This is a genomic window from Mesorhizobium sp. M0701 (assembly GCF_040320365.1).
GTDB lineage: Bacteria > Pseudomonadota > Alphaproteobacteria > Rhizobiales > Rhizobiaceae > Mesorhizobium.
The window spans coordinates 1-50,403 of record NZ_JAMYPO010000008.1 but is presented as its reverse complement, the minus strand read 5'-3'; the positions used below and the strand labels follow the sequence as shown (position 1 = coordinate 50,403).

At 60.3% G+C, this 50,403-nt stretch carries 74 protein-coding genes (1 of these 74 only partly in view); 51 read left to right on the top strand and 23 right to left on the bottom strand.

Annotated features, from left to right (window positions below; genetic code table 11):
• From NKI24_RS10310 to NKI24_RS10270, 9 genes are all read right to left on the bottom strand, one after another.
• On the bottom strand, positions 1-93 hold the 5' portion of the coding sequence (locus NKI24_RS10310) for a hypothetical protein (protein WP_352745033.1). The gene continues 84 nt to the left of window position 1, outside the view; only the first 93 of its 177 coding nucleotides appear in the window; its start codon is at positions 91-93; the stop codon falls past the left edge of the window.
• Between the two features lie 3 nt (positions 94-96).
• Complete coding sequence (locus NKI24_RS10305; protein WP_352745031.1) at positions 97-351, bottom strand: hypothetical protein; 255 nt, start codon at positions 349-351, stop codon at positions 97-99.
• Entirely contained in the window at positions 351-569 is a 219-nt protein-coding gene (locus NKI24_RS10300) for a hypothetical protein (protein ID WP_352745028.1), read from the bottom strand. Before NKI24_RS10300 ends, NKI24_RS10305 begins: the two co-directional genes overlap by 1 nt.
• Entirely contained in the window at positions 569-757 is a 189-nt protein-coding gene (locus NKI24_RS10295) for a hypothetical protein (protein WP_352745025.1), read from the bottom strand. The genes NKI24_RS10300 and NKI24_RS10295 overlap by 1 nt, the downstream gene beginning before the upstream one ends.
• Complete coding sequence (locus tag NKI24_RS10290) at positions 757-1,392, bottom strand: hypothetical protein (RefSeq protein WP_352745023.1); 636 nt, start codon at positions 1,390-1,392, stop codon at positions 757-759. Before NKI24_RS10290 ends, NKI24_RS10295 begins: the two co-directional genes overlap by 1 nt.
• Positions 1,392-1,811 (bottom strand): hypothetical protein, encoded by a 420-nt coding sequence (locus NKI24_RS10285; RefSeq protein WP_352745020.1) that lies wholly within the window; start codon positions 1,809-1,811, stop codon positions 1,392-1,394. The genes NKI24_RS10290 and NKI24_RS10285 overlap by 1 nt, the downstream gene beginning before the upstream one ends.
• Positions 1,812-2,569: 758 nt before the next feature.
• Positions 2,570-3,139, bottom strand: a complete 570-nt coding sequence (locus tag NKI24_RS10280; RefSeq protein WP_352745017.1) for a hypothetical protein — start codon at positions 3,137-3,139, stop codon at positions 2,570-2,572.
• 45 nt (positions 3,140-3,184) lie between these two features.
• Positions 3,185-3,535 (bottom strand): hypothetical protein, encoded by a 351-nt coding sequence (locus NKI24_RS10275; RefSeq protein ID WP_352745014.1) that lies wholly within the window; start codon positions 3,533-3,535, stop codon positions 3,185-3,187.
• 17 nt (positions 3,536-3,552) lie between these two features.
• Positions 3,553-4,227 carry an XRE family transcriptional regulator gene (locus NKI24_RS10270; protein ID WP_352745011.1) on the bottom strand — a complete coding sequence of 225 codons (675 nt, stop codon included), beginning with the start codon at positions 4,225-4,227 and terminating at the stop codon, positions 3,553-3,555.
• Between the two features lie 74 nt (positions 4,228-4,301).
• Here NKI24_RS10270 and NKI24_RS10265 point away from each other — a divergent pair, with 74 nt between their 5' ends.
• Positions 4,302-4,505, top strand: coding sequence for a helix-turn-helix domain-containing protein (locus tag NKI24_RS10265; protein ID WP_352745008.1), 204 nt, complete (start codon positions 4,302-4,304; stop codon positions 4,503-4,505).
• Positions 4,506-4,507: 2 nt separating this feature from the next.
• On the opposite strand, the gene NKI24_RS10260 is transcribed toward NKI24_RS10265, so the two are convergent.
• On the bottom strand, positions 4,508-4,744 hold the full coding sequence (locus tag NKI24_RS10260; RefSeq protein WP_352745006.1) for a hypothetical protein: 237 nt from the start codon (positions 4,742-4,744) through the stop codon (positions 4,508-4,510).
• A 23-nt stretch (positions 4,745-4,767) separates the two neighbouring features.
• Here NKI24_RS10260 and NKI24_RS10255 point away from each other — a divergent pair, with 23 nt between their 5' ends.
• From NKI24_RS10255 to NKI24_RS10215, 9 genes are all read left to right on the top strand, one after another.
• Complete coding sequence (locus tag NKI24_RS10255) at positions 4,768-5,130, top strand: hypothetical protein (protein ID WP_352745003.1); 363 nt, start codon at positions 4,768-4,770, stop codon at positions 5,128-5,130.
• Positions 5,127-5,255, top strand: coding sequence for a hypothetical protein (locus NKI24_RS10250; protein ID WP_352745000.1), 129 nt, complete (start codon positions 5,127-5,129; stop codon positions 5,253-5,255). Before NKI24_RS10255 ends, NKI24_RS10250 begins: the two co-directional genes overlap by 4 nt.
• Positions 5,252-5,584: a LexA family protein gene (locus NKI24_RS10245; RefSeq protein ID WP_352744997.1), complete on the top strand. Its 333-nt coding sequence runs from the start codon at positions 5,252-5,254 to the stop codon at positions 5,582-5,584. The genes NKI24_RS10250 and NKI24_RS10245 overlap by 4 nt, the downstream gene beginning before the upstream one ends.
• Positions 5,581-5,766, top strand: coding sequence for a hypothetical protein (locus tag NKI24_RS10240; RefSeq protein ID WP_352744994.1), 186 nt, complete (start codon positions 5,581-5,583; stop codon positions 5,764-5,766). Before NKI24_RS10245 ends, NKI24_RS10240 begins: the two co-directional genes overlap by 4 nt.
• A gap of 193 nt (positions 5,767-5,959) precedes the next feature.
• Positions 5,960-6,382, top strand: a complete 423-nt coding sequence (locus NKI24_RS10235) for a hypothetical protein (protein ID WP_352744991.1) — start codon at positions 5,960-5,962, stop codon at positions 6,380-6,382.
• 24 nt (positions 6,383-6,406) lie between these two features.
• Positions 6,407-6,976, top strand: coding sequence for a hypothetical protein (locus NKI24_RS10230; RefSeq protein WP_352744988.1), 570 nt, complete (start codon positions 6,407-6,409; stop codon positions 6,974-6,976).
• Between the two features lie 126 nt (positions 6,977-7,102).
• The gene (locus tag NKI24_RS10225; RefSeq protein WP_352744985.1) at positions 7,103-7,780 is read left to right on the top strand and encodes a hypothetical protein; all 678 of its coding nucleotides are present in this window, start codon (positions 7,103-7,105) and stop codon (positions 7,778-7,780) included.
• A complete protein-coding gene (locus NKI24_RS10220) occupies positions 7,777-9,147 on the top strand; it encodes a DUF4942 domain-containing protein (protein WP_352744982.1) in 1,371 nt (456 codons plus the stop codon). The genes NKI24_RS10225 and NKI24_RS10220 overlap by 4 nt, the downstream gene beginning before the upstream one ends.
• Positions 9,144-9,695, top strand: coding sequence for a hypothetical protein (locus NKI24_RS10215; protein ID WP_352744980.1), 552 nt, complete (start codon positions 9,144-9,146; stop codon positions 9,693-9,695). Before NKI24_RS10220 ends, NKI24_RS10215 begins: the two co-directional genes overlap by 4 nt.
• An 88-nt stretch (positions 9,696-9,783) precedes the next feature.
• Here NKI24_RS10215 and NKI24_RS10210 read toward each other — a convergent pair whose 3' ends face one another.
• Positions 9,784-10,068, bottom strand: a complete 285-nt coding sequence (locus NKI24_RS10210; RefSeq protein WP_352744977.1) for a DUF982 domain-containing protein — start codon at positions 10,066-10,068, stop codon at positions 9,784-9,786.
• 113 nt (positions 10,069-10,181) lie between these two features.
• Here NKI24_RS10210 and NKI24_RS10205 point away from each other — a divergent pair, with 113 nt between their 5' ends.
• Genes NKI24_RS10205 through NKI24_RS10185 form a run of 6 tightly spaced genes read left to right on the top strand, consistent with a single transcriptional unit; the run spans position 10,182 to position 13,422 of the window.
• On the top strand, positions 10,182-11,615 hold the full coding sequence (locus NKI24_RS10205) for a DnaB-like helicase C-terminal domain-containing protein (protein ID WP_352744975.1): 1,434 nt from the start codon (positions 10,182-10,184) through the stop codon (positions 11,613-11,615).
• Entirely contained in the window at positions 11,615-11,788 is a 174-nt protein-coding gene (locus NKI24_RS35940; protein WP_502901443.1) for an NrdR family transcriptional regulator, read from the top strand. The genes NKI24_RS10205 and NKI24_RS35940 overlap by 1 nt, the downstream gene beginning before the upstream one ends.
• Positions 11,716-11,973, top strand: a complete 258-nt coding sequence (locus tag NKI24_RS10200; RefSeq protein WP_352744972.1) for a hypothetical protein — start codon at positions 11,716-11,718, stop codon at positions 11,971-11,973. The genes NKI24_RS35940 and NKI24_RS10200 overlap by 73 nt, the downstream gene beginning before the upstream one ends.
• Positions 11,970-12,308 carry a hypothetical protein gene (locus NKI24_RS10195; RefSeq protein ID WP_352744969.1) on the top strand — a complete coding sequence of 113 codons (339 nt, stop codon included), beginning with the start codon at positions 11,970-11,972 and terminating at the stop codon, positions 12,306-12,308. The genes NKI24_RS10200 and NKI24_RS10195 overlap by 4 nt, the downstream gene beginning before the upstream one ends.
• Complete coding sequence (locus tag NKI24_RS10190; protein ID WP_352744966.1) at positions 12,305-12,745, top strand: hypothetical protein; 441 nt, start codon at positions 12,305-12,307, stop codon at positions 12,743-12,745. The genes NKI24_RS10195 and NKI24_RS10190 overlap by 4 nt, the downstream gene beginning before the upstream one ends.
• Positions 12,742-13,422, top strand: coding sequence for a hypothetical protein (locus NKI24_RS10185; RefSeq protein ID WP_352744963.1), 681 nt, complete (start codon positions 12,742-12,744; stop codon positions 13,420-13,422). Before NKI24_RS10190 ends, NKI24_RS10185 begins: the two co-directional genes overlap by 4 nt.
• On the opposite strand, the gene NKI24_RS10180 is transcribed toward NKI24_RS10185, so the two are convergent.
• A complete protein-coding gene (locus NKI24_RS10180) occupies positions 13,419-13,676 on the bottom strand; it encodes a hypothetical protein (protein WP_352744960.1) in 258 nt (85 codons plus the stop codon). The genes NKI24_RS10185 and NKI24_RS10180 overlap by 4 nt on opposite strands.
• A gap of 88 nt (positions 13,677-13,764) precedes the next feature.
• Positions 13,765-14,256 carry a hypothetical protein gene (locus tag NKI24_RS10175; protein ID WP_352744957.1) on the bottom strand — a complete coding sequence of 164 codons (492 nt, stop codon included), beginning with the start codon at positions 14,254-14,256 and terminating at the stop codon, positions 13,765-13,767.
• Positions 14,257-14,929: 673 nt separating this feature from the next.
• Here NKI24_RS10175 and NKI24_RS10170 point away from each other — a divergent pair.
• From NKI24_RS10170 to NKI24_RS10160, 3 genes are read left to right on the top strand one after another with little or no spacing between them, the layout of a single operon-like run.
• A complete protein-coding gene (locus tag NKI24_RS10170; RefSeq protein ID WP_352744954.1) occupies positions 14,930-15,199 on the top strand; it encodes a hypothetical protein in 270 nt (89 codons plus the stop codon).
• Complete coding sequence (terL, locus tag NKI24_RS10165; protein ID WP_352744951.1) at positions 15,150-16,619, top strand: phage terminase large subunit; 1,470 nt, start codon at positions 15,150-15,152, stop codon at positions 16,617-16,619. The genes NKI24_RS10170 and terL overlap by 50 nt, the downstream gene beginning before the upstream one ends.
• Before the next feature lie 10 nt (positions 16,620-16,629).
• Positions 16,630-18,459 carry an anti-CBASS protein Acb1 family protein gene (locus tag NKI24_RS10160; RefSeq protein WP_352744948.1) on the top strand — a complete coding sequence of 610 codons (1,830 nt, stop codon included), beginning with the start codon at positions 16,630-16,632 and terminating at the stop codon, positions 18,457-18,459.
• Between the two features lie 7 nt (positions 18,460-18,466).
• Here the strand turns inward: NKI24_RS10160 and NKI24_RS10155 are convergent, their stop codons facing one another.
• Entirely contained in the window at positions 18,467-18,754 is a 288-nt protein-coding gene (locus NKI24_RS10155; protein WP_352744946.1) for a hypothetical protein, read from the bottom strand.
• A gap of 51 nt (positions 18,755-18,805) precedes the next feature.
• Here NKI24_RS10155 and NKI24_RS10150 point away from each other — a divergent pair, with 51 nt between their 5' ends.
• From NKI24_RS10150 to NKI24_RS10135, 4 genes are read left to right on the top strand one after another with little or no spacing between them, the layout of a single operon-like run.
• On the top strand, positions 18,806-19,957 hold the full coding sequence (locus tag NKI24_RS10150; protein WP_352744943.1) for a DUF2213 domain-containing protein: 1,152 nt from the start codon (positions 18,806-18,808) through the stop codon (positions 19,955-19,957).
• Complete coding sequence (locus NKI24_RS10145) at positions 19,958-20,395, top strand: structural cement protein Gp24 (protein ID WP_352744941.1); 438 nt, start codon at positions 19,958-19,960, stop codon at positions 20,393-20,395.
• A gap of 14 nt (positions 20,396-20,409) precedes the next feature.
• Positions 20,410-21,363, top strand: a complete 954-nt coding sequence (locus tag NKI24_RS10140; RefSeq protein ID WP_352744938.1) for a DUF2184 domain-containing protein — start codon at positions 20,410-20,412, stop codon at positions 21,361-21,363.
• A 10-nt stretch (positions 21,364-21,373) separates the two neighbouring features.
• Entirely contained in the window at positions 21,374-21,655 is a 282-nt protein-coding gene (locus NKI24_RS10135; RefSeq protein WP_352744936.1) for a hypothetical protein, read from the top strand.
• 344 nt (positions 21,656-21,999) lie between these two features.
• On the opposite strand, the gene NKI24_RS10130 is transcribed toward NKI24_RS10135, so the two are convergent.
• The gene (locus NKI24_RS10130; protein ID WP_352744933.1) at positions 22,000-22,182 is read right to left on the bottom strand and encodes a CsbD family protein; all 183 of its coding nucleotides are present in this window, start codon (positions 22,180-22,182) and stop codon (positions 22,000-22,002) included.
• Positions 22,183-22,249: 67 nt separating this feature from the next.
• On the opposite strand from NKI24_RS10130, the gene NKI24_RS10125 reads away from it, so the two are divergent.
• Positions 22,250-22,732 carry a DnaT-like ssDNA-binding protein gene (locus tag NKI24_RS10125; protein WP_352744930.1) on the top strand — a complete coding sequence of 161 codons (483 nt, stop codon included), beginning with the start codon at positions 22,250-22,252 and terminating at the stop codon, positions 22,730-22,732.
• Entirely contained in the window at positions 22,732-23,097 is a 366-nt protein-coding gene (locus NKI24_RS10120) for a hypothetical protein (RefSeq protein ID WP_352744927.1), read from the top strand. The genes NKI24_RS10125 and NKI24_RS10120 overlap by 1 nt, the downstream gene beginning before the upstream one ends.
• On the opposite strand, the gene NKI24_RS10115 is transcribed toward NKI24_RS10120, so the two are convergent.
• On the bottom strand, positions 23,094-23,396 hold the full coding sequence (locus tag NKI24_RS10115; protein ID WP_352744925.1) for a hypothetical protein: 303 nt from the start codon (positions 23,394-23,396) through the stop codon (positions 23,094-23,096). The genes NKI24_RS10120 and NKI24_RS10115 overlap by 4 nt on opposite strands.
• A 193-nt stretch (positions 23,397-23,589) precedes the next feature.
• On the opposite strand from NKI24_RS10115, the gene NKI24_RS10110 reads away from it, so the two are divergent.
• The 15 genes from NKI24_RS10110 to NKI24_RS10040 all read left to right on the top strand — a co-directional run bounded on the left by NKI24_RS10110 (position 23,590) and on the right by NKI24_RS10040 (position 37,606).
• Positions 23,590-24,459, top strand: coding sequence for an Hsp20/alpha crystallin family protein (locus tag NKI24_RS10110; RefSeq protein ID WP_352744922.1), 870 nt, complete (start codon positions 23,590-23,592; stop codon positions 24,457-24,459).
• The gene (locus NKI24_RS10105) at positions 24,460-24,915 is read left to right on the top strand and encodes an HK97 gp10 family phage protein (RefSeq protein WP_352744919.1); all 456 of its coding nucleotides are present in this window, start codon (positions 24,460-24,462) and stop codon (positions 24,913-24,915) included.
• A gap of 1 nt (position 24,916) precedes the next feature.
• On the top strand, positions 24,917-25,330 hold the full coding sequence (locus tag NKI24_RS10100) for a DUF4128 domain-containing protein (RefSeq protein WP_352744916.1): 414 nt from the start codon (positions 24,917-24,919) through the stop codon (positions 25,328-25,330).
• A gap of 57 nt (positions 25,331-25,387) precedes the next feature.
• Positions 25,388-26,122: a hypothetical protein gene (locus tag NKI24_RS10095; protein ID WP_352744914.1), complete on the top strand. Its 735-nt coding sequence runs from the start codon at positions 25,388-25,390 to the stop codon at positions 26,120-26,122.
• 12 nt (positions 26,123-26,134) lie between these two features.
• Entirely contained in the window at positions 26,135-26,341 is a 207-nt protein-coding gene (locus NKI24_RS10090) for a hypothetical protein (RefSeq protein ID WP_352744911.1), read from the top strand.
• Complete coding sequence (locus NKI24_RS10085) at positions 26,341-26,688, top strand: hypothetical protein (protein WP_352744909.1); 348 nt, start codon at positions 26,341-26,343, stop codon at positions 26,686-26,688. Before NKI24_RS10090 ends, NKI24_RS10085 begins: the two co-directional genes overlap by 1 nt.
• A gap of 47 nt (positions 26,689-26,735) precedes the next feature.
• Entirely contained in the window at positions 26,736-26,921 is a 186-nt protein-coding gene (locus NKI24_RS10080; RefSeq protein WP_352744906.1) for a hypothetical protein, read from the top strand.
• Between the two features lie 402 nt (positions 26,922-27,323).
• Positions 27,324-30,137 carry a phage tail tip lysozyme gene (locus NKI24_RS10075; RefSeq protein ID WP_352744903.1) on the top strand — a complete coding sequence of 938 codons (2,814 nt, stop codon included), beginning with the start codon at positions 27,324-27,326 and terminating at the stop codon, positions 30,135-30,137.
• A 3-nt stretch (positions 30,138-30,140) separates the two neighbouring features.
• Positions 30,141-30,896 carry a hypothetical protein gene (locus NKI24_RS10070; RefSeq protein ID WP_352744902.1) on the top strand — a complete coding sequence of 252 codons (756 nt, stop codon included), beginning with the start codon at positions 30,141-30,143 and terminating at the stop codon, positions 30,894-30,896.
• A 3-nt stretch (positions 30,897-30,899) separates the two neighbouring features.
• Positions 30,900-31,535, top strand: coding sequence for a hypothetical protein (locus NKI24_RS10065; protein ID WP_352744899.1), 636 nt, complete (start codon positions 30,900-30,902; stop codon positions 31,533-31,535).
• 7 nt (positions 31,536-31,542) lie between these two features.
• A complete protein-coding gene (locus NKI24_RS10060) occupies positions 31,543-31,959 on the top strand; it encodes a DUF6950 family protein (RefSeq protein WP_352744896.1) in 417 nt (138 codons plus the stop codon).
• Positions 31,944-33,971 (top strand): phage tail protein, encoded by a 2,028-nt coding sequence (locus NKI24_RS10055; protein ID WP_352744894.1) that lies wholly within the window; start codon positions 31,944-31,946, stop codon positions 33,969-33,971. The genes NKI24_RS10060 and NKI24_RS10055 overlap by 16 nt, the downstream gene beginning before the upstream one ends.
• Positions 33,972-34,076: 105 nt before the next feature.
• Positions 34,077-35,252 (top strand): hypothetical protein, encoded by a 1,176-nt coding sequence (locus NKI24_RS10050; protein WP_352744892.1) that lies wholly within the window; start codon positions 34,077-34,079, stop codon positions 35,250-35,252.
• Positions 35,253-35,265: 13 nt separating this feature from the next.
• Positions 35,266-35,466: a hypothetical protein gene (locus NKI24_RS10045; RefSeq protein WP_352744889.1), complete on the top strand. Its 201-nt coding sequence runs from the start codon at positions 35,266-35,268 to the stop codon at positions 35,464-35,466.
• The gene (locus NKI24_RS10040) at positions 35,459-37,606 is read left to right on the top strand and encodes a hypothetical protein (protein ID WP_352744887.1); all 2,148 of its coding nucleotides are present in this window, start codon (positions 35,459-35,461) and stop codon (positions 37,604-37,606) included. The genes NKI24_RS10045 and NKI24_RS10040 overlap by 8 nt, the downstream gene beginning before the upstream one ends.
• Here the strand turns inward: NKI24_RS10040 and NKI24_RS10035 are convergent.
• Positions 37,603-38,520 (bottom strand): SGNH/GDSL hydrolase family protein, encoded by a 918-nt coding sequence (locus tag NKI24_RS10035; RefSeq protein WP_352744885.1) that lies wholly within the window; start codon positions 38,518-38,520, stop codon positions 37,603-37,605. The two genes, NKI24_RS10040 and NKI24_RS10035, sit on opposite strands and share 4 nt — an antisense overlap.
• A 362-nt stretch (positions 38,521-38,882) precedes the next feature.
• Between NKI24_RS10035 and NKI24_RS10030 the strand changes: the two genes are divergently transcribed.
• From NKI24_RS10030 to NKI24_RS10005, 6 genes are all read left to right on the top strand, one after another.
• Complete coding sequence (locus tag NKI24_RS10030) at positions 38,883-39,878, top strand: glycoside hydrolase family 19 protein (protein ID WP_352744882.1); 996 nt, start codon at positions 38,883-38,885, stop codon at positions 39,876-39,878.
• Positions 39,878-40,180, top strand: coding sequence for a ubiquitination-like system serine protease family protein (locus NKI24_RS10025; protein ID WP_352744880.1), 303 nt, complete (start codon positions 39,878-39,880; stop codon positions 40,178-40,180). The genes NKI24_RS10030 and NKI24_RS10025 overlap by 1 nt, the downstream gene beginning before the upstream one ends.
• Positions 40,180-40,527: a hypothetical protein gene (locus NKI24_RS10020; protein WP_352744877.1), complete on the top strand. Its 348-nt coding sequence runs from the start codon at positions 40,180-40,182 to the stop codon at positions 40,525-40,527. Before NKI24_RS10025 ends, NKI24_RS10020 begins: the two co-directional genes overlap by 1 nt.
• 147 nt (positions 40,528-40,674) lie before the next feature.
• A complete protein-coding gene (locus NKI24_RS10015; RefSeq protein WP_352744874.1) occupies positions 40,675-40,986 on the top strand; it encodes a hypothetical protein in 312 nt (103 codons plus the stop codon).
• Complete coding sequence (locus NKI24_RS10010) at positions 40,983-41,201, top strand: hypothetical protein (protein ID WP_352548492.1); 219 nt, start codon at positions 40,983-40,985, stop codon at positions 41,199-41,201. The genes NKI24_RS10015 and NKI24_RS10010 overlap by 4 nt, the downstream gene beginning before the upstream one ends.
• Positions 41,198-41,692, top strand: a complete 495-nt coding sequence (locus NKI24_RS10005; protein ID WP_352744871.1) for a hypothetical protein — start codon at positions 41,198-41,200, stop codon at positions 41,690-41,692. Before NKI24_RS10010 ends, NKI24_RS10005 begins: the two co-directional genes overlap by 4 nt.
• Positions 41,693-41,801: 109 nt before the next feature.
• On the opposite strand, the gene NKI24_RS10000 is transcribed toward NKI24_RS10005, so the two are convergent.
• A complete protein-coding gene (locus NKI24_RS10000; RefSeq protein ID WP_352744868.1) occupies positions 41,802-42,749 on the bottom strand; it encodes a methyltransferase domain-containing protein in 948 nt (315 codons plus the stop codon).
• Positions 42,750-43,045: 296 nt separating this feature from the next.
• Between NKI24_RS10000 and NKI24_RS09995 the strand changes: the two genes are divergently transcribed.
• A complete protein-coding gene (locus NKI24_RS09995; protein ID WP_352744866.1) occupies positions 43,046-43,309 on the top strand; it encodes a hypothetical protein in 264 nt (87 codons plus the stop codon).
• Positions 43,310-43,393: 84 nt separating this feature from the next.
• Here the strand turns inward: NKI24_RS09995 and NKI24_RS09990 are convergent, their stop codons facing one another.
• A complete protein-coding gene (locus NKI24_RS09990; RefSeq protein WP_352744864.1) occupies positions 43,394-43,627 on the bottom strand; it encodes a hypothetical protein in 234 nt (77 codons plus the stop codon).
• A gap of 152 nt (positions 43,628-43,779) precedes the next feature.
• On the opposite strand from NKI24_RS09990, the gene NKI24_RS09985 reads away from it, so the two are divergent.
• On the top strand, positions 43,780-44,103 hold the full coding sequence (locus tag NKI24_RS09985; RefSeq protein ID WP_352744862.1) for a hypothetical protein: 324 nt from the start codon (positions 43,780-43,782) through the stop codon (positions 44,101-44,103).
• Positions 44,104-44,243: 140 nt separating this feature from the next.
• Here NKI24_RS09985 and NKI24_RS09980 read toward each other — a convergent pair whose 3' ends face one another.
• The gene (locus tag NKI24_RS09980) at positions 44,244-44,831 is read right to left on the bottom strand and encodes a hypothetical protein (protein ID WP_352744860.1); all 588 of its coding nucleotides are present in this window, start codon (positions 44,829-44,831) and stop codon (positions 44,244-44,246) included.
• 395 nt (positions 44,832-45,226) lie between these two features.
• Between NKI24_RS09980 and NKI24_RS09975 the strand changes: the two genes are divergently transcribed.
• A complete protein-coding gene (locus tag NKI24_RS09975) occupies positions 45,227-46,072 on the top strand; it encodes an ATP-dependent DNA ligase (RefSeq protein WP_352744858.1) in 846 nt (281 codons plus the stop codon).
• Position 46,073: 1 nt separating this feature from the next.
• Here NKI24_RS09975 and NKI24_RS09970 read toward each other — a convergent pair whose 3' ends face one another.
• Entirely contained in the window at positions 46,074-46,265 is a 192-nt protein-coding gene (locus NKI24_RS09970; RefSeq protein ID WP_352649931.1) for a hypothetical protein, read from the bottom strand.
• A 78-nt stretch (positions 46,266-46,343) separates the two neighbouring features.
• Between NKI24_RS09970 and NKI24_RS09965 the strand changes: the two genes are divergently transcribed.
• A complete protein-coding gene (locus NKI24_RS09965; protein WP_352744856.1) occupies positions 46,344-46,619 on the top strand; it encodes a hypothetical protein in 276 nt (91 codons plus the stop codon).
• 66 nt (positions 46,620-46,685) lie between these two features.
• Here NKI24_RS09965 and NKI24_RS09960 read toward each other — a convergent pair whose 3' ends face one another.
• Positions 46,686-47,216, bottom strand: a complete 531-nt coding sequence (locus NKI24_RS09960; protein ID WP_352744853.1) for a hypothetical protein — start codon at positions 47,214-47,216, stop codon at positions 46,686-46,688.
• 521 nt (positions 47,217-47,737) lie between these two features.
• On the opposite strand from NKI24_RS09960, the gene NKI24_RS09955 reads away from it, so the two are divergent.
• On the top strand, positions 47,738-49,120 hold the full coding sequence (locus tag NKI24_RS09955; RefSeq protein WP_352744851.1) for a DUF6538 domain-containing protein: 1,383 nt from the start codon (positions 47,738-47,740) through the stop codon (positions 49,118-49,120).
• 866 nt (positions 49,121-49,986) lie between these two features.
• On the opposite strand, the gene NKI24_RS09950 is transcribed toward NKI24_RS09955, so the two are convergent.
• Positions 49,987-50,403, bottom strand: a 417-nt coding sequence (locus NKI24_RS09950) for a hypothetical protein (protein ID WP_352744849.1), incomplete at its 5' end; no start/stop codon positions are given.

Genomic DNA, 50,403 nt, shown 5'->3' with positions numbered 1-50,403 from the left:
GAGGATTTCGCAGGCTGCGAGCTGCTCGTGCCGGTCAGGCTGCCAAAGCTCGCGCGGGCGATATTCGGTGACGTGGGTGAGGGAGGCGGCCATCGGTCAATCCCCACTGTCCCAAGACATGTCTTTGCCGCAGTGCTTGCACTCGCCGCGATGGTCGCCGCGATTCGATTGCTCGCGTGTCGCTGTCAAAATGCGCTCATGGCCGGGGCATGCTGCCTCTCGGGCAACGCGAGCCTGATATCTGCGGGCGAAAATCTGCCCGTCTGGATCGAGCAAGCCGATCTCGTCTTCCGTCAGCAGACCGACTGGCGTGCGGCGGACGCGGGCGATGCGCTCTTCCGAAGTCTCCATCACAGCGCGACCTCCATCATGAGTTCTTCGCAGCCGTAGACCTGATCCTCACCGCATGCCTCGCATTCGTAGCCGCAGGCGTCAGGCTCGACACCATCGACCTCAAGACCGCAGGCCAGGCAAAAGCCGGGATTGTCGAGCGTCGTCAGGCGCCGGCCGCACGCTTCCATGACGGCGGTCTCGGTGACGTCGGCGTGCCAGAGTTTACGGTCCAGCATCACGCGGCTTCCTTCCGTTCGGCTTCAATCCGGTCGAGCGATCCCGACGCGCGGTCGATGACCGATAGCGCGTGGCCGATGCTCGATTGCGTGATCGGCAGATTTGCTTTGGCGTCATCGCGCCAAAGCTCGACCCAGGCTTTGAGCAGGCTGAGGTCGTGGCGGATGGCTTGGAGTTCGTGGCGCATCACGCGGCCCGCCCGTAGGCGTCGGCAAGTGCCGCAGAGCCCCATTGGTCAGCCATGGCGGCGGCAATCCCCGGAAAGAACCGGGACCGTTCGCGCCAGCGATCCGGGCCGGGCGACATGTGATGGACCCGAGGAGAGCGGCCGGTGACAATCTGGGTGGGCACAAGCGGAGGCAGGTTCTTCAGCCAGAAGCAAGTGCGCTTGACCTCGCCATGACCGAACTGCCACGGCTGGACGCTCTGCCCGAACTCGGCATAGTTCGCGATTCTCGCCTTGGCGTGCTTGTGCATGACCGGGTTTTCAATGGCGATCCGGTCGATCGCCGCATTCCAGAACGACGAGAACAGCGCCGCGCCTTCGTCCAATTCGTCCCACATCTGCTCTACGGTCTTGCCCGGTGGCGGGGTGGTCAGCCAGCGAACGCCGCTGTTGCAAAGGCGGGTGCAAGGTGGATGCGCCACCATGAGCAGATCCCAGCCGTCATTCAGGATTTCACGAGCATCGCCGGTGATATGGCGATTGCTGCCATCCTCACTTGGCAACACGTCGCACGACCAAGCGTCATGACCGCGCTCGAGGAAGGCGTTGCGGACGGTTCCGGAGAACTCACAGGCGACAAGGACGCGGAGTTGCATCACGCCACCGCCTTTCGGCAGTCGCGTAGGGCGCGCATCTCGAGCTCTTCCTCGTCGCGCCAGATGCCGAACCGGGCATAGGCACCGGACAGCGCGATAGCAGCCTTGCGGTTGAGCGGAACGATGGTTTCAAGCGCAACCTCGCGGCGGTCAGCGCACCATGCCGGGAAGGCCTGTTCCAGCGCAGTGGCAATACTCACACCACGATTGAGCGCCAGCGGCAGATCGACGGTGCGCGCGGCCGAATAGGTGGAGGTCGTCCAGAACGCGGCACGCGCGGCGGCTATCGCATCAATGGCGCTGGCCCGGATGTCGTCATAGCCGTTGTTGTAGACGTCGATGGCGTCAAGCAGCCGGCGGCGAACCGAGATCGGCGTTTCAGTCAGGTAGTCGCTGACGATCTTCTGGTAGGCGTTCATGTCCATTCCCTCGGTGGGTATGGACAGAATATGCGCTGTGCATAACTAGCAGTCAACAGGAAATATGCGCAAAGCATAATTTTTTCTTGCGGCGGCAAGACCGTGCGCATAAAAGAAAAGCCCCGGCGGGATGATCCGACCGGGGCGCGAAGCGGCGTAAACTCAAGTAGGGATATATCCCATGGTGCCATCAATGGCAACACAAACCACCGCTTCGCGGCGCAATTTTCGCATTATCTTGCGTCTGCTCGGATGTTCCCGGCAAGATGTTGCGTCACGAGCGCTGAAAGCGGCGGTTTTTCCTAGGGTGTCTCCCGCCTGCTCCGATCATCCGGCGCATGAAATCCTACGCGGTTCCCGATTCCAGTCTAATCGGGCGGTTGAGACGGGTAGGCGCCGTCCGAATGCTTTGGATGCGAGCTGAGGAGTAAACCGCGCAACATACCCTCAAGCTCTTGAGACGGACTGGCCCACCGGGTGTAACGGGCAGCGCGGGATATCTCAACTTCATAGCATCTCGACCTGCCGGCATAGGGCAGGGCGGAAGGACGGCCCCTCGGGCTTGAGGGTGAACGTCTTGATAAGGAGAAGTGTGTCTATATGATCCTGAAACTAGGAAAATCATCCCAGTTGGGTCGGAGGGATAATCGTTACGCCCTCTATGGCTGAGGTGGGTGCGATGGTTCTCCGTGACGCGCATCTTGGATGCGACTACGTGAATGGGCAACCGACGTTTTTTACATGATGCAGTCAGCGGCTCAGGAGGAAAAGGTTTCCGCCTCAACGATCAGCGATTTATAAAAGTAGAGCGCGGAGCCTGCCATTCCAACTGGAGACCTATTAAACAGATCCTTTTGAAGAAAGGTTGAGGGCGGGTCAAAGATATTGCCGTTTTTGTCCTTCACTGGTTGAGGTTCATACCAAATGCGAATTTTCTGCACTTCTTTCGGAATATGTAGATTCAGTGAATAAGCTTTTGGGCTATCGAACCCATAGTCAACATCGGCAGGGGTTCCCTCCGAAGTGACGAGTTTCAGGAGCCGCTCATCACCGTGAAAATCTACGGCGCGAGCGTGAAAGAGATATCTGAGCATCGGGTCGGTCCTCACCAACCTTTCCTTTGCGGCGAACCATTGGCGCGACTTGGCGTCCTCCCGCGACCCTGTTTTTAGTATCTCTGGAATTGAGTTGAGGGTTCCTAGGAATCCAAACCAGGCTTGTTCGAAATCGTCTATGGCAACGCCCAGCTGCAGTTTGGTGAGCAGTGGTAGGCTTTCAGTGGCTTGCCTAAATCTCCTTTTGGCCTTTTTGATTGCTGACGATTTCATAAGGGACACTCCGATGACGCCTGCCGTCTTCAAACTGCAGTCGGATCAAACGTCGCCGACGGAGTTGTAGACAAACCGCTTTGTCTCGCCGTTGCTGAGCTGCATGGTGCCTTCACCGCTGATCGGCCCGTCCATTGCGCGCGACAGTGTGGCGGTGCCGGTTATCCCGCCTGTGCACTGCACCGGAACGACCAAGGTCAGGTTGCTCCAGTTCGGGAACGTGCCGGCGCATGTCTGGGCGCTATCAGAGATCGAGAGCTTTCCGTTGTGGAGTGTGCCGTCCATGGTGACGGTGCCAGATCCGTGTTTTCCGGCGGCGTCGACGTAGGCCATCTTCACTGTCGGGCTGCAGCCGACCATCACAAGCAAACCTGCCAAGACACCGATCCATTTCATCCCCAAAGACTCCAAGGCTATGCAGTTTTCAATCTCAGTTGGCCCTGGATGCCACCCTGCCTGTTCACGCGCCGGATTGCTGTAGCGGGAAAAAACGTGAATATCTCGCCCACCCACGCGAGATGGACGTTCTCGATTGCCGGCGCATTCCATGAGATAAGGTTCACGCCATCTTGGCCGCGCAAAATCGTCTTAATGTAGCGCCGGCCATCAGTTGTTCTGACCGCAGCCTCTTCACCGTAGAAACTTTCGATTGAGCGGCGCTGCTCCCGGTAGACGATAATGACCACGCCGTCGCGGAATTGCGGCAACATCGAATCGCCCTTTACCTGAAGCGCGATCATGTCGGCCGGCAGATGAAATGGGACCTCGATTTGATCAAGGCCTTCAGGCGGAACCTGCTCGAAGTCCGGTTCGACCTCTGCCCCGGCGCCCACATAGCCCATCAGCGGGACAAACGTTGGCTGTGCCTCAGGCCCGTCACCTCTCCCGGTTAGGAGCCAGTCGGTCGAGATCCGAAACCGCCGTGCGTATTGCGCCGCCGCCTGGTTATCAAAGGCTCGGTGGCCGTTCTCGTGAGCAGCATAGGTTTGGTAAGGAACCGCCAGCGACGCCGCGGCCTCACGGGCAGAACGGAACCCTGCATTGATCCGGGCGGTCTTCAGGCGGTCGGCGATGTCTTCCTTGGTCATGCTATGCACTCTGCAAAATAAAATTATGCACAGGGCATTGACAGCGTATTATGCGTTTCGCATAACTACGCACCATGAGCACCGAGAAAACGATCACCGCAGAGCACGTCAAAGCCCTTCGCGAGAGCCGGGACTGGACGCAGCAACAGCTCGCTGACGAACTCGGCGTCGACCAGGCGACCGTTTCCAGGATCGAAAATGGTCTTGAGCCGCGCGGCCCGGTCAAGCGGCTGCTTGAGCGCATGATCGACAACCCGTCTGCAAAGGACGCGGCATGATGTCAGCGATCTCTTCGACCAAGCGCGCGTTGCAGATCGGTCAACAGACGGCGGGCGGTTGCTCGCGGGACAACTATCCGATCAACGATGCGCAGTTCCGGCCCGTCGTAGCCGACAAGCGGAACCTCGTCGCATCCGGTCAGCCGAACGAACTCGTCGCGAACGTCGACGTCGACGAACGTGCAGAACGTCCCCGCGATGATCTCAGGTTCGGTGAGCTTCGGCTTTTCTGCGGCCATCAATCTACGCTCCGGAGGTCAGCATGACCGGCTGGAACACCGACATAAAGGCCGCGCCGCATGGCCGGTACGTGGTCAGGCAGCACCGAGCGGGCATCGAAACGCGCGTGTTCATTCCGGAGCGCGTGATCCTCGCCACCAAGTGCGGCAGGGTCACCGTCAGCCATTACATTCCCGACGAAACGCGCTGGATGATGCTCGGCAAGAACGAGCAGCCCGTCGCATGGATGTCGTGGCCAGAGCATCCCGATTCGGCGCTTAACTCCTCCCGAGTTGCCGAACAGGCGGGCGCGGAACCTCCTTCCTCCGCGTCCGCCAATCCTTCCCGCGTCGACGGCGGCGGCTCCCTCACCATGACGCATCAGAACATCGCGGGTGCCGCATGAGCATCGTCGTGATCTGCACCGCCGACGGCACATGGATGGCGCGTGATCCGCGCACCGGAGCATTCGCGAGGGCGGAAGCCGAGGCCGAGCTGCGGCGCATTGTCGAACTAAGCGAGGCAGCATGAACACGCTCACATCGAGGCAAGCCGAGGCGCTGTCGTTCATCCAGTCGTTTCAGAGCGAGCGGGGCATCGGCCCGAGCTATGACGAGATCGCCGCCGAATTGGGTCTCGCTTCGCGGGGCAGGGTGCACGCCCTGGTCAAATCGCTCGAGGATCGTGGCGCCATCCGCAAGCCTGCCGGCCAGGCCCGCAGCTTCGAAATCATCGGAGAGCAGGGCGCCGAATATCATCTGAAGGCCATCCTGGCTGAAATCGGTCGAGCTGGCGCGGTGCATCAGGACAGCCTTTGCGTCATCGCCGCGATGCAGTTTCTCGGTCGGAGGGACGCATGAGCGTCTTCCTGATCCTAGCCGCGACCGCGATCATTTCATTCCTGAGCGGCGTTGCTGCTGAACGGGCCTTGACGGGCTATCGCGTCTCGCAGCGACAAGCCCACGCGGATGAGTCTCGGTTCCTCACGGCCCCAACCATTCCGCATTCCCTTGAAGACGTCGCTCGTCGGGCGGGGTGCTGAGAATGGGCAATCATCATTCGCCGGTCGGAGACGGCCTGGTCTCGAAAACAAGTCTAGCTGCGCCTTCGCCTGTCCCTGGAAGTTCATCCGATTGCGCATTTTCCACCTTCATTCCTGCTTTCGACTTTCTGCCGGCTCCAACCGGCTCAGTCGCTCTCTCTGACGGACACAGAGTAGGCGAAAGGAAACCAGCATGTCCGACACGAAACGGGTCAAATCCGACCTGAAGCAGGGCAACAGCGTCATGAGTACATCGATTGCGGCGATGGAGGCTTTCGACCTTCTCAATGCCGGAACCAGAAAGCACTACCGCGGCGCGGGTGACACCCCGACCGCAGCCCGCACCCGCGCGGCAAAAGAGGCGGGAATTTCACCAGCACAGGCAGAGCGTGTCTGGAAGCGTTGGCGGACGATGGCAAGCGTTGACGGCGATGTCTATCGCCGCCTGCGCAACAGATACGGCAACCTCTGCGCATGGATAGAAAACACGGCCGACGCCATGGAGCGGGAACGCCGGGAGATCGAGGAAACGGATGCGGTTTATCAAGGCCCTTCGCCGATTGGTGAAGGAATGGCTCGCCCTGCGAAGGGCGCGTCGAGACAGGAAATGAGATGAATTCAACCAACCGGAGCAACTGACATGGCAAAAGCAGCAGCAAAGCGCAGCGCAGTGAACGGCCAGACCGAGCGCGAGCAGTGGGAGGAACAGCAGTTCCTGAACGGCTTCCGCCAGATCAAGGAACACAAGTCGGATATCGCCGGCACATCTGGCGAGATGTCCGGGATCTATGACCGGCTCAAAAAGCTCGGCTTCACCAAGGCCGATGTGAAATGGGCTGAAGAGCTCGACGAGAAGGACGCCACCGAGGTCATTGCGACCATGGCGCGCCGGCTGCGCATCGCTCGCATGTTTGGTCATGGCGTTGCCCGGCAGATCGAGATGTTCGACGCCGACCGTACGCCGGCCGATGAGCGCGCCTATGGCGAAGGTCTTGCCGCCGGCAAGCTGCGCAAGGATGCCGGCAATCCCTACGGCGCCGACAGCCCACAAGGCCAGGCATGGCAGCGCGGCATGAATGACGGGACTGAGTTCATCAACAAGGACTTGGCCAGCCAGTTCGAACCATCGGGCGATGAGCTCGTGAAGGGCGCCGACAATGGCGAGGACCCGTTCGATGCCGCTGATCCGGCCAAAGTCGCGGCGGAGTAGGGCGCCCGTGACCAACCACACCCGCCAAGTTCTCGCAACCACTTGCCTTTGGGGCCTCGTGATCACCGCTGCCTACGCATTGGTGCTGGCGGTGACCATTCTGCCGGCATTGCCGAGGGGCTGAGGATGGCAGCGGCATCAGCACGCGGTTTGTTCCGCGCCACCGGCAAGAAGTCAAAGCCGGTCGTTCAACGCAATCTCGACGGCAGCTATGAGCGCGTCGACGGCCTCGATCGGGAGAAGGATGATTTCTACCCGACGCCGCCGGAGCCGATTCGCGCGTTGCTCCATGCCGAGATCGACCGCCTTCGCGAGTTCGAATTCATCTGGGAAGCAAGCGCCGGTGATGGCGCGATCGTTCGCGAGCTGCAGGCGGTTGGTCTGAAGGTTCACGCCTCAGATTTGGTCGACCGTGGATGTGGCGCGCTGATCAAAGACTTTTACGATTTCGCAGCCGCTCCATCCAAGGCCACGGTGCAGAACCCACCCTTTGCCGAATGCGGCTGGGGCAACGGTAAGGCCCGCTGGCTGAAGCACGCACTCGACGTCCTTGATCTCGACTACATGGCGCTGCTGATGAACTGGGGCTGGCCTGGCGCCGGCAGGCTCGGCCCGTTCTACGCCGCCCATCCGCCGGCCCGCGTCTACCTCATGCGCTGGAAGATCGATTTCACCGGGCAGGGCGCACCGCCGATGCTCAATGCCTGGTTTGTCTGGGACAAGAAGCATGCGGGCGAGACGGTCTTGCGCATGCTCGACCGCAAGGACGCGCGGCAGGCAGAGCTGTTCGGAGAGGCAGCATGAACGCCATCGCACGGCAGAGCACGGTCACCGACCTGATCGAAGAATACGACCAGAAGCGTGCAGCTATGGAGGACGAGGTTCGCGCGTTCGAGGCGGCCTACGGGCGGTTGGAAATGGCGGCTTGTATCCAAGGCAAGTTCGTCGCCCCGGTTTCTCGTCATCGTCCATATGTCAGCGCAGAGGAGTTGAGGCGCAATCTATGCAAATCCGGCTGGAAAGCCATTTATGATCGCCTCCAGATTGACCGGATCGCCAGCGCGCGTGATCGCAAGCTATTCGACCAGACCGTTGAGAATCCGCCGGATCTGACGTTCGACAACGCCAAGGCGACGTTTGGTGATTACCTGGAGCGGCCGCGCCATCACGTTCTGCGTGGCCTGGCCGAAGTGTTCGCCGACCTCGACCCGGCCTACAAATCGCATTCGAAGGTCAAGATTGGGGTCAAGGGCCTCCCAAAGCGGGTCATCCTGTCGAGCTTCGGCACTTACTACGGCACCTATGGCCGCGACAAGTTGCGCGACATTGTGAACGCTCTCTCCGCCTATCGCGGTCAAGCGCTCATGGAGCATACCGAGTTCAGCGCAATTGAGGTCGCGCACCGCAAGGGTGAAGATGCGGTTCTCGATGGGCGCATCTACGCTGCCGAGCCGCGATACGGAAACGTGGACGAATACCAGACGCTCAACCGTGGCCTGACCATTCGGAAGTTCGGCAACGGCAATGCGCATGTGTTCTTCGCGCCTGAAACGCTTCTCGACATCAACTGCGCACTTGCCGAGTTCTATGGCGAGGTATTGCCCGACGCCGAAGACGATGACGCAAAGCCGCAGGCCAGCATGGCCGTTTCCAAGGATCTGCAATTCTATTGGTCGCCCGACGCGGTCATTGAGAAAGCACTAGATCAAGCTGGCATCTATAGGCCGAGCGACTATTCGCAGGGATCGGCACCGCCGGCGCATCGAGTTCTAGAGCCGTCATGCGGAGACGGGCGCATCCTTGATGCTCTCCGCGGTCGTGGCTGCCATTCATTCGGCATCGAGGTTCACGCGGGCAGGGCGGCGGAAGCACGGGCCAAGGGCCATAATGTCCTGACAGCCAACTTCCTCGAGTGCCCGGCAAAGCCAGAGTTCGGTTTCGTGGTGATGAACCCGCCGTTCTACGGGCGCCACTACCTCAAGCATGTCCGGCATGCGCTCGGCTTCCTCAAGCCCGGCGGCACTCTGGTTTCGATCCTACCGGCGACTGCCTGGTACGACCATGGCGAGCTTGAAGGCGACTGGCGTGACCTGCCGGCGGGGAGCTTCTCCGAAGCAGGGACCAACGTTCCCACGGGAATTCTGAAGATGCGCAACGGGAAGTCGGCATGATCATTCTGGGCCTCGACATTGCCACTGTGACCGGGTTCGCTTGGTACGAGACCGGGTCCTCGCTCTCGTCGATCAAGACCGGCCTGATCAAGGCCGTCGGTGAGAATGCCGAGGAGAAGGCGGAATCGCTCGGCCGCCAGTTACGCGACATGATCAAGGGCAACCGGCCCGACTTCGTTGCGATCGAGCAGCCGATGCGCAACGTCGTCTCGTTCAAGAAGACCCGCCAGACGCTTACCGGGCCGGTGGACGAGCAAACCATCAATCCGAACGCCTTGCAGCTCGAGGGGCTGGTCTGCGCCGCAGTTGCCATAATCGGAGGCGGCTACGGCATCCCTTGGGAAACCATCCCATCGTCGACATGGCGAAAGCACTTCCTCGGCATGGGACGCTCGCCTGGTTTCGACCGCGCCATGTGGAAGCGTACAGCAGTCGAGCGCTGCCGGGTTCTCAAGATCGACGTGAAGAACGCCGACGCCGCGGAAGCTGTCGGCATAGCGATGGCTGGCGAGGCCTGTCAGCGGTTCAAGATGGCGAGGGCGGCGTGAACAAGATGTTAGTCGCCGACGTTGCGGTGCTGGTGGATCGTCCAACGGAGGCCGCAGAATGACCACGGCCTCCGCACCCTACACCCGATCAGACGTGTCTTGGCCGCGCCTTGCTGCTGAGGGGCGGGATGACTCCATCCTCGACGAGAATATCTTTCTTTCGCGCAAAGGCGACAAACACGCCGCGCGCGGTCTCGGCGTCGACATCCCCGGTCAGCGCAGCCTTACAGGCGCGAATCGCGGCTTTCTGTTCTGGACTGTTGCCGCACCATTCCATCGCGAACTGATACGCATCGACGACGGTGTTGAGTTGCCGAGGGAAACCAAGTCCGACCCATACACGGATGGGCTTTTCGAACGGTTTCGCAAGCATAATGACCTCCTTGGCTCTTGGGCCGGCAATACGGCCTGGGTCTCGATGAATGGCCGCGTCGCGGCTGCGGGAAAATCTGTGGCGGACAAGCACTGGTTTCAAGGGGGGACGCAATGAACGCGCTCCCTCGCGAATTCAAAGCCGCATTGCCCGATGCCGTCGAGGCCGAACAGGCGCTGCTTGGTGCCATCCTGAACTCGAATGACGCCTACTGGCGCGTCGCCGGCTTCCTCAAACCGCACCACTTCGCCGACAAGCTCCACGGCGCGCTGTTCGAAACCATGGGCACTATGATCGCTGAGGGCCGGCCGGCCAACCCGATCACCATCAAGCCTTATATCCCGGCTGACCAGATGGTCGGTGAACTGACGATGTTCGCCTATGTCATCCGCCTGGCGTCTGAAGCCGTCACCACCTCCGGCGCCTATGACTACGGCCGCGGCATTATCGAAATGTGGGCCAGGCATCAGTTGATCGCGACGGCACAGGATCTCGACGCGCTGGCCCGCAACATGCCGGTCGATATGACGCCGGAGAAGATCATCGGATCGACTGCGGACGAGCTCACCCGTATTGCCAGGGAAGGGAACGAGCGCGCTGCTTCGGTGCAATATGGCGTCATCCTGCCGAACGCGGTGACCAAGGCTGCAAAGTCCAGCGGTGACGCATCCTCCCGCATTCCATGGTTCCTGCCTGAGATCACCAGCGCACTCGGTGACATCCGCCGCGGCAACCTGGTCGGGCTCATGTCCGACAGTGGCGGTGGCAAAACATCGTTCAGCCTGCAGCAATGCCGCTTTGCCGCTTCGCAGGGCTTCAAGAGCGCATTCTTCTCAATCGAGATCACCGACGAGGAGGCGGCACTGCAGGCGGCTGCACAGCAGGCGCATATCTCGCTCGGCCGGATCGACGCTTACACCCTCAACAGCAAGGAAAGCGGCGATCTCGAGCGCGAGATGATGACGTCGGCCAATCTGCCTTTCTACATCGTCGGTTTTGGCGAGTGCACCATGTCGGACATCCGCATCAAGGCCGAGGCCATGGTGAAGAGCCAGGGGCTCGACCTGATCATGATCGACCACGCCAAAATGATCAGCCTGCCGAATCCGAAGGACATCTTCGCCGACCGGGTGAATGCGCTCTATCGCGGGCTGAAGGCACTGGCGAAGTCGCTCAACGTGGCGATCGTCATCCTCATTCAGCGCAATGATGACTGGAAAAGGAGATGGCAGACCGGCGGCATCATCCGTCCGATGATGGGCGATGCTTACGGTGGGTCGGGTGTGAAGCAGAACCTCGACGTCTGGTTTTCGCTCTATCGTCCGGAGCCGCTTTACAAGGAACTGATCCCGCAGACCCAGCGGGAGGAGAAGCGCGCCGATCTGATCGCGCTGTACGAGCGGTCACGCGGCAAGGCGCAAATCATCAACCACAAGCGCCGGCGTGGCGAGCCTGGCCGATCGCCAGAGATCAAGTTCGAGGCCGAGTTCACCCTGTTCGCCTCGCTCATGGACGATGCTGCGCCAGCTTTCGAGGGGTTCGACTGATGAAGCTCCCAACTGGCCTCCATTGCCCGTCATGCGGAAAGCGAAAGCTGATGACCGTCGACACGCGCCCAACGCGCGGCGGGATCCGCCGGCGAAAGGAATGCAACGTATGCCGCTATCGGTTCTCGACAGTCGAAACTATCGCCAAGATCAGAAATGGAGGGAGGGCGTGAACGATATAGACCGTCTCAAAGCTGCTTCGAAGGAATTGGTCGACGCGATTAATTTCGACGACAACGGCGCCATGGTCGGCGGCAAGTGGATGGGCGGCAACGGTGGCCTGCTTTCACGCGAAACGCTTCAGAAGGCCGATGCCGTACGGCGGGCACTCAATGCATTGGCGGAGCAAGTGGCATGACCACCTCGTTCCTCCCAGAGTTCAAGGTGGTGCCGGTGCCGGGCGGCTATCGCGGCTCATATCGTTTGTTTGAAGACAAGCCATTCCGTCTCATCCCGGGCGCGGACAACCATACGACCGCCGGCCAGGCGCTCAACGCCGCTAAAGCCTACGTCCGCGAACGCCTCAATCCACCGATCCGCGGCGAGATCACCGAGGCCAGAGACGTCCTCGGCCTCCACCAATGGCACGCTGAACGCGCGGCAAGGGAAGCAGCCAGGCAGGAGGAAGTGCTTGGCGGAGTGATCGTGAAATCGCGCACGGTGCTGATCGAGCGCAGGAAGGTGAGGGCGTGATCGATCCGCGCGTCCAAGCCCTATGCGATGAGTTCTCGGTGCGGATCGTGCCGAAGTCCGCCTACCCGGACCCGGGCGAAACGCGCGCTGTGGCCACGCTGCACAAGATCATCAGCCGCCACGGTGTCGGGCATGCTCGCCTGGTGATGACGACGCTGGCGGAGACAGAGAACAACAAGCTCGCGCTCGAGGCGTCAGCGTTCGGCGCCGCTTCCGATCTGATCCGGGCCAAGCCTGAGTGGGTCGAGGACGCATCGAAATGGCTGGCCGTCTGGGATGCTACGCCGGTAGGTGAGCTGCAGGCGCTTACTCATGATCTGCGCGGCTTCGTCTCGATGCGCGGGGCTCTAGCTGGGCTTATCTATGAGCGTATGTGGCGGGCGTTCGGACCGCGATCGATCCAACCAGATTTGCTTGATGAAAGGCGGCGGGCATGAACATCGGCGAGATTGCAGAGACTTTTATCAGGGCGGCGGAGATCGACCGCAACTCGCATGAGCACGTGGGCCCCGGCGCGCTCAGGGCGCAGCAAATCGCCTATGTTCACTCATATTCCGACAAGCTTGGCTGGCGAAAGGAAGTTGGCGACAAGCTCGATCCCAAGGCAGATCCACTCGCTGACGAGCGCAAAGCGTTCTGGGAGCGCATCGCTTCGATGCCGAGCGCGGCCGAGATCAGCGCCATGGAAACCATCTTCGATTGGCTGAAAGCAACGAATGACGACGCCGAGCGTCGCGCGCTCTGGGCATGGGCTCGCGCCAAGGCCGGCGGCAAGTCATTCCGACGTTGGTGCTTCAAGGTGGAGGGCATCCATCCGCAGACCGGCCGGAGGCGAAAAGATCGCGCCTTACAGCGAATTTCGGATCATTTGGCCGGTAAACGCGATTTGCATGACGAAACGACCCAAATACGGGTGTTCCCATTTACCCAAGAAATCAGCGATGTTTCGGCTACGATCACAGAAGATGCGGGCGAGCGGGACGGCCTCAATTCATGGATCGCAGATGGCGCCTTCGCTAAAATCCTCTCGTCGGAGCATGACGATTTCTCTTGGGCAGCCAAGCGTAATGAAATGCGGCGGCAGCGGGAAGCGCAGAAGCGGAAAGCGGCTTAAGTCTTAGGCCGGCTTTCCTTCTCGATCTGCATGAGATCGATAAGGTTGTTAGCAAGCGCTCGAAGCTGTCGCAGTTTCTTGAGCATATCGTCGAGGGCAAAATCTGGCAGGTTCTGAACACCATCGCACATGGCCCGGCCATGCTTGTCGAGGAATTCCCCTGCTTTGAATATTTGATCCACAGAGGAGGAGGCATCCGCTTCACTCTTCGCCCCAGGGAACTGGAAGATGTTGGATGGGGGTTCATCGTCCATGTCATGTCCTCGTTGAGCCGGCTATCAGATTATCGAAGCGATCATTATGCCGAGTGGGATGCGAGCAGCCCGCGGTCTTGAGCTTCTATCAAGTTTTGCCGGCATTTTCGATGTTGCGTTGAGCGGCGACAACTATCGCTCGCAACAAGACGAGCATGAGGACGTACTTGTCCATTGGGTTGAGTTCAACGAACGTCACCTTTGGCGATCTGACCATCTTGCCCAGAAATGCCGGGATATTCAGGCGCTCCCGGGCCGACAAGAGGCCATAAAGATTGTCTGCATCCTCAGAGGTCAGATGTCTCTCCGGGTCGTGAGCCAGCTTATTCCGCAGATTGCCGACCGCACTCAAAGCAGGTTTGATCGCCTTATCTAGCCCAAGAGCGAAAGCAAGTGCGCAGCGTTTTGCAAAGTCTAGATTCATTGCCTTCAACTCGCCCGGCTCCTTCACGCAGAGGCTGAGCAATTTGTCGAGTTCGAAGTCGAGGTAGGCGACGCCGCGAATGATCACGGTGAATGCGTCGTTCCCGCTCATCGTGTCGTAGTATTGCTGCTCGTGCGCGAGATTGATCACCGCCATGCCGTCCTCCCAAATGCCCGTGATGAGACATTCGCCCAGGAAGCAGAGCATCAATCCCGAACATAGGCAACACAGGGCGACGAGAAGTGCGGAATGGGGGAATCACAAACGAAAAGCGCCGGGATTGCTCCCAGCGCCTCCCTGTCACATCAAGACTTTCAGCAGAACCGCGATTGCCGTGAGGCAAGCGGCTACATCAATCTTGACTACGATGGTCAGACTGGTGCGTCTCCACATGGGATTCGCCCTTTCTGGACCACGGCGCCGCAATCCTTTCGAGGGACTACGTGAGCGCACCATCGAAGGACTTACCCGGCCTTCATGGCAGCATCGGACCGACATCCGCGTTTCGAAACCGCTTCGATCGGCCCCGTGAGCCTCCAGAGTTAGGCTAGGTTGACCAATCGGCACTGCCGCTTGGTTCCATCGCCGGTCTGGCACGGGCCTCAGGGGTGGCCTTCCAGGTTGCCCCGCTGTGCTTGGCGGGACCATTCAGGGGCCCGAGGTTGGGCCATATATACAGTCACCATTGTTTGAAAACAATCAAAGGTAATCAAAAGTGGCGCGCGGCGGCAAAAGAAGTGGTGCAGGGCGCAAGCCAGGAGCCGCCACAAAGCGAACGCGCGCGATCGCGGACAAGGCTACTGCCGAAGGACTGACGCCTCTGGAGGTCATGCTGAAGGCGATGCGAGCCCATGTTGACAACAACAAATTGGACGAGGCGGCATCGATCGCCAAAGATGCCGCGCCATACATGCACGCCAAGCTGGCCTCTATCCAGCACACCGGCCGCGGTGGTGGACCGATCCAGACCGTTGATCTCTCAAAGCTGAGTGGCGATGACCTCGCACGTCTCGAAGACATCTTCGGTCCGCTTGCCGGACCCGGCGACGATGATGCGCCTGATCAGGGCGGAGAAGGCGAGGCGGGCACAGGAGGCTGAACGTCAACGCATTGCCCACGATGCCGAAAGGATAAGGGCACGGTGCCAGACGCTATCCGGCTTCGTTCGTGAGGCCTGGCATGTGCTGGAACCGACTACAAAGCTGGTTTGGAACTGGCATCTCGACGCGATCTGTCAGCATCTCGAGGCGGTCACCGACGGGCGGATAACCCGGCTGCTGGCCAACGTGCCGCCTGGCTCATCCAAGTCGATGCTCGTTTCGGTCATGTGGCAGGCATGGGAGTGGGGACCGAAGGGTCTCGCCTCGATGCGCTACCTGACGACATCGTTCAACGATGGGCCGGTCAAGCGCGATACCCGCAAATGTCGAGACCTGATGCTGTCGGACTGGTATCGGGCACTGTGGCCTGAGGTGGTGCTCACCAGGACCGGTGAGACCAGCTTTGCCAACAGCAAGACCGGAACGCGGGAGGGTGTAGCGTTCGGCTCGCTGACCTCGCAGCGCGGCGACAGGCTGGTTATCGACGATCCGCACTCGACCGAAACAGCTGAAAGCGCTGCCGATCGACTGGCGACAACACGCAAATTCAGGGAAGGCGCGCAGAACCGGCTCAACGATCAGGAGAAATCCGCGATCGTGGTCATCATGCAGCGCCTGCATGAGGAGGATGTTTCCGGCGTCATCGAGCAGATCGGGATGGATTACGTCCGTCTTATGTTGCCGATGGAGTTCGAGCCCGAGCGGGCGTGCGAGACCGAGATCGGGTTCAAGGATCCTCGCAAGCATGACGGCGAGCTGCTGGACCCGGCCAGGTTCCCGGCGGATGCAGTGGCCAAACTCAAGCGCGACATGGGCTCGTATGCCTATGCCGGGCAGTATCAGCAAAGGCCGGCGCCACGCTCCGGTGGTATGTTCCAGCGCAGCGACTTCGAAGTCGTTGATGCGGTTCCCGCCGGCGCACGACGCTGCAGGGCATGGGATTTCGCGGCATCGAAGGAAAAGCCCGGCAAGCAGCCTGACTGGACCGTCGGGCTGCGGATGGCGCACAAAAACGGGACTTTCTACGTCGAGGACATCGAGCGCGATCGGTGGTCGCCGGGCGAGGTTGAGACCAAGCTGAAGAACATTGCGACGCATGACGGGTTGGAAGTCACCATTCGCATGCCGCAGGATCCAGGATCGGCCGGCAAGTCGGATGCAGCCACGAAGGTGAAGCTGCTCGCCGGCTGGGACGTGAAGGCTCTCCCAGTCACCGGCGACAAGGCGACACGGGCAAAGCCAGCATCTGCCCAGGCGGAAGCTGGCAATGTGAAGCTGGTTCGCGGCCGCTGGAATGAGAAGTTTCTGGACGAGGTCTGTTCATTCCCGAATGGTCAGTTTGACGACCAAGTCGACGCTTTCGCCGATGCTCTGAACGAGCTCGCGTTAGGATCGACGTTCACTCTCGACAACATCTGAAGGACAGGCAGTGGCGACAATATTCCAGTTTGCCAGGGACAGCCTGACCAATCTCGTCTCGCGCATGGGGACGGAGCGGGACAAGGCGTCGAGCAGCTACTATCCGCTGCCGGTCATTGGCGATGATCAGGTGCTCAACGCCTATCGTGGTGCCTGGCTGCCGCGCAAGATCGTCGACATCCCTGCCTTTGACAGCGTGCGGGCGTGGCGCGATTGGCAAGCCGAAGGCGTCGAGATCGAGCCGATCGAGGCCGAAGAAACCCGCCTCAACGTTCGTGGCAAGGTGCTCGAGGGACGCATTAAGGCCCGGCTGTTCGGTGGCGCTGCCATCCATATCGGGACGGGCGATGCGAACCTGGCCGAGCCGCTTGATGTCGATCGGATCGGGAAGGGCGGGATCAAATATCTGACGGTGCTTTCGCGCCGGCAGTTGTCGATTGGCGAAATCGAGCGCGATCCGGCATCGGAATGGTATGGCAAGCCGCGCATTTACCGGCTGTCGGCGGGGGACAAGGCACAGGTCGACATCCATCCGTCACGCCTGGTGATCCTGACCGGCAATGCCCAGCCGGATTTCGAGCTCGTCGGTGGTGGCGAACTGGCATGGGGCGACAGCGTTCTCCTCGCCGTCATGGATGCGATCAAGCAGGCCGACGGCACCGCGGCGAACATCGCCAGTCTCATCTTCGAGGCGAAGGTCGACATCATCCGCATTCCGAACTTCATGGCCTCGCTGGCGAACGAAGGGTACAAAGCCAAGATCCTCGAGCGCTACACGCTGGCCAACACGTCCAAGGGCATCAACGGCACGCTGATGCTCGACAAGGAGGAGGAGTACGAGAGCAAGTCGGCGAACTTCTCCACCTTGCCGGACATTCTCGACCGGTTCCTGCAGATCGTCTCTGGTGCCGCCGATATCCCCGCGACGCGCCTCCTCGGGCAGTCGCCGGCGGGCATGAATGCGACGGGCGAGAGCGATCTGCGCAACTACTATGATCGTCTCTCCGCCATGCAGGCGCTGGAGATGACTCCGGCGATGTTCCGGCTCGACGAGGCGCTAATCCGGTCGGCGCTGGGCTCGCGACCCAAGGACATCTACTACGAGTGGGCGCCTCTCTGGGGGATGTCGGATAAGGAAAAGGCCGACGTATTCAAGACGAAGGCCGACGCGGCGCGCGCGATCGCCGGTGGAACAGGGCAACAGCCGCTCATCCCGATCGATGCGCTGTCGGATGCCTTGGTCAACGCGCTTGTCGAGGATGGTAGCCTTCCCGGCTTGGAAGCGGCCATCGACGAGTATGGCAAGCTCAGCGAGCAGGAGCCAAGCGAGGAAGAACTCGCCGCGGCTGCCGCGAACGCCAATGAACCTGCCGCGCCCCAGCGCAAGGCCGCCAACGACGCCGAGCCGCGCACGCTCTATGTGCGCCGCGATGTCGTGAACGCCTCAGAAATCAAGGCCTGGGCCGAAGGGCAGGGCATTCCAGATCTTGTCGACGACCTGCACGTCACCATCATCTATTCGCGCACGCCGATGGACTGGATCAAGGCAGGCAATGCCTCGGAATGGGGCAACGAGAAGGGTGGCAACATCACCATCGCACCTGGTGGCCCGCGTGTGGTTGAGCCGCTCGGCAATATGACCGCCGTGCTGATGTTCGCCTCGTCGCAGCTTTGCTGGCGGCATGAGGAGATCGTCAGGGCAGGGGCATCACACGATTTCGAGGACTACCAGCCACACATCAGCCTGACGAAGGCCGATGTCGATCTTGATGCCATCGAACCATACCGCGGCAAGATCGTGCTCGGCCCGGAAGTGTTCGAGGAAGTGAAACAGGATTGAGTGTAACCTAATCTTTCTTGAGGCATGAAAGTTGATCGGCCGCGTTAGGGTTATCGGTGATGACAACCCACTTGTCGGCTGAGGCGGCAGTATCAGTCCGGTAAAGCCAAACATCTGAGCCTGATGGTGTTTCTACAACATCGCCTGAATAGATCCAGCAATCGGCGGCGGGGCCGGTTGTGGTGACCATTACCCAGACGTCTGCCGATGCAGGTGTGTCGGTGAAGTAGACACTCGCAATAGCAGGCGAAACGCTTAGCGCCGAGAGTGCGATGATTAGGGCAAATCTGGTCATTGGGGCTCCGCCACTTCCTTGAATGTGTCATTTGGCACGGGACCACTTACAATGCAATTCACCGACGCTGTAACCGTCGCGGGAACGCGCCGGACCGAGGATGGCTACCTCGTTGCCGAGGCGCGCTGCGTGCGCACCGGCATTCAGATTTATGCCGGTGATGAGGTCGGCAAGCCCGAGCTCAAGACGGTTCGGGTGTATCGCGGGCCGGATCACGTGTTCGCAGATGCCTCGCTGCAGTCGTTCAGCCATGCGCCGGTGACCGTCAACCATCCCAAAGACATGGTGACGGCGGAAACCTGGAAGGATCTGGCCGTAGGCGAGGTCAGCACGGCCGCCAAGAAGGACGGCGAGTGGATCATGCTGCCGCTGATCCTCAAGGATGCCGCCGCCATAAAGTCCGTCGAGGACGGCAAGCGCGAGCTCAGCGCCGGCTATTCGTGCACGCTGGACTGGACGCCTGGCACTGCCCCCGACGGGCAAGCCTTCGACGCTCAGCAGCAGGACATCAAGATCAACCATCTCGCGCTCGTCGATCGGGCCAGGGCTGGTTCCAAGGCTCGTATCGGCGACGATGCGGGGAAGTGGGGCGCGAGCCCTGTGACACTCCACACAGCAGATGAAAGGATACCAGAAATGGATCTGCGCAAAGTGCTGGTCGATGGGCTCCAGGTCGAAACGACCGACGCTGGCGCCACGGCCATTTCGAAGTTGCTGGCCGATCTTGCATCGTCCGCAGCCAAACTCACCGATGCCGAGACCAAGCATCAGACCGCGCTCGCGGCCAAGGATGCGGACCTCGCCAAGAAGGACGCCGAGATTGATGCCCTCAAGGGCAAGGTGCTGTCCGACGCCGATCTCGATAAGAAGGTCGCGGCCCGCGCCGCGCTCGTCAATGTCGCCCAAACCATCGCCAAGGACGTCAAGACCGATGGTCTCAGCGATGCAGCGATCCGCAAGGCAGTGGTCACCGCCATTCTCGGCGATGCCGCGGTCAAGGACAAGGCCGACGCCTATATCGATGCCCGCTTCGAGATCCTCGTCGAGGATGCCGCCAAGAAGACCGGCGCCGATCCGTTCCGCGCTGTTGTCGCCGGCGGCCTTCAGACCAATGACGGCGCAACCGGTGTCGCAACCGCCCACAAGGCCATGACCGACCATCTGTCGGTCGCCTGGCAGACCCCCGCGAAAGGAGCCGCATAAATGCCTGCGATCCAGACTACTTACAACGCCCAGCACGCGCGCTGGATCGAGGGCATGGTCCTCAACATGGAGCCGTCCGTCGTCGTGTCTCGCCTTTGCGAGGACGTCGAGGGCATCGGCTTCGGCAAGGTCGCGGTTCAGGGTACGGCCGACAACCAGGTCGTTGACTCCGAAATCACGGTCAAGTTCTGCGGCATCGCCGTTCTGGATGAGACCCAGCCGACCGGCAAGTACGAGCAATACGCCACCGCGGCAATCATGAAGAAGGGCGTCATCGTCGTCCAGGCTTCGGTCGCGGTCGCCGTCGGTGATCCGGTCTACTACGTGCCGGCGACGGGCGTCCTGACCAACGTCGCCACCTCCAACACCCTCATCGTCGGCGCACAGTGGGATACCAGCACCGCCGGTGCCGGTCTCGCTGCGCTTCGCCTCGGCTAACAGGAGCACCCACAATGAACGCTCACATCATGCAGGATGCTCAGCAAGTCGCGATGAGCTTCCTTATCCGTCAGGCCTCGCTTATCGAGCCGACGGTCTACGCGATCCGGTATCAGGACATCCAGTATGCGAACCTGATCCCGGTCGACACCTCCGCGCCGGAATGGATCCAGTCCGTCACTTACTTCTCGATGGACTCGGTCGGCCAGGCGCAGTGGTTCAACGGCGCTGCCCACGACGTCCCGCTGGTCGCTCTGACCCGCGAGAAGTTCGAGACGACCGTGTCCATGGCCGCGATCGGCTACGGATACAATCTGGAGGAGCTCGGCACTGCCCAGCTGCTCGGGATGAACCTCAATGCCGACAAGGCGTCTTCGGCTCGCCGTATCGCCGAGGAGAAAATCGACAGCGTGGCTTTCATCGGCGACGCTGCCAAGGGCTTCACCGGCCTGGTCAACGCCTCGACGCCGACCGCCACTCAGGCGCCGGCGGATGGTACGGGTTCGGCCCGCACCTTCGCCTCGAAGACAGCCGACCAGGTTCTGCGTGACATCAACACGCAGATCACCGGCATCGCGACGGACACGCTCGGCAACGAGCTCGCCGACACGATCCTGCTACCGTACTCGATCATGCTGGACCTTTCCCAGCGCCGCATCGACACGGTGAACCAGACGACGATCCTCGAATGGGTGATGCAGAAGAACGTCTACACCCTGACCACGGGAGCCCCGCTCACGGTTCGCGGCCTGTTCGGTTATCTCGAGACGGCCGGCACTGGTTCTTCCAAGCGCATGGTTGCGTATCGGCGCTCGCCGGAGGTGCTGAAAATGCATCTCCCGATGCCGTTCCGCTTCCTGCCGGCTTGGCAGACCGGGCCGATCAAGTTCGACGTGCCCGGCCTCTTCCGTGTCGGTGGCGTCGATATCCGCCGCCCGCGCGCCGTGCGCTATCTCGACTCGATCTGAGGAGGCAAGCATGAAGATCACCAACATCTCCCAGGGTCCGCGCGGTATCCATACCGAGGATGGTCTTCGGATCATCCCGGTCGGCGGGACCATCGAAGCGGACGTCAAGGATGTCGAACTGAAGGGTGCGAGGGCAACCGGCTGGTTCGAATTCGGGGCGGCGAAGACCAAGGAGGCCGACACTGAACGCGAGGACCTGAAGAAGCAGGCGGGTGAGCTTGGCATCGAGTACGCCAAGAACATCCCGACCGACAAGCTGAAGGAACTCGTCGACGCCAAGTTGGCGGAATGAAAGATATGTGGTGCGGCCGGCAACTGCCGCACCAACACACGATGCTAAGCAAGCCGGGACAATGACGGAACGAAAATATCCCGCCATGGTTATATGTACGGACAGGTGGGATCTATGTGATGAGTAGATATAGATCATTGCAAAGTGCCGCTGTGAAGCTCAAAGAGGACATCGGTATCTTCATCCCCGTTGTCTTGCTGCTTGGGTTTTATGTGCTTGGCGCGATCGTGTTTGCTTCTTTGCGGATCTTGAACTTGGTTTAGCTTCGCTCGACAAACCGCACGAGGAAGGCGGCCGACGTTATAGCCGCCAACTTTATGATGGAATTGGCCGGGTTCGCCCTATCAATCCTTTAAGGCATCTCGAGCTTTATCTTTCGCCTTGCCGAGGCCTTTCTGAAGGCCGCCTTCGGCCTTGTCAGCGGCTGCGTCCGCGCGAAGCTTATCGTCGCCCGTGGCCTTACCGATCTTGTCCTTCACATTGCCGCGCAGTTTCTTCGCGGAACCCTTAACTTCGTCCTTGTGCATCGTTCTTCTCCTTTGAGCAAACCCAACGTAGGCGGAACCTGAATGTTCCAGAGTGAGCGGGAACGACATGGCTGGATACGGTGACGATGCAGGCTTCACGGCCTATGCAGCCGCAGCCGGCTACACCGTGCCCGCTGGGACCATTGCGGCCGCTCGCCAGCGCGGAAGCGCCTATATTGACGGCACGTATGGCATGCGCTTCCCTGGCCAGCCAACGGGTGGGCTTGCACAGGAACGGGCATGGCCGCGCACCGGCGCCACCGTGTACGGATCGACCCTTGCCAGCGATCTGATCCCGCAGCGGGTGATCGATGCCTCGTACGAGGCGGCTTACCTCGAACTGGTCAAGCCGGGCTCGTTGTTGATCTCATTCGACCCGTCGCGCAAAGTGAAGCGGCAGAAGGTCGAGGGCATCGAGCGGGAGTTCTTCGAACCAAGCGACAACGGCAACATCTTCGCGCCAGACGCGCCGATCTCGACCATCATCGAGGGGCTGCTGGCGCCGCTGATCGGCCCGATGTATGGCCTGCCCGATATATTGGTCGTGTGATGGCCGATTTCTATGACGAGATGCAGGAGTTCGCGAGCGAGATGCTCGGCGAGTTCAAGCAGGGCGTCGTCTCGCTCTCCCGCACCGTCACAGCGCCGCCTGATCCTGCAACGCCGTGGATACCGGGCTCGGAAACGACCACTACCTACCCGCTCGATGCGGTCGTGAAGCGTGTCGACCAGCGCTACGAGGACGGCGTCCTGATCATCCAGACCGGCGACATGATAACTTTCGCCATGCAGGCCGTGTTGCCGGCGCTGGCGGACAGATTGATAATCGACGGTGTCGAGCGTGCCATCACGAACCTGACGCCGATCCCGTCAGCGGGAACGACTGTGGCTTGGAAGGCGTGGTGTGCGGCTTAACGAGACCTTAGGTGTGGAAACTGAACTGGGTCAGCCCAGACGAGCGTAACTCGTTCTTTCAGGCCCTCATCGGTCTCACCGTCGAACCAATGCTTAAGATTTGCAAGCACCCCAGCCCAATTGTCGCTTTCCCATTTCGTGAAGGACAAGATGCCGTCAGGGATTTCGATCAGGTACTCGTCGACACGACCCGAATGGTCGCCCGGCGAATATTCTTTCAATCCCATGATCGTGACCTTTGAGCCATCTTCCCGACCTGGCGGCGCATATTCGTACTTTATGACAGCGATTTGAGCCAACCGAACCTCCAAAGGCCTGTGAATGCTCAAACGCCTATCACCTCGTGAGCGGTTCGAACAGCTTGTCTCAACCTATGAGCCGATGCTTCGGGCCGCTTTCATTGAGGCGATCGACGACATCCGCTCGAACATCGTCTTACGTCGGATCGTGGAGCGGCTAGAGCGCGGCGACATCAACGGCGCCATTGCAGCGATGAACCTCGACGAGGCAGCCTTCCGGCCGCTGGATGAGGCGATCAGGCAGACCTTTAACGGCGGCGGCGTTGCCACGGTCGAGCAGATGCCGGCTCTGCGCGATCCGAGCGGCTTTCAGGTCGTTCTGCGCTGGGATGTTCGCAACTTGGCCGCAGAGACCTGGCTTCGAGAGCACTCGGCGCAACTGGTCACTGACATCGTTGCTGATCAGCAAGTCGCGATCCGCGCCGCGTTGGAGACCAGTCTCGCCCGAGGTGACAATCCAACTCGCACGGCCGTCGATGTCGTCGGGCGCGTCTCTCGGGTCACAGGGCAGCGCGAAGGCGGCATCATCGGCCTGACGGCCCAGCAGAGCCACTATGTCGAGAACGCTCGACAGGAGCTTTCCTCTGGTGACCCTGAGGCCATTCGGAACTATCTCCAGCGTGGACGGCGCGACAAGCGCTTCGACAGGACTGTGGCGAAGGCTCTGAGGGAAGGAAGGCCGCTGCCTCGCGATATGGTGGACCGGACAACCGCCCGATACAGCGACGGTTTGCTGAAACTCCGCGCCGACACCATCGGGTTGCACGAGACGTTCGCCGCGCTTGGAGCTTCCAAGGACATCGCATTTCAGCAGGCGATCGCCAAGGGTGCGGTGAGGGCGGATGCGATCACGAAGGGCTGGAAGCACACGCCGCAGGAGCATCCTCGCGTTCAGCATCTTGCCATGCAGGGGCAGAAGGTGCGGTTTGATCAGCCATTCGTTGCGCCGGACGGCACGCTGATCCCATACCCGCATGCTGCCGGTGTGCCGGCGAGGCATACGCTGGGCTGCAAGTGCTTCTGCGAATACAAGATCGACTTCGTCGCGCAGTTGGTGCGGTGAATGGCGCAACAAGCGTTCGCAGCGTCCGTTGGCGACTGGGTTTTGAAGGTCAGCGGGGCGATTGAGGCGATCTTTCAAGAGAGCGCTCAGGAACTAGTCAGCCAACTCGACCAGCTCTTGGTCGACATGGTCTACGATCAGCCGCAACCGCCCGGCCATACCAGGACCGGATTTCTCCGCGCCTCATTGATGGCATCGACGACCGCCATGCCGCAGCTGACAAGGGATAATCCCGGCGCATTAGTTCCGGCCGATCTTGGAGAAGTCGTCCTTGTCATCAACGGCGCCGATTTGGGCGAGGTGCTGTATCTCGGCTACACCGCGAATTATGCGGCCTACGTCCACTACGGCGCACAGGGCAGGGCGCCGCGGCAATGGGTGACGCTTGTGGCGCAGCGCTGGGTCGCCATCGTCGAGGCCAAGGCGGCCGAAGTGAAACAACGGCTCGGGCTCTGAAATGCCAACTCTTCAGTCATCGATCGAGGCGGCGCTGTTCGCCCGCGCTGCCACGCTTGTGCTGTCACCGGTGCTGCCAATCGCCTGGCCGAACGTTGCCTTCACTAAGCCGCTGACCGGCTATCTGCGCGTCAGCCACATGCCGAACACGGCGCGACGACTGTTCATAGCTGGGAGCGATCCTCATCAACGCATCGGTCTCCTGCAGATCGATGCCCTCCAGAAACTCAATGCGGGCGCTTCCGCGGCAACCGAGATAGCTGGGCAAATCGCGGCATGGTTCCCCTGCGATCTACCTCTGTTCCAAGACGGCATCCGAATTCGGGTGACGAAAGCGCCGGACATCGCCGGCGCGCTGTCTGACGATACCCACTGGATGGTTCCGGTGACCGTCTCCTACGAGGCCTTTGCCTGACGCCATAAGCCGCCCCTGGCGAGGGCAATCCACCTGAAACCTTGAAAGGAGGCCGTGATGGCCATCAAAGTCTCGCCCGTTGCGGGGTGCCACTTCTATATCGGTTCTGCACCGGTCGATGTTCCCGATAACGACGTCACCGAAGCCGATTTCGCTGCCGTCACCTGGATCGAGGTCGGCCAGTATCAGACCATGGGCAATGCCGGCGACGCGACCCAGAACATCGCGACGGATCTGATCAACCGTCGGCGCACCATCAATACAAAGGGAAGCCGCCAGGCCCCGCAGCGGAGCGACAACTTCGCCCTCAACCTCAACGATTCCGGCCAGTTGGCGATGATCGCGGCGGAGCAGACCGATTACAACTATCCGTTCCGCATCGACATGAACGATGCCCCGGTGCCGAAGTCGGCCTCGGCCACCATCACGATCGCCTCGCCTGGCGTGGTGACGTGGACGGGGCACAATCTGGCCGCCAACACACCGGTCAAATTCAGCACGACCGGCACCCTGCCGACCGGCCTGGTTGCCGGCACCACCTACTATGTCAAGACGGTGCTTGACGCGAACACCTTCACGCTCTCCGCCACGCCCGGTGGCACGGTGATTGCCACCTCCGGCACGCAGTCGGGCGTGCACACCGCACCCACGGTCCCGACCCCGTCCAAGAGGCTGACCATGGGCATGGTCACGAGTGCCGAGGAAGGCATGGGCGGCAGCAACACCGTCCAGATGCTGAACACCAGCGTTATGGTCAACACGAACTACGTGCGCGTTGCGGCGCTCGGCTAATAGGAGACGACGATGAAGGTCACGAACACAGGTCCGGCAGCCCATAAGCTGTCGCATGCCGGCAAGGAGTATCTGCTGGCGCCAGGCAACAGCATCGAGATCGAGCTGACCAAGGAAGAGGCGGCCGCCATGCCTCAGCCCTTCGTTGCGTCCGGCGAGCCGGTTGCCCCGGCCAAGGCTGAAAAGGCCAAGCCGGAAGCCAAGGCCGAGGACAAGTGATGGCGAAGGCAACACTTGGGGCAGGCAACGTCGAAATCACGCTGGACGGCGAGCCCGCTGTTCTGCGTCCTTCGCTGCAGGCCGCGCAGTCGATCTCCAGGCAAAACGGCGGCATCTCAGGAGCGGTGCGGGCGGTCGGGCAATTCGACTTTGATGCGATCGTGGCCGTCGTCACCCTCGGCCTTGGCGTGACTGGCGCGGAAGCGAAGGAAATCCCGAACAAGGTCTGGAAAACCGGCCTTACCGAGCTCGTCGGGCCGGTGTCGAGCTTTCTCACCATCCTCGCCAATGGCGGCCGTCCGATTTCAACGGGAGGAGAGGAAGGCGAGGACCCTCAGAACCAGTAAGCCCAGCCGAATATTACGACCACCTCGCCGAGCTCGCCCTGGGCTGGATGGGCTGGTCTGAGGAGCAGGCGCTGAAGTCCGACGTGAACGCGATCGAGATCGCCTATCTCGGCAGGCTGAAAATGCTGCGGTCAATCTTCGGCGGCGGCGAGGACGAACCGGAAACGAAAAAGCCGGAACGTCAGGCAATCAGCACCGGCGCCCAGTTCGACGCCATGTTCGGCGTGGCGTGATCCCCGATTGAAAGCAAACCAATGACCACAGCCACGCTCGGCTTCGAAATCAGGTCCGAACAGGCCCTGACGGCGAAGGCGAACCTCGACAAAATGACGGCATCTGCCGCGCAGGCTGAAACCGCCCAGCAGAAACTTGCCGCAGCGTCGGCTGGGTCGAATGCGGCGCTGTTGCGGATTGCCTCGGGTGTCGATACCGCGAATGCGTTGCTCGCCAAACTCGTGGCTGCGACTGATGCCTCAACGGCGGCATCGGCAAAATATGTCGCCGGCGCGCGGCAGGTTGAAACAGCGAATATTTCCGCTGGCCGCTCAGCCGAGGTCGTCGTTGCGGCGCAGCGCCAGACCGCACTGGCAACAGATCAGGCAACAGCCGCTCTCAACAGGCAGAACGCGGCTGTCGTGACCGGCCTGGCCGCCGCTGCCAAAGCGAGAGCCGCGGCAGGCGTCGATGTATGGGGACGGACCGCTGCTGAGGTCGCGGCCACAAGGTCCCTGGGCGCTGGAAATTCGAACAGCCCTGCCGCAATCCCTGTTGCCGCGCCGGCGGCGGCTCGTGCGGCCGAGGCCGCTGCCGTTACTGGTGTAGCCGGTGCTGGCGTCGGCGCGGTCTCGGCATTTCGGTCTGCGCTGATTTCACTTGTCTCGCCAGCGACTGCGATTCAGTTCCTGCTGTTTTCAATCGGCGGTGCCGCCGTCCAGTATTTCACCACGGCCGAGAGCGCGTCCAAGAAGTTCGAGGATAGCCTTCAGGCCCACGTCAAGGCCGTGCAGGACCTCGGAAAGGCGTATCGCGATGCAGCAATCGACATGGGGGAGGTTCAGCGCAAATCGGTGATCGCCGCTGAGGCTCTCGAGCGCCTTCGCAGGGCGGAACTAAACCGCGAACTGAAGACGCAAACCGATGCCCTGACAAGCGGCCTGTCGTCCTTCAATCTGGGCACCTATCTTCCGGATTGGCTGCGGTCGAGTAACGTCACGCCGGTATTTGCTCCGTTCACCGAGGCGACGGAGGAGCTTCGAGACGGCCTGAAGCGCGGCAAGCCAGATTTCGACGCGTTCGAGAAGCAGATCAAATCCATCTCAGATACCGACCCGGGCAAGCTTCGCCAATGGGGCGATATTCTGATCGATATGGCTGCAAAAGTCGCGCAGGCCCGGCGCGAGCTTGGGATGCTCGACGAATTCAACAGGAATGGCCGCGGCGATCGCGTCGTCGGTCCTGCCGCGATGGATGACCGTGCAGCGGCCGCGCGCCGTCTCATGGAAGAGCCGCGGGCCGCTCGGGAGCAGCAACAGCGCATCCAGCAGGATCAGATGGATGCTGAGCTGCAGATGATGCGCGCCCGCACCAATGCGCAGCGGCTTGCCGCCATCGAGGCCAAGGTGCGCGCCGAGCCGGCGGGCCAGAACGATCCAGGCGTCGATGTGCGCGTCCAGCGCGCTCTGACTATTGAACGCAGCAGGCAAGCCGTCGAGGAGCGCAACGCTAATGACGATCGTCATCGTGCCCAACTGCGCAGCATCGAGGCGGCTCGTGAGGAACTGTCGCTCATCGGAGCAACCTCTGGCGAGACGGCAAAGCTCAACTATCAATATTCCGAAATCGCGCGCCTGAAGGACCAAGCGTACAAGCGCGGCGGCATCGTTTCTCCCGAAGAGGTCGCCCTGATAAAAGAGACGGCAGACGAACTCGGCAACATCGTCGATCTGCAAACCCGCCTCAATCTGAACCGGGATCTGGCATTCGAGCGCTCGCAGCAGTTCCTGTCACCGGAAGAGCAGGCTATCGCGTCGCGTCTTCGAGGCACCGGCATCGGCACGGATTCGCCGGAAGCGCAAGCGATGCGCGACATGAACCAATTCGCCGATGCCAAGGAGCTTGCCCAAGGCTTCCTGACCGATTTCAAGTCCGAGTTGCTGCGCAATGGCGGCGATGTTGGCGAGGCGCTGGGCACGGCGATTCTAAACGCCCTCACGGCGTCGATGGACAAGCAGTTGAGCGACATCTTCGATCGGCTGGCGACGTGGATCGCCGCGGCGCTGACTGGACGGAGGCCGGGCGCCGGTCTCGGGGGCAGTGCTGGGTTCGCGGCGAATACGACGCTCTCCGCCTTTCTTGGGGCAGGAGGTGCTGCGGACAACAGCAATTACATGCCCGGTGCCGTGACGCGTTCAGGGCTACCTGCCGTCGGCGGCAGTGTTGCGCAGCAATCATGGAACTTCTTCAAGGGAAAGGGGCTTGCCGACCATCAAGTCGCAGCCATTCTGGGACACGAGAACGCTGAGAGTGCGTTCCGGCCGACGGCAGTTGGCGATCAGGGCAACGCGTTCGGGCTTTTCCAGTGGAATGACCGCGGTCCGGCGATGCTCAACAGCATCGGCGGAAAAGGCAATCTTGGCGACGTGCAGGGGCAGTTGGACTTCGCATGGAAGGAACTGCAGACGAACGAAAGCGGCACTCTGGCGAAGCTCCGGGCCAGCCCGGATTTGCGCAGCGCCACTGCCGCGTTTGGCGGCTTTGAGCGCCCTCAAGGATGGTCAGCGGCCAACCCAGAGGGAATGCACAATTTCTCTGGACGCCTCTCCGGCGCGGAAGCTGCACTCGCAAAATTCAGCGGAACGGCTACTGACGCCGCGAAGGACATCACCAGCCTCGGAGACGGTGCGACCAGCGCTGTCAAAGCGCTCGCAGGTAGTGCCGGAGCCGGCAGTGGCGGTCTCGCGTCCATTCTGGAAGGGCTCAAGCCCGCCAACTTCCAGGCCAACACCTCGCTTTCGGCGATCCTTGGCTATGGCGGTGCTCCTGCGGCGCCAACTGCCGGCGGGGGTGGTGGCGGCTTCCTCTCCATGCTGCTCGGTTTCCTCCCCGGGCTGTTCGGCTTTGCCGATGGCACCGAGAACGCGCCGGAAGGCTGGGCATGGGTTGGGGAGCGTGGGCCAGAACTGCGCAAGCTGCGCGGCGGTGACACTATCCGAAGCCACGGTCACTCGATGGACATGGCGGCCAATTCGAACATGAGCGCCAGGGGCGGCGGCCGTGGCCAAGAGGGCAGGGTCGAGTTCAATCTCAACATCGACGGCGCCAACGGTGATCCACACGTCCGCATGCTGGCAAGGCAGGCCGCCGAAGAGGCCATCTCTCAATACCATCAAGCGCAGGCCAGTGGCGGTTTTGGCGAACTACAGCAGCAATATGCTTCGCAGAAGGGCTAGAGCATGGGTCGCTATACCGGGTTGCCCACGCTCGACATCGACTTCATCCAGCCGACTGAAATGTCGTTCGACACAAAAGGCGGCGGGCTTGAAGGCGGCCGCAATGGCCTTGGCGAATCCGTCACCATCGAGACGACTGGCGGCCCCGTCTTCGTCGCCAGCTATGAGAACTGCCTTGCCCAGCAACCGGAAGAGCACGAATACATCAATCGGGTAGCGGCCCGCATGAACAACTCGGTCCGCTTCATGAATGTGCCGGTCCTGTCCGACTACTCAGGACCGTTTCCGCTTATCGGTGGCCGGCCTACCCCGATCATTAACAGCATCCCGCACTCCGACGGGTCTCTATTCTCCGACGACTCCGGCTACAGCCAGGCCACGGTTTTCGGGACGATGGGCGCCGACGCAGCGCTCAATGCAGGGCAGATCACCCTCAACATTTTTGGGGCATCACGAAACCTGCGCTGGTCGGATTGGTTCTCGATCTACCATCCGAACAAGGGCTGGCGCATTTATCGCTATTGGGAAGCGTCAGATCCAGTCGAAGTGACCGCCGTCGTCGATGGCGTCAGCTACACCGGCCAGCAATACCTTCTGGCTCTCGACATCCCGCTACGCGAGGCTGTTCCGGCCGGCACTCGCATCGAATTCGCCCGGCCGCGCTGCGTCTGCAAGTTCCCGGTCGGCTATACGCTGGCGTGGCGGGTGAGGGGCTTCATGCGAGCCAATGTCAGTTTCAATTTTGTCGAGGCGTTCTGACCTATGGCCTGGCACGATCTGATCGGCTCGTACTCGGTCCAGTACGTGCCGCAAGCCGTGCTCGACACGATGGCGACCAGCCATATCCTCGGCATTTTCTTTCGGCTCGACACCGAGCCCGGCCTGCACATCTGGGCCGGTGTCAACGACATCCCGGCCGGCTTCGACAGCATCGATCCTGCCGGCACTGTCTATCTTGGCGGCGGCCGGCTGCTCAACATTCCGACGCTCGAGGTCCTGGTCAACGGTCAGGCCGGCAGCGTCGAGTTCGGCCTGTCGGGCATCGATCCCGATACCGCGCTGAGAGTTCTCGACGAGCTGCCAGACGTTCGCGGCAAGGACCTGAAGATCGGCTTCACCACGCTCGACCAATACTACCAGCCGAACAGCGATATCATCGGGCTGTGGACGGGAACGGCCTCGCATCCGACGGAATCGAGCCCGGCCGTATCGGGCGCTGAAAGCCCGACGACGACGCTCAGCCTGGCGGTAGTGTCAGGGACTAACACGCGCTCGCGCGCCGCCCTGTCGCTGTGGTCGATGCCGCACCAGAAGGCGCTCTATCCGACCGATCGCTTCTGCGACAACACCGCCCGGCAGGCACGCGGCGTCGCCCCGGCCTGGCCCAATTACGATTGAGGCCTCAATGACGCTGGAACAATACATCCGGCTGCCGCACCGCTGGCGCTGGGGAGGCATGGGCGGTGAGGACTGCACGACGTTCTGCGCCGCATGGGTCGCAGCCGTCACGGGCAAAGACCCTGCAGCCGAACTTCGCGGGACATATGTCGACGCCGACGGCGCCGGTGCCGTCTTGCGTGCTGCTGGCGGCGTCGAGCGGCTTGTCGGGTCCAGGCTGGCGGCCCTCGGCTTGCACCGCGTCCAGCGGCCCCAGGACGGCGATATTGGCATCGTCAGCGCCATGACTGGCTTCGATGCCGCCGGCATGGTGGTCAAGCACATTCCGGCGATCAGGTTCGGGCCGCTCTGGGCGGTGATGTCGGCGCGCGGCCCGATGGTCAAGAAACTCGACTGGACGGGCAAGGCATGGCGCATCGCATAACCCCGCTCGAAGCGGCCATCCGCGAGGCGTTGAAAGGGCGCGTCATCTCGTATAGCGCTGGCATCGGCGCATTCGAAACAACGACCACGCAGGAGTTCCTCGCCTCCGGATGGAACGGCGAATACCAATGGCCGGTTCACAGGGATCCGATCTTCACGCCGATCTTCACCGCCATCCTCGGGGCCGGCGGATTGGGGCTGACCGGAACCACGCTCACCACCGCAGTGGCTATCGCCTCTGCCATCGCCACCACGGCCATCGTCGCCGGCGTCCAGTACCTGATGATGCCGAAGCCGCCGAAGCCGGAGGACGGCAGGCTGCCGCTGACGCAGCCGATTCCGTTTCGCTTCTGGGGTGTCGGCGAGGCCCGTCTCGCCGGGGCGATGATGCTGTGGGAGACCACCGACAGCAAGATGTATTCGGTGCAGGCGATCGTCGCCCAGCGCATCAACGCCTATACCGGCTATTATCTGCACGACGACAAGGTGACGCTGACCGGCGACGAGGTCGATCCGACCCCGGGCAAGGGCCGCTACTCGAAGAACGTCTTTCTCTACCGCCGGCTCGGCCTGGTGCCGGAAACCGCCATCGCCGAGATCGTCGCCGACATGGGCGCGCAGGACGTCTGGACCGCGGATCACCGCGGCGACGGCCAGGCGTCGGTGGGGATGATCTGCGGTGCCGTGCCGCAGGAGAGCTTTCCCAAGATATTTCCCTATGGCAAGCCGCTGCTGTCGGTCGTCGCCGAGATCGCGCTGTGCTGGGATTTCCGCGATCCGCTGCAGGATCCGGAAGACGATACGACCTGGACCTTCACCCGCAATCCGATCGTGCAGCTTGCATGGCATGAATGCTTCAACCCGTTCGGGACCAAGCGCGATTTCCGCAAGGCGATCCTGCCGGTGCTCGACATGTGGCAGGAGGAGGCCGACGTCTGCGACGAGCTCGTGCCCAGGGCGGTCGGCGGCAGCGAACGGCGCTATGAGTGCGGCGGCTTCGACACCACCGAGCATGATCCAAAGGGTGGCACCAATGCTATCCTCGCCTCCTGCGACGGCTGGATGTGCATGCGCGGCGATGGCGCGCTGCTCGTGGTCGCCGGCAAGTTCCGGGAAAAATATGTCGCCACGCTGACCGATGCCGATATCGTCGGGCATACCATCCAGCACGACGTGTTGCCGGAAGAGGAAGTCAACCGCTTCGTACCAAAATTCACCTATCCGGCGACCGATTACACGACGACCGACACCGACTATTTCGAGGATACGCCGGCGCAGATTAGCGCCGGGCGGGTGCTGCCGCAGGACGGAAACTACATCTGGGTGCAGCAATGGCGCCAGGCGCGGCGGCTGGGTAAACGCGAATTCGCCCGGATGCGGGAGAAGAAGCGCGGTTCCCTCGATGTCCGCTTCACCGGCATCAACGCCGTCTACGCGCCGTGGGTGCGGCTGGCGACGCCGAAGCGGATACCGTCGCTCAACGGCAGGCTGATCTCGAACCGAAGGTCAGTGCTTTCGGTACAGCGCGGCGGCTTCCAGATGACCTTCATCCTGATGCCGGCCGACATCGACGCCTGGAACCCTTCGACCGACGAGGGCGCCGCGCCGCCGATCCCGGTCAAGCCAGACTCCCATGGCCTGCCGGTGCCGGTCATCGATACCGTCGTTGCCGTCGCGTCTGCTGGCTCAGCCTATATCCGCGTCGCCATCATCGACCCGAACCGTGACGATGTGACACCAATGCTGCGCTATCGCGTGGTTGATTCTGGCGGAGGGGTGCCTGGTGCCTGGATCGAGCAGAAGTTTCCAGATCCCGTTCCAGCCGCTGGCCTGATTACCATGAACACGAACGCGGTGCCGCTTGAAGCTCAGATGGAAGTGCAGGCCGCCTTCATCGGTTCGGACGGCAGCTATGGCGCATGGTCGGATTCAGAGTTCGTCTACACGACCGGGATCGCAGCCAGGCACGACTTTTCAAAAGCCAGCAACAGCCAATACCTCTTTGACGTGTAGGAGCCAGCTATGGCCGGAACGGATAGAAGTTTCCTAGATGGAAGCGGAGCGGCCCAGAACCGTTCGGTCACGACGGTCGGTGGGAGAGACGTCAGCCGGCAGATATTGGTCGACGAGACCGACACGCCGTCGCTGGGTGCCGCGGCGGACACCGCGGCATCGTCGGACACCGGTACGTTCTCGCTAATAGCTCTGTTCAAGCGCCTGCTCGGAAAACTGCCAGCCTCGATCGGTCCAAAGAACGCTGCCGGAAGTCTGAGCGTCACGCTTTCGACCGACGACGACGTTCTAATCGGTGCTGTCAACGAAACCGGGCCGACCACGGACACCGCGTCGTCGGGCCTCAATGGCCGGCTGCAGCGCGTTGCACAGAATCTCTCGACTCTAAGGACCTCACTGCTTTCGGCAACGTCGCTCTCTGACGCCAGCCGCGTACCCGTGTCTCAACTGGATGGCCTAGCTGTATCCGGTACAGCCACCAGCGCCGCCGTGCTCTTCACGCAGGACATGCTCGGCTATGAGAGCATCACCGTCCAGGTCACCAGCGCTGGTTCATCGACCATCGCCTACGAGACCAGCGACGACAACACCAATTGGCTTTCCACGGCTGGATTGTCGTCGTCTTCGGTTGGAAACGTGGCACCACAGATCAACTCGACAGACGCGCGTATGATCCAGTTCGCCAGGCGCGGTCGCTATTTCCGCGCCAGGGTGAGTTCTTATAGCTCGGGCACTGTTTCTGTTGTGGGAACGCTTTCGAAAAGCCCTGTCTCCAATGTCAGCGCCTCCTTTGTCAGCCCTGTCCTAACCAATGGCTCGACGCTCACCGGCAACAATTTTCCCGTCTTGTTTGCCGGATATACCGCCAATCCTGCAGCTGTCGCCAATGCCACCCATGCCCGTCCAATGGCGACCGCAATCGGCGTAGCGATCCAAAAGCCATTCTCTATCCCGGAGGCCGACTGGTCCTATGCGGCCGCGTCGGGCGGCGAAGTCGGAACAACAGATATCGCTGTCAAAGGCGCGGCCGGTGCTGGGCTGCGGAACTACATGACGTGGATCACCGCTGAAAATGTTCACGCCACGGTCGATACCGAGTTTGTCGTGAAGGATGGTGCGACCGTCATCTATCGTGGCTTCCTCAAGGCGCTAGGAGTTGGCCCGGTGCGCATGTCGTTCCCTTCGCCGCTCAAATCCACCGCCAACACCGCCCTGAACATCGCCTGCATCACTACCGGTTCGCAGGTCTACTTCAACTGCGGCGGCTACGTCGCGCCCTAACGGAGCATACAGAATGGCCACTTGGCGCATCCTGAAAGAGAAGGCTGTTCCCAAAAAACAGCGTACCGACGATCTATCCTCGTGGACGAAGTTTGTCGACACGGGTGAGACTTTCGAGGGCGATCGGATCGATGCCGACGCCTACCTGGCAGCACTGCAGGCCGAAGAGGGCGGCTGCTTCGCCTTGGAACTTATGGAGTCGACCAATGGTTGAGCTTGCCAATGAGATTTGGGCTGATGGCCCATCCGGATCGCCGACCGATCCGCAGAAATCCCAGATTCGGGCGTGGGGAACCTATATCGAATCGTTGGTCGTTCTCGCCTATGCCAACAATAGCGTCTACAACCTGAAATCGGCAATGGACGCCAACCTTGTGCCTGATGCCTACAGCCCGGCACTGGTGATCGGTGATCCGACTGCTGGCAATGATGGCCTCTATATGAAGGTCGGCGCCACAACCACGGGATCATGGACGCGACTTCTTGATTTCGTACCTGGCGCACAGATCGTCCATGCAATCGATGCGGGCGCCGGCACACCGGATGCCCTTGTCGCCACGTCGATCATTGGCCTCTCGATGTCGGGATCGCAGCTTGTGCGGCTCGATGTGTTTGAGACCAACACAGGGTCGCCGGTGACGGTTTCTTTTAATGGCGGCATATTGCTGACGATCAAGACGGCATCCGGCGCGAACGTAGCAGCTGGTGGGCTCCTGCCAGGACCTGTGTTGGGGTTTGTATCTGGTTCGACTTTCCGGCTGCTGTCCGATCAGGCGAGCGCTGCCATTGTTGCGGCGGCCGAGGCGGCTGAAGCTGGCGCCGAGGGTTGGCGTGACCAGGCCGAAGCGTTTGCGCTTGCGGCGCAGTCGGTCTCGACCGAGCTTGCTCATCCGGTCACCAGGGCGGCCCTGAAGGCACTCAACACGGCGACCCATACCGCGGCCGTAGTCGTCGAGCCTGGCTTTGAGCGCATCGCGCGCTGGGATCCTGCGATCACGGCGCGTTGCAACGCCTTCGATCCGAGCGAGCTTGTGTATGCGCAGCCGACACCCGCCTCCGTCGGCGCCTGGGTCATGTCTCCGATTGCCCCGAAAAAGCAGGTCGGAATTTTAGATCAGATCAAATACCGGATGACTGTCGGAAAGGTCGATTTTGTTGGCATCGGCAACAGCAATCAGATCCTGGGCGGTTTCGGTATCGACCACGCATTTCAATATGCGCTGACGCAATCCGGCTTCCAGATGTGGGCAACGGGCCTGATTTCGCAAAACGAAAACAATGGTTCCGGTTCGGGCCAAGGATACCTCTACAATCGAAACGGTTCCTTGGTTGGCGCTGTCAGCGGAGCGCCTTCCGACCTCGACAAGTACCTGAACAAGGGGGCAGGTTCGCTATTCCCCGCCTACTACACTTACATTGCAAACGGTGGGTCGCTTGGCAGCACGCTCGCCAATGGCCTCGTGGTGAACGGAACGTGCCCTCTTAACACCGCTGCCGCGCTTGCGTTCGACGGCTACTATGGGACTTTTACCGTAGGCTCCAGCACGGGCCAATTTCGTCCCTTCGCAAGATGGGAGGAGTCGCCGTTTACGACGATCTCAGACCCCGGCATCATATCCACTGAGACGGGTGCCTATGGCATACAGAAGGTCACACTAACCGCCGCCGCCGATCCAACTCGGGCCGGCAAAGCGGTCGGCATGCGCTGGACTCGGCCATCCGCAACAGGCATTACCGGCCCGTTCTTCTGCACATACATGCGAGTGAGGAACACGGATCGGACGGCTGGCTTTGCCTACGGCACCCTGGAGTATCGCGGGGGGCAGCCGGCGCGGACTTTCGCATACGACCTTCAGCAAGCCAGCGATGATACCCTGACGCATTATTTCTCAATCTTGCGAACCGACCAAGGGTCCGGCCAGAAAACGATTTGCATAACTCTGTTCGAAGGCCTCAACACGCGGAATGATGATGCGAACACATCGCTAGGGCCTGCAGCAGTTACTCTCGGCGATAGCGCCGCCGCGCTGATGGACAACTTCATCGCGATTATCAACCGCATAAAAAGCATATGGACTCTAAACGGCTGGCCAGTAACTGAACTGTTCTGGCTGCTGTGGATCGATCATCCTCAGAGCAGCCCAGACGACACGCAGTTGGTAGCCTATCGCCGTGCGCTTGACGCTCTAGCGCTTTATGTGGACCAATCTCAGGTTCTGAATCTCGAGGAGTTGCTCCCTTACGCGGACCTCATGGCCAATTCTTGGTACGCTGACGTCGTGACTGACCACAACCATCTGACGCAGACTGGATATGAAAACGCAGGTCTGCGCATCTCTCGGGCGATCCTCTAGGACTTGCAACTCAGGAACGCTTCAGCCTCCTCCCGCTGGCCTTTGTCGTTGAGGTGGATGTCGTCGCGGTAGGAGGTGTCAGGATCGAGAAAGGTCTTGTCATCGACGATCGCCACGTTTCGCGCCTCGGCGACGTAGCGGATCGCAACCAAGCCTTGGTGCAGCACTCCCGCTCTTCGGTCAAGTCGGGTGTGATGCAGGACGACGCAGACGGAGATAGCCTTGCTCTGGGCCAGTTCGATCATCGCCTGTAACGGCGACAGATCCATTTCGTGCTTCGGTGCCTCATCCAGAATGCTAGCTACGGCGTGATGTCCCGGAAGGTAGCGAGGGAGATAGCGCTCAAACGCTTCATTGATCGCTAGCCAAGGCGTCTCCTGAGGCAACACGTTGGGGTCGAGCGCGGTGAATGTGGGCAGATCGCTGGCGTCGTGCCCTGACAAAACGACAATCAGGGCCTTGGCGTCGAAGAAGCCGAATTTCCGGATATAGGCCAATTCGTTGGCCGGTCCCCAGCTACCGGCTGACACGTTCAGGTAGAGGTTTTTGTCGTCGGTCAGGATAGTGGTGGCCAGACGTGATTGGTCAGACAGGCTGCCGCCGTTGACGACTGAGTCTCCGATGACCATCGTGCGGACCTGGTCGAGCGGCGGTTGTTCCGGAAACTCTTCGTTTCTCATGCTCCAATGATTGTAGACGACGCGGTTACCAAAGCGGAAAACATCCTGATCCGGAGCAAAGAGATATTCGATTTTGGGGTCTGAAATGGAAAGCGGCGGCGTTCCCAGGCCGAGATAGTACCGGCAGAACAATTCGCCACAGACGAGCGACAAAAAGCAGACGCCCAAAATTACAATCCCAGCGACGACACCACTAGGGATGCCGCCGCGCTGCCGCTCAACGCGCAGTGCCATGATGATTTTACCCCTAAGCCCAGGGGCACAATGCGCCAATAACGTGCGAAGTCAATTTACCGCGCGCGTGACGCTGGAATCAGAGCGATCGTGTCACGGGTCTTCGGATGGCCTTTGCTTGTTCGACCACCAAATCAGGTAGATCGACCCGACCTTCGTGACAGGCACGCGCCTGTCACGCTCGCGCGTTCTTAGCTCTCGATAGGTTTTGATCTTCAGCGTGCCGCCAGGCAGCCTGATCCGCAACGTCATTTGATAGCCCGCCCCATTTGTGCAGCGCAACATCAGGCGCTCGCCTTGCAGGCAAGTCAATGCCCTCAGCCACCTTAATCAACTGCCCGTGAGGGCGGAAAGGAACTGCTATGTCGTCTATTTTGACGGCCGCCATGCTGCGCAAAATCAGCAAGGGAACGCCGAATGTCGCAAACATGAATTCGGCCTTGGTCGCGCTCGATCGTTTTGGCGCCGCTACAGGCCTCGATCAGCCGCATCGGCAGGCTCACTTTCTGTCGCAAATCATGCATGAGAGCGGGTCGTTCAAATACGACCAGGAGATCGCGTCGGGTGCGGCATATGAAGGCCGGAAGGATCTCGGCAACACATTCAAGGGGGACGGCAAGAAGTTCAAGGGCCGTGGGCCTATGCAGGTCACCGGCCGGAGGAATTATGCCGCCTTCACCAAATGGGCGCGCAAGCTCGATCCGTCCGCCCCCGACTTCGTAGCGCATCCGGATCTGGTCAATACCGATCCGTGGGAAGGTGCATCCGCAATCTGGTATTGGGACGACGGCAACCCGACCGTCAAATCGCTCAACGCCTATGCCGATCAGAACAACGCCGAGATGATCACCAAGAAGGTGAACGGCGGCCTCAACGGCTATGCCGATCGCCTTGAATATTTCGATCGTGCCGCACTCGTCATGCTCGATTATGGCCCGACCGAGTATGAGCGTTTCCAGACCAACGCGCAGAAGACTGGCGACTACCGAGGCAAGGTCGACGGCGATCCTGGCCCGCAGACACGCGCCGCTCTTCACGCCCGGCTGGTCAAGCTGACGGCAAAGCCCGAGCGGGCACCGCAGGTCAAGGCGGCGCCGGTGACCACAGTGGAACCGTTGGCGGTGCCTGTGAAGGAACTAGAGAAGCCGGCATGGCAATCGCCTGAGGTGCTGATCCCGGCCGCGGCGCCCGTGGCAACCGGCGTAGGCACGTTCCTGAGTGGTGCCGCGCCGATCGTGGCCATCACGCTGATCGTGGTTGTCGCCGCCTTCGCCGCGTTTCTCATCATCCGCCGTGACCGCATGAAGAGCGCCCAGGCCGCGAAGGTCGAGACCATCAACGCCCAGGGCTCACTCTGATGAGCGAGGTCAAGACAGGTCCGGTCTTGTCGACGCTCGTTGACAGCATCGTCGATGAGGGCGCGCCGGCCGGAGCGATCAAGTTCTATGAGACAGCCGAGCACAAGCCGGCCGGCTTCCATTTCCAGTGCCCTTGCGGATGCCGATCAGTCGGCGGCGTCACGGTGGCCGGGCCAGGCGCCTGGACCTGGAATGGAAGCTGCGACAAGCCGACCGTGCGAGCGTCAGTCCTTCTCCACAATCCCGACATGAGCCCGCACTGGCACGGCTACCTCACGGATGGCGTCTGGGAGTCATGCTGATGGGCGCGCTCGCACTCGCAAAACTGGCGTGGGATGTCCTGACCTCCCGCGTCGGCCTCCCTCTGGTCGTCGCCGCTGCGATGATCATCGTTTACGAGGGCCTGCCGATCGGCCCGCTCCGCTACATTCCATTCGCCGGCCAATACCTCGCTATGGTCACCGACGGACGTGTCGATCGCGTCCGCGCGCAGGAACGCGTCAATGTCGAGAACGAGGCGCGCGCCCGGGCCATGGCGCTCATCGAACAGAGGAACCACGACAATGCGGAAATCACCGATCTCGATGCTGCTCATCTCTGCGCTGAGCTTGGCGGCCGCTGGGTGCCAAACGAAAACCGCTGCGACTGAAGGCGCCGGCTTCTCGCTGCTCACGCCGGCGGCCGCGACGCGCGACTTCATCATCAAGAACGACCGGCCATTCGCCAACCAGGTGGCCGGCAACAACCGGACGTGCCAGCGCGCGCCGGCCTGCACGAAGTAAGGAAGGGTCTGAACTTGGGCGACGTCGCATTCGCAGCCTCCGGGCCAGTCCCGATCCCTTTAGATGACGTAGGTTCGATATTTCTTTCGCAGGGCCTTCTCGGCGCGATCTGCCTGGCGCTCGTCTACTTCATCCTCATGCTGCGCGCCGAGCTCCGGGATGTCCGTGCCGCTCACAAGGTCGAGCTCGCGGCGAAGGATTCCCTCATCAACGACCTTCAGGAGGACCGGCTCAAGGAGGCGCGCGTCGGCTTCGACCTGGCCAAGTCGTTTCAATCCACGATGGACGCCTTCGCCATGACAGTCAGAGGAAGGGATTCCAGATGACTTCACTCAGAAAGCTGTTCTGGCTCGATCGGGTCGGCCCGGTGACACACAACGAGGTGCCCTCGGCCGAGCGGCCAGCGGAAAAAGAGCGGGAGGTTAAGGCGGCAACCTCCAAGCTGATCGTGAGCGCGATCGATCTGCGCCGGAAGAGCTGGGAGGTTCGCAGGGACCTTGCGGGAAGAGTTCTCAGCATAGTCTCAGGAGACGACCAATGATTCACGGACCGGAGTTTTCCCCCAACAGAGTGGTCGCGGGTTCTGTCGTCGCCATCATCCTATACTGGGCTCTGTCCATCGTCGTGGACCATCATCTTCTGAGGGACGTCGTCAACTCGCTTTCCTTCGGTGTGTCGCTCATCATCGCCATGACGTGGGGACCGTCGGCCTACAGGGCGGCGAGAGAGAATGTCGCCGGCGGGGAATGGATGCTGATCCTCGGCACGTTTCTGCTCTGGTCCGTGGTGATGGTCCAGCGCACCTATGTGATCCTCTACAATTGGGCTGGCCAGCCGCAATCATGGCAGGAATCTGCGGTGCCAGGCTTCTGGCCCTATTGCTATGTGCTGGCCGGATTGCTGTTCATCGCAGCACCTGGCGTCAGGAGCGAGGGCATCCGCAAAAAGACCGTCTGGGCTCTTGTTGCGGCCGTCGCGACCGCATCGCTGGTGGCTGGTTTCCTGATCGGCGCCTCGGTCAGCAGCTACTAGAAAATATCCACCTCTATTTCACCAAGATTGATGGTACGCCCTCAGATCTCAGGCAACTGAAAGCCCGCCGTGCCGGAAGGTGCGGCGGGCTTTTTTGCGTTTCTGGGGCTCAGGCCTCGGAACGTCGCCGAAGGACAAACCGAACCTTGTTCGAGAAAAGCTCGTCATCGGAGTAGTCGGCCAGTTCTGCACGCAGATCTTCGTCTAACAGGTGGCGACCGCAATCGGGGTTAAGGGCAACTTCCTCAAGGATATCAAAATGCTCTGAGAACATTGACCGATAGTCGGACCGGCGCAATTCATTCAAATAAGTGTTGGCGATAAGCGTGCGACCCCGGAGGTGATCCCATGGCGGCACACCAGCAGGGATCGGTCCCTTGCCGTAGTACCCGTACAGTTCGGCGATGTGCCCGCCTCTGAGCCCTGTAAAAATCATGGGGCTGGTGATCATAATGCCGCCTGGAGCAAGGGCTGCAGCTGAATGTCGAATAACCGCAGCGAGGCCTTCTCGGGGTATGTGCTCGAAGACATCTTCGGAAGTGATCAGATTGTAGGGACCGGGGTGCGCGGCCCAATACACTGGACTGGCAGCATCAGCGACGACCAGCGCTGAAAATGGAGGCTTGAACTTCAGACCGCTCAATTGCCGAAAGAAGCGGTAAATCTTCCTGTTCTCAAGGCTATCGAATAAGACATAACGGGCGAGACTTTTAATCATGCGCTCGAAACCATTGGCCTTATAGATGGCCGGGATATCCTTGAAAGACAGCAGTGGATGGTCCAAGTCAACTCCCGTAACCTTCGCGCCGATCGCATGCATGGCATAAAGCCGATACGGACGCGAGCCAAAGCCTATTTCTACAACCGAGCATTCCGCCAGGTCCTTGCCGCAATAACGACGCGCGAGATCGCCGTATAAAGCGAGATCACTGTGGATCGCCCCGAAATCTCGCTTCTTGAAGGGGTGCCTGGCTCTCACCAAAGCCGCAAATTGTCGAGATGCCTCGACGATCTTGCGACGAGCCGTCAGTGCCCGAATAGAAGAATTTGTAACCATCAGCTAACAGCCCCCAAGTGCAGCCTGCATAGAGCACAACGCATCATGTATGGATTAAAGGCTGCTGTCGAATCGGCGCTAGTCCACCCTATCCACAAGCGGCTTCTTCCTCTTCGGCGCCCGCTATTTCTCCACCAGCTTGACCGCTTCTATGCCTGGCGTGATCCCGAGATACGGCCCTATGACCGTGACCTCTCATCGTCGACCCGGCTGACCTCTCCCGTATTGGCGATCCGAGCGCGGCTCCGAAGAGGGCAAGCGCACAGAATGAGAGCCTATCCAGCCTTCGCGACACTATGGTCGCGCGCAATGAGTGGATGGAACGAAATTTGAGCCGTGACCACGATATCGAGAACATTCGCGCCGATGCGGTGCGGGATATCGCCAATCTGCAGCGTCAGCTCGATCAGCAGAGAGCCGACTTTCAGCTATTCTCGAACTCGCTCGGAAGCGGCCGGGACTTCATCATTGACCTGAAGGCCGAACAGAGCCGATTGCACGATCAGATCGCGGCGCTCACGGCCAAGGTTGTGGCCGAACAGGCTGCTTTGCCGCGTTGATAAGCCCGCGATCGCCCTCCAATCTGGTCGCAAAAATTAACATCGCCCGTCGTGCCGAGAGGTGCGGCGGGTTTTTTGCGTTTCTTACCGGCCGCTCATTGCCTGGCAAATGAGCGAAATCAAGCGATCGAGCGCATTTTTGTGGAGTGCGCCAGACGGCCGTCGGGCAAGGAAGTCATCAACGCTCATCCAATCGACCGGATCTGTGTCGGCGTCTGGCGGCCCGAATTCCACATACAGATGCAGTTCGTCAGGCACAAAGATCAGCCTCCACGATCCTCGGTTGTCGTGGGCGAGGCTGTAGGCCAGGACGGTCATGGCGGGCACTCCTTCGCCACGAAGCCTGCCTATTCCCGTGGGGCAAATCCATCGCAAGAAGTTGGTATTGACAACGCTTTTTTGCTTTGTCGGCCGGGTTGACTTGCCGGGCCGATCATGAACGGAATGAGAACATCCAATCGGGGGTTCTCATGCATTCCGCCATCGACATATCCGGCATGCCGGCCAGCGACGAGGTCGACAGTTTCGTCATCCTGCCGCCGACAGGCGCGCGCTCGGCCGCAGCCCTGAGCGAGGTAGAGGCCTTCCTGAAGGGCTGCTTCCCAGAATATGACTTCCTTGCCAATGGCGAGAGCACCCCGTTTGAAGGCGATTACGAAGTCCTGCCGATCTGCGGCGTCAGTGACGAAGACGGCGAGCCGCGCACGCTCCGCTATCCCGACCAGTCCGTGATAATGGGCATCGCCACGGCGCTGAAGGGTTTCCGCCTCGGGCAGCCGCCAGCGCTGAACTAGAGGGACGGTCGCGCCGCCGGGCTTTCTTTGCGCGCCCACCATCAAAGACGAGGAATGCGACGGCTTTTCCGCTTGTTGATCCATTGGAGCGAAGGCGATCTTCTCGCCCTCGCTTGGCACTCAATCTGCTCTAGCAACTTTCAGCGAATTACTTTGCAAATTCGCAAGCCGATAGCCGCGTGCTGGTGCGCCCCCCCTGTATGCGAATGCTGAGAGGTGAGAGCCGTTCCTGTCACCTTGAGGCTTGTACTTTCATGAGGCACGGTCGTATCCCCACTCAGGGTTCCCTTCCTCTGGCCACCTCCAAGCTGTGAGGTGCGCCCCTGTACCTCATGTGAATGTGGGCCGCCGGCGTGTTCGTGCGAGCCATCGCCCTCTATTGTTGTGGGCGCGCCGACCACAGCCATATCGACAAGAATGAGCCTTCCAGTGAATTGGTCAGTTACGTCCTGAAATCTTCTCCCAGCACATTTGCGTTCGGAGAGAATATATGCCCCGCCCGGCAGGGAAGTGGCCAAAGCCTCTTCTTCTAATTCATTGACTCGATGAGTCAAATCAGTGACAAAATCGGTAAGCTCCTGAGATGTAAATGGTTGTACGCTTTCCTTCTCGGCCGTTTGCCCTAAAGATTCGCCTGATGTAAATGAGAGTAAAAACAGCGAAGCAATCGACGCAGAAACAACTGATTTGGTTGACAAATTCCTGGACTGTTTATTAAGTGCGTGCATCGAACGTCCTCCCTTCAGACTTCTGTGGCGAGAAAAAGGTATGATAATGCTTACGCAGAGGCAACTAAACCTTAAGAGCTATAGCTGGAGGTTTGCCAATATTGAGCAGGCGTCGCGACGCCGAATCCCGATCAGTTTCAATGCTCCAGCTTTGATTGCTCATGCTGAGGATGAGAAACTTGGCCGAGATCGCTTGTCGAATTCTGCTTGTGAGATGCCACTCTGCTCGTCGAAACACTCCACCAAATAGTTCTCTCGGCTGACCGCGCGGTCCGCCATTAGCGCATGCTCTACGGGATCACGTTCTGTTCGCTCTGGCTAATATAAGCTTTGTACCTAGTATTGACTGGGTGCGTAAAATTGTAAGTACCGGTCGCCTCGAGTTCCTTCCGCCGATGGAGCCCAAGCTGGTCTCAAAGCCTCCCGAGGGTGAGCACTGGATTCACGAGATCAAGCTTGACGGCTACCGCACCCAGATCGTCATTAACAATCCCGACGATATCCGCGCCTTTACCAAGAGCGGTGCGGACTGGACGAGCAAATATACCGGCCTTGTCGAAGCGGCGCGTGAGCTCGACGTCAAGAACGCGATCTTCGAGGGTGAGGCGGTAGTCACCAACAAGGCCGGGCTGCCCGACTTCGATGCGCTGCAGAAAGCCGTGCACAGCGATCCTTATGCCATGATCCTCGGCGCCTTCGACATCATGCATCTCGACGGCCACGATCTGCGCGACATCGGCTGCAAGGCGCGCAGGGAGCTTCTGTACGGCATCATCAAACCGAACAGCAGGATCCAGTTCAGCGAGACCATACCTGGCGATCCCAAGGCGATCTTCTATCTTGCCGACCAGGCCGGCCTCGAGGGGATCGTCTCAAAGCGCGCCGACAGCCCGTATCGAAGCGGCCCGACGACGAATTGGCTGAAGACGAAGAGCTTCACGGTCCAGGAATACGAGCTGCTGGGCGTCGAGCGCGAGCCGGGCAAGGCGGCATTTGCCTTGCTGGCTGAGCCAGGCACCGGGAAGTATGTCGGTTCGGCCTTCATCAGTCTGGGCCGCGACATGAAGGAACGGCTGTGGAAGCGGGTGAAGGACCATGCCGGCCCGCCTCCGAGCGGCATCAAGAAGCGACCCGCAACGCAGTGGGTTGGACCAGGCGTGAAGCTGCGGATCAAGCACCTTCGTGGCGAGCACAAATATATACGCCACGCTTCACTGCTGGGATTCGGCGACGAGGCATAGCCTATCGGGTGAGGCGCTCGACAGTTTCGATAATCGCCTTTGCCAGCGCCTCGCCCTCATGCACCGGTAACGGTCCATAGAGTTGGTTGACCGCCTCCTCGCTCGGCAGCACGCCGGCCGGGCAGGTCAGCTCGATCGCCATGCGAACGAGCTGCAGGCCGGTGCGCTCGCCATAGATGTAGTTCTCATCCATCGCCAGGATACTGGTGCGCGCTTGATGGTCGTCAAGACGGCTTGACCGGGAGCAGGAATTTGTTCTTATTCCGTTCTCATGGAAATCGAGACATTAGGCGATGCCTGGAACCACAGCGTCAGGCTGACCGCGCGTTGCGTTTGGGGCAATCGCGAGGGGCTGAAGACCGTCCGCGAGTGCGGCAACCGCTACGAACTGGATGTCTACACGATGCTGTGGACGCGCGGCCGCGACTTTCCGCTGGCTATGCTGTCCGGCCGGCTGCGCTGCCCGAAATGCGGCTCGCGCAGGGTCGCCGTCGGCATCACAATGCCGGGCAATGCCGGTGCTGCGGCGGCAAGGATGGCGCGATGAAGGTAAAGACATCGCCTGACTTTTAGAAGGTGTGAAAACCAGCGGTCAGGTTTACACGCTGTGTTCTCAGTCTGAGCTGTGGGAGATCCAGGATGTTCTAGACCAAATGGTTAGCAGCTTGGCCTTCTCGTTTTGTACACTCGCCACGCCAACTTTTGCGTCGTCCCACGCATCGACCGCATCGAATACATCAATGCTGAATCGGCTGGCTTTCAGTTGTAGAATAGTCACTCCAGTTGATGTCTGAGCCCGGTTGCAGTGGGAGCTGACGCTGTCATCAACAAACTCAAACTGGTTGACGGACCCTGCCTTGGCTGATTCCACCTCGGCGCTCCCAGAATGGATCAAGCTGCATCGCAGTTGAAAACAGTCTGTGGCGGAAAGGAATACTACTGTCCTCCTTTCTAGGCCAATTATTTTAGTGTATTTCGGCTGAATCCATTCAGTGCACCATCGCTCGTAGCGCTTTCGCGATTTGTTTGGACCTGGATCCTCGAGAGAAGCACAAATGTCAGGCAAAGTGAGCGCCAAACTCAGCCCGCCGTAGAGATTTCCGGCCGCGATCGATTGCCGGCCCGCTTCGGTGAACCTTTTCATCGCTGTCCTTCTAAGGGAGGGTTAAAGTCCTGCCGATCATCCGCCGCGCGGCATCGCTCCATGCTAAAGGGGACTTGACCACGAAACGGGCTCAACCTGCGATTCCAAATCGGTTTCAACTTCGCGATCTTTTCTAGCGAATTCTCTTTTGATGGGAATCGAACTGTCCTTGATAGAGCTCAGGTTTTCACTGGCCTGTCACGCCGGAGGTCCGCGGGTTAGAGCCCCGTTCACTCGCGGCATCAGACGACATATGCTTGCAAAGGCACTGGAGAGGTGCGGGCGCGGAGGCTGGTTTGTCAATGAATGCTTGGGGCAGATTTTCCCCGCACCTTACGTAAGTCCTTGCGCGGGTTCGATTTGGCACAATTCTCGACCGCACCATCAAATTCGTGAACTTGGCCCTCTAAGCCATTGAAACTCCAGTCTGGCAGAGCACCCGTTGATGAGGGCGCTTGGCGTTCTTGCCGAAATGCGATACAATCTAGGATACAAACTGAGATACATCGCGAGTTTGGCCCATGCGAAAAGAGGCCGTCGCAGAGCCCGCCAGAGACCTGGATCGCTACCTCGTCCAGCGCGACGGAATTTTCTATTATCATCGGCGAATGCCCGCCAAGATGGTCGGCATCGACGATCGCGGCAGGTTCATTCGCAAGTCCCTGGGAACGGACGAACGCCGCCTCGCACGTGCCATGCGCGACAAGCTCGAAGACGCGGACAAGACCCTGTGGGCGGTGCTTCTTTGCGGCGGCGAGGCAAGGTCAGCACTCGATCAGTATCGCGACGCCGTTCGCCGGGCTGAAGCCATGGGCGTTTCCTACCTTTCAAATGGACAGGTGGCAGGCTTTCAGAATGTCGATTCAATTTTAAAGCGTGTCGAGGCGCTGGAGCGCGTTCAAGCGGCCCCCGCGGTCGCCGACGCTCTCCTCGGCGGGGTGCAGGTGCCGCCGGTCAAAGTCTCCAAAGCTTTTGATCTCTACGCCGATGAGATCATGGCCCATGAAGTCGCGGGTAAGAGCCAGTCGCAGCGCCGAATGTGGAAGAAGGTAAAGCAGAGAGCCGTAAACAATTTCGTTGCCCTGATTGGTGACAAGCCGATCGGCGACGTCACGCGTGAAGACGGACTGACCTTCTACCGGTTCTGGCTCAAGCGCATCGCGCCGCCGCCAGACATCGGAGCCGCGACACATTCGGCGTCTGCCGGCAATCGAGACCTCGGCAACATGCGGGATCTCTACAGGCGTTATTTCGCTCATTTGGGCGAGGAACAAAAAGGCACCCCATTCGATGACCTCCGCTTTTCGGAGCGTGGCAAGCGCCGTCGTAAACGGCCGTCATTCGAACCCAAATGGATAACCGATCAGATCATGAGGCCGGGCGCTTTAGCATCCCTGGATGCTCAAGCGCGTCGCTGCGTTCTGGCGCTGATCGAGACAGGCACACGCCCAAGCGAGATATGCAATCTTGATGAGACCGTGATCTTCCTTGACACGCCGGTTCCGTATATTCGCATTACCCCACGAGAGGACGCCGATGATCCGCGCGAGATCAAGACCGAATGGTCAGTGCGAGATGTACCGCTGGTAGGCGTCGCGCTGGAAGTTTTTAAGAAAAATCCGCAGGGCTTTCCGCGCTACCGCAATCGTGAAGAGGCGCTTTCTGCAAACCTCAATAAATTCTTTAAAATACACAAACTTTTCCCGACACCGAAGCACAAGATTTATTCCCTCCGGCACAGTTTCGAGGATCGTATGAAGGAGGCAGGTATCGACAGCGAGCTTCGCAAAATCTTGATGGGCCATACGATAGAGCGTGTAGAGTATGGTACGGGCGGATCGTTGCAATGGCGACGAGACGAACTCAAAAAAATTGCTTTGCCTTTCGATCCCGAGATCGTTTGAGCCGTTCCTGGACGCGCAGCATTGCGCCCATCTCTGCAAATCAATTTCTTCTTCTCCCGTTCAAGACGCTCGTAAATCGGGAGATACGCTCGTCCTTTGTTGCCAGCCTTGTGGATAGCTAGGGCGAGCGTATCCAGAGCGCGGTCAATTCTGTCTAAGGTCACGGGCTCAGGAACAGTGCTTACCTGTGGCAGAACACAGGTCATTGTCTGTCCCGTCTGTTTCCTGTTCGGCGATGACACAGACGAGATAATGGCAGCAGGCGCAGGTGAGAAAAGCGGTTTGCCTCCCGCATCGTGCAGCGGCGATACTTCGACGTAGAAATCGGAAAACACGCTTGCGGCAACTCTGCACTGTCAGATGCAGCTAGCCACATCCGGCCACATGAATTGCTGAGCGGACTCAGACGGGTCGATGCCCTTGAACCGGACACGAGACCGAATCGATCCGCAGGCTGTCGGCGGGCCGGAATGCCTCATCCGATCCGACCAAACCGATCGGAGGACGCAGGCAATGCCGGATTTGGTGGGCTATAATTACCTGAGGAGAGGCAATTAGCTGATCCGGATCAGTGCGTGGGAGCGCGAGTATCTCGGGAGGTCGCTTATGATTACCTTATCATTAGCATTCCTCGATATTGCGGCACCTTTGGGGTGAGTTTGACAAGCTTCACACGGCGATCGCTTGGCTAGAAATCGGTTATGAGATTCGTGTCGGTTCAATGATGGGCGGGACCAACTGCGCCGAAAGCGAACAAATTCGAATACTTAATGTAAAGTCTTGGGTCATGCTGTCCGAATGCAGTACCGTGCGGGCGATCAGCCAACGATTGGCGAAATTTTGAACAGGCTACCATTACCGATGGCCTAGACACCGTTTTCGTCCTTCGTTGCCGCAAGAAAGGTATCGCCAACCGCCGGATCAATCCGATCAGCCTGTGGCAACGCGCAACGGCTCCAATGCTCAGCGTTTCGGGGGGCTGAAGAGGTTGATGACTGCCGCACCCGGAGCAGTTCGACGTATTTCCTTATTTCGCTTGGCCCGCTGAAATGCAGCCGCATCTTTAGAAGGAACGAACCGTCTGGCAGGACGGCGCAAGCAATTGATGGCAACGCCGTCGAGTGGATGGAGAAAGTCAGCGACAAACGATACCGCCGCTGAACGTTACCGGTCCGCAGCGTCTCGCAATTGGCTGCCAACTCACCCCAGCCAATACCTCGGCCCCGGCCCCTTGCGTCCTGCCATATCGGCAGGGTTCGCAAGGCTACACCGGTCGATCGACA

What these genes read in the sequence shown, in the direction of transcription:
- NKI24_RS10305 (WP_352745031.1), bottom strand. Translation starts at nt 351, where the DNA reads ATGGAGACTTCGGAAGAGCGCATCGCCCGCGTCCGCCGCACGCCAGTC.
- NKI24_RS10300 (WP_352745028.1), bottom strand. Translation starts at nt 569, where the DNA reads ATGCTGGACCGTAAACTCTGGCACGCCGACGTCACCGAGACCGCCGTC.
- NKI24_RS10295 (WP_352745025.1), bottom strand. Translation starts at nt 757, where the DNA reads ATGCGCCACGAACTCCAAGCCATCCGCCACGACCTCAGCCTGCTCAAA.
- NKI24_RS10290 (WP_352745023.1), bottom strand. Translation starts at nt 1,392, where the DNA reads ATGCAACTCCGCGTCCTTGTCGCCTGTGAGTTCTCCGGAACCGTCCGC.
- NKI24_RS10285 (WP_352745020.1), bottom strand. Translation starts at nt 1,811, where the DNA reads ATGAACGCCTACCAGAAGATCGTCAGCGACTACCTGACTGAAACGCCG.
- NKI24_RS10280 (WP_352745017.1), bottom strand. Translation starts at nt 3,139, where the DNA reads ATGAAATCGTCAGCAATCAAAAAGGCCAAAAGGAGATTTAGGCAAGCC.
- NKI24_RS10275 (WP_352745014.1), bottom strand. Translation starts at nt 3,535, where the DNA reads ATGAAATGGATCGGTGTCTTGGCAGGTTTGCTTGTGATGGTCGGCTGC.
- NKI24_RS10270 (WP_352745011.1), bottom strand. Translation starts at nt 4,227, where the DNA reads ATGACCAAGGAAGACATCGCCGACCGCCTGAAGACCGCCCGGATCAAT.
- NKI24_RS10265 (WP_352745008.1), top strand. Translation starts at nt 4,302, where the DNA reads ATGAGCACCGAGAAAACGATCACCGCAGAGCACGTCAAAGCCCTTCGC.
- NKI24_RS10260 (WP_352745006.1), bottom strand. Translation starts at nt 4,744, where the DNA reads ATGGCCGCAGAAAAGCCGAAGCTCACCGAACCTGAGATCATCGCGGGG.
- NKI24_RS10255 (WP_352745003.1), top strand. Translation starts at nt 4,768, where the DNA reads ATGACCGGCTGGAACACCGACATAAAGGCCGCGCCGCATGGCCGGTAC.
- NKI24_RS10250 (WP_352745000.1), top strand. Translation starts at nt 5,127, where the DNA reads ATGAGCATCGTCGTGATCTGCACCGCCGACGGCACATGGATGGCGCGT.
- NKI24_RS10245 (WP_352744997.1), top strand. Translation starts at nt 5,252, where the DNA reads ATGAACACGCTCACATCGAGGCAAGCCGAGGCGCTGTCGTTCATCCAG.
- NKI24_RS10240 (WP_352744994.1), top strand. Translation starts at nt 5,581, where the DNA reads ATGAGCGTCTTCCTGATCCTAGCCGCGACCGCGATCATTTCATTCCTG.
- NKI24_RS10235 (WP_352744991.1), top strand. Translation starts at nt 5,960, where the DNA reads ATGTCCGACACGAAACGGGTCAAATCCGACCTGAAGCAGGGCAACAGC.
- NKI24_RS10230 (WP_352744988.1), top strand. Translation starts at nt 6,407, where the DNA reads ATGGCAAAAGCAGCAGCAAAGCGCAGCGCAGTGAACGGCCAGACCGAG.
- NKI24_RS10225 (WP_352744985.1), top strand. Translation starts at nt 7,103, where the DNA reads ATGGCAGCGGCATCAGCACGCGGTTTGTTCCGCGCCACCGGCAAGAAG.
- NKI24_RS10220 (WP_352744982.1), top strand. Translation starts at nt 7,777, where the DNA reads ATGAACGCCATCGCACGGCAGAGCACGGTCACCGACCTGATCGAAGAA.
- NKI24_RS10215 (WP_352744980.1), top strand. Translation starts at nt 9,144, where the DNA reads ATGATCATTCTGGGCCTCGACATTGCCACTGTGACCGGGTTCGCTTGG.
- NKI24_RS10210 (WP_352744977.1), bottom strand. Translation starts at nt 10,068, where the DNA reads ATGCTTGCGAAACCGTTCGAAAAGCCCATCCGTGTATGGGTCGGACTT.
- NKI24_RS10205 (WP_352744975.1), top strand. Translation starts at nt 10,182, where the DNA reads ATGAACGCGCTCCCTCGCGAATTCAAAGCCGCATTGCCCGATGCCGTC.
- NKI24_RS35940 (WP_502901443.1), top strand. Translation starts at nt 11,615, where the DNA reads ATGAAGCTCCCAACTGGCCTCCATTGCCCGTCATGCGGAAAGCGAAAG.
- NKI24_RS10200 (WP_352744972.1), top strand. Translation starts at nt 11,716, where the DNA reads ATGCAACGTATGCCGCTATCGGTTCTCGACAGTCGAAACTATCGCCAA.
- NKI24_RS10195 (WP_352744969.1), top strand. Translation starts at nt 11,970, where the DNA reads ATGACCACCTCGTTCCTCCCAGAGTTCAAGGTGGTGCCGGTGCCGGGC.
- NKI24_RS10185 (WP_352744963.1), top strand. Translation starts at nt 12,742, where the DNA reads ATGAACATCGGCGAGATTGCAGAGACTTTTATCAGGGCGGCGGAGATC.
- NKI24_RS10180 (WP_352744960.1), bottom strand. Translation starts at nt 13,676, where the DNA reads ATGGACGATGAACCCCCATCCAACATCTTCCAGTTCCCTGGGGCGAAG.
- NKI24_RS10175 (WP_352744957.1), bottom strand. Translation starts at nt 14,256, where the DNA reads ATGGCGGTGATCAATCTCGCGCACGAGCAGCAATACTACGACACGATG.
- NKI24_RS10170 (WP_352744954.1), top strand. Translation starts at nt 14,930, where the DNA reads ATGCTGAAGGCGATGCGAGCCCATGTTGACAACAACAAATTGGACGAG.
- terL (WP_352744951.1), top strand. Translation starts at nt 15,150, where the DNA reads ATGATGCGCCTGATCAGGGCGGAGAAGGCGAGGCGGGCACAGGAGGCT.
- NKI24_RS10155 (WP_352744946.1), bottom strand. Translation starts at nt 18,754, where the DNA reads ATGACCAGATTTGCCCTAATCATCGCACTCTCGGCGCTAAGCGTTTCG.
- NKI24_RS10150 (WP_352744943.1), top strand. Translation starts at nt 18,806, where the DNA reads ATGCAATTCACCGACGCTGTAACCGTCGCGGGAACGCGCCGGACCGAG.
- NKI24_RS10145 (WP_352744941.1), top strand. Translation starts at nt 19,958, where the DNA reads ATGCCTGCGATCCAGACTACTTACAACGCCCAGCACGCGCGCTGGATC.
- NKI24_RS10140 (WP_352744938.1), top strand. Translation starts at nt 20,410, where the DNA reads ATGAACGCTCACATCATGCAGGATGCTCAGCAAGTCGCGATGAGCTTC.
- NKI24_RS10135 (WP_352744936.1), top strand. Translation starts at nt 21,374, where the DNA reads ATGAAGATCACCAACATCTCCCAGGGTCCGCGCGGTATCCATACCGAG.
- NKI24_RS10130 (WP_352744933.1), bottom strand. Translation starts at nt 22,182, where the DNA reads ATGCACAAGGACGAAGTTAAGGGTTCCGCGAAGAAACTGCGCGGCAAT.
- NKI24_RS10125 (WP_352744930.1), top strand. Translation starts at nt 22,250, where the DNA reads ATGGCTGGATACGGTGACGATGCAGGCTTCACGGCCTATGCAGCCGCA.
- NKI24_RS10120 (WP_352744927.1), top strand. Translation starts at nt 22,732, where the DNA reads ATGGCCGATTTCTATGACGAGATGCAGGAGTTCGCGAGCGAGATGCTC.
- NKI24_RS10110 (WP_352744922.1), top strand. Translation starts at nt 23,590, where the DNA reads ATGAACCTCGACGAGGCAGCCTTCCGGCCGCTGGATGAGGCGATCAGG.
- NKI24_RS10105 (WP_352744919.1), top strand. Translation starts at nt 24,460, where the DNA reads ATGGCGCAACAAGCGTTCGCAGCGTCCGTTGGCGACTGGGTTTTGAAG.
- NKI24_RS10100 (WP_352744916.1), top strand. Translation starts at nt 24,917, where the DNA reads ATGCCAACTCTTCAGTCATCGATCGAGGCGGCGCTGTTCGCCCGCGCT.
- NKI24_RS10095 (WP_352744914.1), top strand. Translation starts at nt 25,388, where the DNA reads ATGGCCATCAAAGTCTCGCCCGTTGCGGGGTGCCACTTCTATATCGGT.
- NKI24_RS10090 (WP_352744911.1), top strand. Translation starts at nt 26,135, where the DNA reads ATGAAGGTCACGAACACAGGTCCGGCAGCCCATAAGCTGTCGCATGCC.
- NKI24_RS10085 (WP_352744909.1), top strand. Translation starts at nt 26,341, where the DNA reads ATGGCGAAGGCAACACTTGGGGCAGGCAACGTCGAAATCACGCTGGAC.
- NKI24_RS10080 (WP_352744906.1), top strand. Translation starts at nt 26,736, where the DNA reads ATGGGCTGGTCTGAGGAGCAGGCGCTGAAGTCCGACGTGAACGCGATC.
- NKI24_RS10070 (WP_352744902.1), top strand. Translation starts at nt 30,141, where the DNA reads ATGGGTCGCTATACCGGGTTGCCCACGCTCGACATCGACTTCATCCAG.
- NKI24_RS10065 (WP_352744899.1), top strand. Translation starts at nt 30,900, where the DNA reads ATGGCCTGGCACGATCTGATCGGCTCGTACTCGGTCCAGTACGTGCCG.
- NKI24_RS10060 (WP_352744896.1), top strand. Translation starts at nt 31,543, where the DNA reads ATGACGCTGGAACAATACATCCGGCTGCCGCACCGCTGGCGCTGGGGA.
- NKI24_RS10055 (WP_352744894.1), top strand. Translation starts at nt 31,944, where the DNA reads ATGGCGCATCGCATAACCCCGCTCGAAGCGGCCATCCGCGAGGCGTTG.
- NKI24_RS10045 (WP_352744889.1), top strand. Translation starts at nt 35,266, where the DNA reads ATGGCCACTTGGCGCATCCTGAAAGAGAAGGCTGTTCCCAAAAAACAG.
- NKI24_RS10040 (WP_352744887.1), top strand. Translation starts at nt 35,459, where the DNA reads ATGGTTGAGCTTGCCAATGAGATTTGGGCTGATGGCCCATCCGGATCG.
- NKI24_RS10035 (WP_352744885.1), bottom strand. Translation starts at nt 38,520, where the DNA reads ATGGCACTGCGCGTTGAGCGGCAGCGCGGCGGCATCCCTAGTGGTGTC.
- NKI24_RS10030 (WP_352744882.1), top strand. Translation starts at nt 38,883, where the DNA reads ATGTCGTCTATTTTGACGGCCGCCATGCTGCGCAAAATCAGCAAGGGA.
- NKI24_RS10025 (WP_352744880.1), top strand. Translation starts at nt 39,878, where the DNA reads ATGAGCGAGGTCAAGACAGGTCCGGTCTTGTCGACGCTCGTTGACAGC.
- NKI24_RS10020 (WP_352744877.1), top strand. Translation starts at nt 40,180, where the DNA reads ATGGGCGCGCTCGCACTCGCAAAACTGGCGTGGGATGTCCTGACCTCC.
- NKI24_RS10010 (WP_352548492.1), top strand. Translation starts at nt 40,983, where the DNA reads ATGACTTCACTCAGAAAGCTGTTCTGGCTCGATCGGGTCGGCCCGGTG.
- NKI24_RS10005 (WP_352744871.1), top strand. Translation starts at nt 41,198, where the DNA reads ATGATTCACGGACCGGAGTTTTCCCCCAACAGAGTGGTCGCGGGTTCT.
- NKI24_RS10000 (WP_352744868.1), bottom strand. Translation starts at nt 42,749, where the DNA reads ATGGTTACAAATTCTTCTATTCGGGCACTGACGGCTCGTCGCAAGATC.
- NKI24_RS09995 (WP_352744866.1), top strand. Translation starts at nt 43,046, where the DNA reads ATGGTCGCGCGCAATGAGTGGATGGAACGAAATTTGAGCCGTGACCAC.
- NKI24_RS09990 (WP_352744864.1), bottom strand. Translation starts at nt 43,627, where the DNA reads ATGACCGTCCTGGCCTACAGCCTCGCCCACGACAACCGAGGATCGTGG.
- NKI24_RS09985 (WP_352744862.1), top strand. Translation starts at nt 43,780, where the DNA reads ATGCATTCCGCCATCGACATATCCGGCATGCCGGCCAGCGACGAGGTC.
- NKI24_RS09980 (WP_352744860.1), bottom strand. Translation starts at nt 44,831, where the DNA reads ATGCACGCACTTAATAAACAGTCCAGGAATTTGTCAACCAAATCAGTT.
- NKI24_RS09975 (WP_352744858.1), top strand. Translation starts at nt 45,227, where the DNA reads ATGGAGCCCAAGCTGGTCTCAAAGCCTCCCGAGGGTGAGCACTGGATT.
- NKI24_RS09970 (WP_352649931.1), bottom strand. Translation starts at nt 46,265, where the DNA reads ATGGATGAGAACTACATCTATGGCGAGCGCACCGGCCTGCAGCTCGTT.
- NKI24_RS09965 (WP_352744856.1), top strand. Translation starts at nt 46,344, where the DNA reads ATGGAAATCGAGACATTAGGCGATGCCTGGAACCACAGCGTCAGGCTG.
- NKI24_RS09960 (WP_352744853.1), bottom strand. Translation starts at nt 47,216, where the DNA reads ATGAAAAGGTTCACCGAAGCGGGCCGGCAATCGATCGCGGCCGGAAAT.
- NKI24_RS09955 (WP_352744851.1), top strand. Translation starts at nt 47,738, where the DNA reads ATGCGAAAAGAGGCCGTCGCAGAGCCCGCCAGAGACCTGGATCGCTAC.